Annotated in this window: 45 protein-coding genes and 1 pseudogene (1 of these 46 running past the window's edge); 15 read left to right on the top strand and 31 right to left on the bottom strand. The window is 41.0% G+C overall.

Translation table 11 applies throughout. From position 1 onward, the window contains the following. A protein-coding gene (locus C8D84_RS11810; protein ID WP_109592366.1) for an NAD(P)H-binding protein crosses the window boundary here: on the top strand, positions 1-494 show its 3' portion. It extends 145 nt beyond the left edge of the window; the window shows 494 of its 639 coding nt (coding positions 146-639); its start codon lies off the left edge, out of view; its stop codon occupies positions 492-494. 116 nt (positions 495-610) lie between these two features. On the opposite strand, the gene epmA is transcribed toward C8D84_RS11810, so the two are convergent. The 3 genes from epmA to C8D84_RS11795 form a co-directional block, all read right to left on the bottom strand. Continuing rightward, on the bottom strand, positions 611-1,636 hold the full coding sequence (gene epmA, locus C8D84_RS11805; protein ID WP_109592364.1) for an EF-P lysine aminoacylase EpmA: 1,026 nt from the start codon (positions 1,634-1,636) through the stop codon (positions 611-613). Between the two features lie 72 nt (positions 1,637-1,708). Beyond that, positions 1,709-2,818 (bottom strand): 4-phosphoerythronate dehydrogenase, encoded by a 1,110-nt coding sequence (locus C8D84_RS11800; protein ID WP_109592402.1) that lies wholly within the window; start codon positions 2,816-2,818, stop codon positions 1,709-1,711. 70 nt (positions 2,819-2,888) lie between these two features. Next, positions 2,889-4,016 (bottom strand): AI-2E family transporter, encoded by a 1,128-nt coding sequence (locus C8D84_RS11795; protein WP_060490367.1) that lies wholly within the window; start codon positions 4,014-4,016, stop codon positions 2,889-2,891. An 807-nt stretch (positions 4,017-4,823) separates the two neighbouring features. Between C8D84_RS11795 and C8D84_RS11790 the strand changes: the two genes are divergently transcribed. Continuing rightward, a complete protein-coding gene (locus C8D84_RS11790; protein WP_045455343.1) occupies positions 4,824-6,515 on the top strand; it encodes an NAD+ synthase in 1,692 nt (563 codons plus the stop codon). A gap of 246 nt (positions 6,516-6,761) precedes the next feature. Continuing rightward, positions 6,762-8,036, top strand: coding sequence for a hemolysin family protein (locus C8D84_RS11785; RefSeq protein ID WP_055123481.1), 1,275 nt, complete (start codon positions 6,762-6,764; stop codon positions 8,034-8,036). Positions 8,037-8,047: 11 nt separating this feature from the next. Here the strand turns inward: C8D84_RS11785 and C8D84_RS11780 are convergent, their stop codons facing one another. Next, entirely contained in the window at positions 8,048-8,764 is a 717-nt protein-coding gene (locus C8D84_RS11780; protein WP_109592362.1) for a YggS family pyridoxal phosphate-dependent enzyme, read from the bottom strand. Between the two features lie 397 nt (positions 8,765-9,161). Here C8D84_RS11780 and C8D84_RS11775 point away from each other — a divergent pair, with 397 nt between their 5' ends. Both C8D84_RS11775 and C8D84_RS11770 read left to right on the top strand, forming a co-directional pair. Beyond that, the gene (locus C8D84_RS11775) at positions 9,162-10,217 is read left to right on the top strand and encodes a type IV pilus twitching motility protein PilT (protein WP_045443495.1); all 1,056 of its coding nucleotides are present in this window, start codon (positions 9,162-9,164) and stop codon (positions 10,215-10,217) included. Positions 10,218-10,387: 170 nt separating this feature from the next. Next, entirely contained in the window at positions 10,388-11,509 is a 1,122-nt protein-coding gene (locus C8D84_RS11770; protein WP_055123483.1) for a PilT/PilU family type 4a pilus ATPase, read from the top strand. Between the two features lie 149 nt (positions 11,510-11,658). Here the strand turns inward: C8D84_RS11770 and fur are convergent, their stop codons facing one another. Continuing rightward, a complete protein-coding gene (fur, locus tag C8D84_RS11765) occupies positions 11,659-12,093 on the bottom strand; it encodes a ferric iron uptake transcriptional regulator (RefSeq protein WP_045443492.1) in 435 nt (144 codons plus the stop codon). A 327-nt stretch (positions 12,094-12,420) separates the two neighbouring features. Here fur and C8D84_RS11760 point away from each other — a divergent pair, with 327 nt between their 5' ends. Beyond that, positions 12,421-12,840: an outer membrane protein assembly factor BamE gene (locus C8D84_RS11760; protein ID WP_045455336.1), complete on the top strand. Its 420-nt coding sequence runs from the start codon at positions 12,421-12,423 to the stop codon at positions 12,838-12,840. A 44-nt stretch (positions 12,841-12,884) separates the two neighbouring features. Here C8D84_RS11760 and C8D84_RS11755 read toward each other — a convergent pair whose 3' ends face one another. The 4 genes from C8D84_RS11755 to C8D84_RS11740 form a co-directional block, all read right to left on the bottom strand. Next, positions 12,885-13,265 (bottom strand): RnfH family protein, encoded by a 381-nt coding sequence (locus C8D84_RS11755; RefSeq protein ID WP_228244544.1) that lies wholly within the window; start codon positions 13,263-13,265, stop codon positions 12,885-12,887. Next, the gene (locus C8D84_RS11750) at positions 13,253-14,395 is read right to left on the bottom strand and encodes a hypothetical protein (protein ID WP_109592360.1); all 1,143 of its coding nucleotides are present in this window, start codon (positions 14,393-14,395) and stop codon (positions 13,253-13,255) included. Before C8D84_RS11750 ends, C8D84_RS11755 begins: the two co-directional genes overlap by 13 nt. A 446-nt stretch (positions 14,396-14,841) precedes the next feature. Continuing rightward, positions 14,842-15,510: a c-type cytochrome gene (locus C8D84_RS11745; RefSeq protein ID WP_109592358.1), complete on the bottom strand. Its 669-nt coding sequence runs from the start codon at positions 15,508-15,510 to the stop codon at positions 14,842-14,844. A 338-nt stretch (positions 15,511-15,848) separates the two neighbouring features. Next, positions 15,849-16,184, bottom strand: coding sequence for a c-type cytochrome (locus tag C8D84_RS11740; protein ID WP_109592356.1), 336 nt, complete (start codon positions 16,182-16,184; stop codon positions 15,849-15,851). Between the two features lie 409 nt (positions 16,185-16,593). Here C8D84_RS11740 and yihA point away from each other — a divergent pair, with 409 nt between their 5' ends. After that, the gene (yihA, locus tag C8D84_RS11735) at positions 16,594-17,385 is read left to right on the top strand and encodes a ribosome biogenesis GTP-binding protein YihA/YsxC (RefSeq protein WP_109592354.1); all 792 of its coding nucleotides are present in this window, start codon (positions 16,594-16,596) and stop codon (positions 17,383-17,385) included. A gap of 114 nt (positions 17,386-17,499) precedes the next feature. Here the strand turns inward: yihA and C8D84_RS11730 are convergent, their stop codons facing one another. After that, the gene (locus C8D84_RS11730) at positions 17,500-18,213 is read right to left on the bottom strand and encodes an HAD-IA family hydrolase (RefSeq protein ID WP_109592352.1); all 714 of its coding nucleotides are present in this window, start codon (positions 18,211-18,213) and stop codon (positions 17,500-17,502) included. Positions 18,214-18,333: 120 nt separating this feature from the next. After that, on the bottom strand, positions 18,334-19,344 hold the full coding sequence (locus C8D84_RS11725) for an RluA family pseudouridine synthase (RefSeq protein ID WP_109592350.1): 1,011 nt from the start codon (positions 19,342-19,344) through the stop codon (positions 18,334-18,336). Between the two features lie 1,209 nt (positions 19,345-20,553). Here C8D84_RS11725 and C8D84_RS11720 point away from each other — a divergent pair. Continuing rightward, positions 20,554-24,888 carry an Rne/Rng family ribonuclease gene (locus C8D84_RS11720; RefSeq protein ID WP_109592348.1) on the top strand — a complete coding sequence of 1,445 codons (4,335 nt, stop codon included), beginning with the start codon at positions 20,554-20,556 and terminating at the stop codon, positions 24,886-24,888. A gap of 104 nt (positions 24,889-24,992) precedes the next feature. Here the strand turns inward: C8D84_RS11720 and C8D84_RS11715 are convergent, their stop codons facing one another. Continuing rightward, positions 24,993-25,922: a DUF808 domain-containing protein gene (locus tag C8D84_RS11715; protein WP_109592346.1), complete on the bottom strand. Its 930-nt coding sequence runs from the start codon at positions 25,920-25,922 to the stop codon at positions 24,993-24,995. A gap of 413 nt (positions 25,923-26,335) precedes the next feature. On the opposite strand from C8D84_RS11715, the gene C8D84_RS11710 reads away from it, so the two are divergent. From C8D84_RS11710 to C8D84_RS11690, 5 genes are all read left to right on the top strand, one after another. Next, a complete protein-coding gene (locus C8D84_RS11710) occupies positions 26,336-27,190 on the top strand; it encodes a DsbC family protein (protein ID WP_109592344.1) in 855 nt (284 codons plus the stop codon). A gap of 270 nt (positions 27,191-27,460) precedes the next feature. Next, complete coding sequence (locus tag C8D84_RS11705; protein WP_109592342.1) at positions 27,461-28,819, top strand: homoserine dehydrogenase; 1,359 nt, start codon at positions 27,461-27,463, stop codon at positions 28,817-28,819. Positions 28,820-28,914: 95 nt separating this feature from the next. Then, entirely contained in the window at positions 28,915-30,096 is a 1,182-nt protein-coding gene (locus C8D84_RS11700; protein ID WP_109592340.1) for a thiolase family protein, read from the top strand. A gap of 428 nt (positions 30,097-30,524) precedes the next feature. Beyond that, a complete protein-coding gene (locus tag C8D84_RS11695) occupies positions 30,525-31,373 on the top strand; it encodes a DUF2382 domain-containing protein (RefSeq protein WP_045443477.1) in 849 nt (282 codons plus the stop codon). Between the two features lie 258 nt (positions 31,374-31,631). Next, on the top strand, positions 31,632-32,291 hold the full coding sequence (locus tag C8D84_RS11690) for a YsnF/AvaK domain-containing protein (RefSeq protein WP_227685462.1): 660 nt from the start codon (positions 31,632-31,634) through the stop codon (positions 32,289-32,291). Between the two features lie 72 nt (positions 32,292-32,363). Here C8D84_RS11690 and C8D84_RS11685 read toward each other — a convergent pair whose 3' ends face one another. Continuing rightward, positions 32,364-32,897, bottom strand: a complete 534-nt coding sequence (locus tag C8D84_RS11685; RefSeq protein ID WP_109592336.1) for a hypothetical protein — start codon at positions 32,895-32,897, stop codon at positions 32,364-32,366. Positions 32,898-33,184: 287 nt separating this feature from the next. Next, positions 33,185-35,962: a preprotein translocase subunit SecA gene (gene secA, locus C8D84_RS11680; RefSeq protein WP_109592334.1), complete on the bottom strand. Its 2,778-nt coding sequence runs from the start codon at positions 35,960-35,962 to the stop codon at positions 33,185-33,187. Between the two features lie 507 nt (positions 35,963-36,469). On the opposite strand from secA, the gene mutS reads away from it, so the two are divergent. Together mutS and fdxA are read left to right on the top strand one after the other, a co-directional pair. Then, positions 36,470-39,610, top strand: a complete 3,141-nt coding sequence (gene mutS / locus C8D84_RS11675) for a DNA mismatch repair protein MutS (RefSeq protein WP_109592332.1) — start codon at positions 36,470-36,472, stop codon at positions 39,608-39,610. Between the two features lie 206 nt (positions 39,611-39,816). Continuing rightward, entirely contained in the window at positions 39,817-40,140 is a 324-nt protein-coding gene (fdxA, locus tag C8D84_RS11670; RefSeq protein ID WP_057758216.1) for a ferredoxin FdxA, read from the top strand. Between the two features lie 231 nt (positions 40,141-40,371). On the opposite strand, the gene C8D84_RS11665 is transcribed toward fdxA, so the two are convergent. The 17 genes and pseudogenes from C8D84_RS11665 to C8D84_RS11585 form a co-directional block, all read right to left on the bottom strand. Further along, complete coding sequence (locus C8D84_RS11665) at positions 40,372-41,130, bottom strand: glycosyltransferase family 2 protein (RefSeq protein WP_109592331.1); 759 nt, start codon at positions 41,128-41,130, stop codon at positions 40,372-40,374. Beyond that, the gene (locus C8D84_RS11660) at positions 41,108-42,157 is read right to left on the bottom strand and encodes a glycosyltransferase family 4 protein (RefSeq protein ID WP_109592329.1); all 1,050 of its coding nucleotides are present in this window, start codon (positions 42,155-42,157) and stop codon (positions 41,108-41,110) included. Before C8D84_RS11660 ends, C8D84_RS11665 begins: the two co-directional genes overlap by 23 nt. A gap of 7 nt (positions 42,158-42,164) precedes the next feature. Further along, positions 42,165-43,022, bottom strand: a complete 858-nt coding sequence (locus tag C8D84_RS11655) for a glycosyltransferase family A protein (protein ID WP_109592327.1) — start codon at positions 43,020-43,022, stop codon at positions 42,165-42,167. A 9-nt stretch (positions 43,023-43,031) separates the two neighbouring features. Continuing rightward, positions 43,032-43,853: a glycosyltransferase family 32 protein gene (locus tag C8D84_RS11650; protein ID WP_109592325.1), complete on the bottom strand. Its 822-nt coding sequence runs from the start codon at positions 43,851-43,853 to the stop codon at positions 43,032-43,034. An 11-nt stretch (positions 43,854-43,864) separates the two neighbouring features. Continuing rightward, positions 43,865-44,764, bottom strand: a complete 900-nt coding sequence (locus C8D84_RS11645) for a glycosyltransferase family 2 protein (protein ID WP_170108304.1) — start codon at positions 44,762-44,764, stop codon at positions 43,865-43,867. 1 nt (position 44,765) lies between these two features. After that, on the bottom strand, positions 44,766-45,737 hold the full coding sequence (fcl, locus tag C8D84_RS11640; RefSeq protein WP_211181288.1) for a GDP-L-fucose synthase: 972 nt from the start codon (positions 45,735-45,737) through the stop codon (positions 44,766-44,768). A 35-nt stretch (positions 45,738-45,772) separates the two neighbouring features. After that, the gene (gmd, locus tag C8D84_RS11635) at positions 45,773-46,891 is read right to left on the bottom strand and encodes a GDP-mannose 4,6-dehydratase (RefSeq protein ID WP_109592321.1); all 1,119 of its coding nucleotides are present in this window, start codon (positions 46,889-46,891) and stop codon (positions 45,773-45,775) included. 32 nt (positions 46,892-46,923) lie between these two features. Next, the gene (locus tag C8D84_RS11630) at positions 46,924-47,883 is read right to left on the bottom strand and encodes a GDP-mannose 4,6-dehydratase (protein WP_109592319.1); all 960 of its coding nucleotides are present in this window, start codon (positions 47,881-47,883) and stop codon (positions 46,924-46,926) included. Then, positions 47,880-48,986, bottom strand: coding sequence for a glycosyltransferase family 4 protein (locus C8D84_RS11625; RefSeq protein ID WP_109592317.1), 1,107 nt, complete (start codon positions 48,984-48,986; stop codon positions 47,880-47,882). Before C8D84_RS11625 ends, C8D84_RS11630 begins: the two co-directional genes overlap by 4 nt. 16 nt (positions 48,987-49,002) lie before the next feature. After that, positions 49,003-49,767, bottom strand: coding sequence for a class I SAM-dependent methyltransferase (locus C8D84_RS11620; RefSeq protein WP_109592315.1), 765 nt, complete (start codon positions 49,765-49,767; stop codon positions 49,003-49,005). Between the two features lie 63 nt (positions 49,768-49,830). Continuing rightward, positions 49,831-51,213, bottom strand: a complete 1,383-nt coding sequence (locus C8D84_RS11615) for a hypothetical protein (RefSeq protein ID WP_109592313.1) — start codon at positions 51,211-51,213, stop codon at positions 49,831-49,833. After that, positions 51,213-52,535 carry a flippase gene (locus C8D84_RS11610; RefSeq protein ID WP_211181287.1) on the bottom strand — a complete coding sequence of 441 codons (1,323 nt, stop codon included), beginning with the start codon at positions 52,533-52,535 and terminating at the stop codon, positions 51,213-51,215. The genes C8D84_RS11615 and C8D84_RS11610 overlap by 1 nt, the downstream gene beginning before the upstream one ends. Positions 52,536-52,580: 45 nt before the next feature. Beyond that, positions 52,581-54,068, bottom strand: coding sequence for a mannose-1-phosphate guanylyltransferase/mannose-6-phosphate isomerase (locus C8D84_RS11605; protein WP_109592309.1), 1,488 nt, complete (start codon positions 54,066-54,068; stop codon positions 52,581-52,583). Further along, a complete protein-coding gene (locus tag C8D84_RS11600) occupies positions 54,069-55,337 on the bottom strand; it encodes a sugar transferase (RefSeq protein WP_109592306.1) in 1,269 nt (422 codons plus the stop codon). Between the two features lie 242 nt (positions 55,338-55,579). Beyond that, positions 55,580-55,942, bottom strand: coding sequence for a prepilin-type N-terminal cleavage/methylation domain-containing protein (locus C8D84_RS14000; protein ID WP_109592304.1), 363 nt, complete (start codon positions 55,940-55,942; stop codon positions 55,580-55,582). A 177-nt stretch (positions 55,943-56,119) separates the two neighbouring features. Beyond that, a complete protein-coding gene (locus C8D84_RS11590) occupies positions 56,120-57,451 on the bottom strand; it encodes an O-antigen ligase family protein (RefSeq protein WP_109592302.1) in 1,332 nt (443 codons plus the stop codon). A gap of 142 nt (positions 57,452-57,593) precedes the next feature. Next, positions 57,594-57,671: pseudogene (locus tag C8D84_RS11585) on the bottom strand (IS1595 family transposase); the annotation flags it as partial.

Genomic DNA, 57,671 nt, shown 5'->3' with positions numbered 1-57,671 from the left:
ATATCACTGCCGAAAAAGAGGCTATACAAAAGCAAATTGATCAAGACATTGACGCTGTTTATTTCGTTGCCGGGTCTGGTGGTAAAGACGTCTTAGAAGTAGATTTGCATGGGGCGATCAAGACCATGCAAGCTGTAGAAGATAAAGGTATTAAACGCTATATCATGCTCAGTACCGTCTTTTCGTTAGACACCAGCAAATGGGACAATGCTGGTATTGCTGACCTAAAAGAATACTATATCTGCAAACACTATGCGGATCAGTGGTTGATTAATAACAGTAGCCTTAACTACACTATCGTTCAAGCAGGGGCACTAAAAGAGCGCGAAGCGACTGGTACAATCACTGTCAACGATAATAATGCTGGAGAAAATTCAATTGCCGATGTGGCGACTACTCTGGCAGCCGTCTTAAATGCCAATAATACCATCAAGAAAGTCTTTAGTATGCATAACGGTGAGACTGCGATTGATGAAGCGATTGCAAAATTATAAGAAGCAACTTTACAGCGATTAAAACGAAAAAATCGAGTAAGCCTAATGGGTTACTCGCTTTTTTCTAATAGGCTTGTCAAATAAGTGGCAACTATATTAAGTCTATCAATAATCGACTAGGCCAAACCGCTTGGAAAAGAAATCACATCTTCTAAGCTATTCGCGCCTGTGATTACCATGAGTAATCTATCGATACCAATGGCGATACCGCTACAGGGTATTAAAGCATCAGACGCTGCTAATAAATGTTCATCGATTGGCATTTGTGGCAGGTTATGACGCTTACGCAGTTGATTGTCTCGCTCAAACCGTTCTCTTAACGCTTGTCCATCTGCTAGCTCATCATAAGCGTTGGCAATCTCAATGCCATTGATATACAGCTCGAAACGTTTAGCGACTGTATTGCCCTCTTTATCAACCGCTGTTTTTGCCAGTGCCGCCGTGGCAGGTGGATATTCTATAATCAAGGTCGGTAAGTCGTGACCCAAGTTTGGCTCGACCGCATGACTAAACAGCAAATCCAGCCAGCTTTGACGAATATCTGCTTCGCCATCTTCTGTGTTATCCAAGTCGCTATTAAAATCAAAACCTGTCAAACCCTTATCTTCTGCTACTGCTTGCAGGGCATCAAGGCTAGCTGTCAGCGGATGTATGCCGACAAAATCCATAAACGCATCAACATAGCGGTAATGACTCATCACCACTGAATGCCCATAAAGCGCCGCTAATAACTCACTCAGCTCAGCCGCCATATCATCCAAACTATAATTCGGCTGATACCACTCAAGCATGGTAAATTCGATATTATGGCGTACGCCTATTTCGTTATCTCGAAATACGGAGCAAATTTGATATATAGGCACTTGCCAGCTGGCAAGTAAACGCTTCATGGCAAACTCAGGTGAAGTATGCAGATAATAAGTATAGGGGTTATCTTGATACGTCACTTGCGCGGCGACTGACTGTAAGAAAGTATCAGTATTGCCAGCCTGCGATAGTAGCGGTGTTTGCACTTCAAGCACTTGATGCGTGGCAAAAAACTGACGAACGGTGCTCATCAATTGCGCACGCTGCTGAGCCATTGCCAATGTCATGGTCGGCGCATAGCTGGGTTTTGAAGAAGAATTACTTGCTTGGGTCATTATTATTTACTGCAATTAAAGGATAAGAATAAGTTCTCAGATGCTACTTTAGGGTTGAAGGCTACCTGACTTTTACCACTGCCATTCGCGGCGTAAGTGATAATCTCGGCGCAACTGATCAAAGTCAGCACCCTTTACTTGACCGTCAGCCAGCTTGCTTCTTAGTGCAGCATCATCGTGCATGATATCGTAAAACTTCTGTAATCTGTCTGGATGTGCTTTTAACTCAGACCAGAGATAAGTATTAAGCGGTAGCAACTGATGCATCGACAATACAGGCAAGACTGCTAACTTTTCACATAAAGCGTCATAGATAATTTGCGTACCACGCAGCTTACCTTCGACCGTATAGCCTGCGATATGAGGGGTGGCGATAGCCAGTTTGGACAATAAGCACTCAGAAATCTCTGGTTCAAACTCAAACACATCGAGCACTACTTGGCGATCTGTGCGCTCAATATCTGCTTCTAAATCACGCGCATTAATGACTGGTCCGCGCGCACTATTAATCAACAAGGTATGCGCAGGCATCACTGCCAGCGTAGTTGCGTCAATCAAATGCTTTGTTGGATAATCACTGCCACTAGGGTTTGTAGTATCTTTATCGGTTAAAGGCACATGTAAGCTCACTACATCGCTTTGGCTAAGCACTTGCTCAAGGCTGGCATTATTCGTATTCGATGTAGGCAGTAGTGGATCATAGCCTAGTACCTGCCAGCCTAAATCAATGGCATACTGAGCGAGCGTACTACCAATATTACCAAGTCCGATGATGCCCAATGTTAATGGCTTCATGGATTGCTGCCAATAGTGCGGACGCAACGTCAAAATCGCCGTCAATACATACTGCGCAACAGAATGTTTACTACATCCAGCCGCATTGGCGAAAGTGATATTTCGCGCCGCCAAATAGTCTTGATCGACATGATCGGTACCGATAGTCGCCGAACCGACAAATTTTACGCTGTTATTATTGGCTAGCAATGCCTCGCCTACTGGCGTCACCGAGCGTATCAACAGCACATCAGGCTGAACGTCTGCCAGTAATTGCGCATTGATATCGCGTCCAGTGACGGTGATTATATTGACCGTCTGCTCAGATACCTGTCCAAGCATCGAAGCATTAAAAAACGCATCCAAGCTCGCGATATTGCTATCGGCCACGATAGTAATGCTGTCAATAGAGTTCGCTCTATTTTGCATAGCGTTTGCAGTATCCTTATTTAACATGACTATGTGCCTCTACGTGCCTCTACTCTGATTCATTGACTGGTGGCAACGTTTGGTTGTCAGACAACACCAAATCCTGCGGAGCAAATATCTCATTTTTATGCTGCGATATCCATTCTCGCCATACCGCCAATCCGATAGCTAGCACTACAGGACCGATAAACAAACCAACAAAGCCAAAAGCCGTTAGACCACCTAATACACCAATAAAAATAATAATAAAAGGGATTTTGGTCGCGCCACTAATCACAATAGGACGGATGAGATTGTCAACCCAGCTGATAACCAAAGTGCCCCATAGTGCCAAGCCAATCCCTTCTACAGTATGACCTTGGCTTAACAACCAAATGGATACACCACCCCAGACAAATGGCGTGCCAAACGGAATCAGGGCGATAATAAAGGTTATGATAGTGAGTAAGATAGGACTTGGTGCACCAGCGAAGTAGTAACCCACACCTGCGAGCAGTGCTTGTGCCAATGCCGTCAAACCAATGCCATAAACCACCGCACGCGTGGTCGTACCCACAGAATCAATATAGCCATCAATGCGATTGCCAATGATATTACGCAGTGCTTGGCGAATTTGACGCACCAAACTGGTACCATCACGATAAAAGAAAAACAACGTCATCAGCGCCATACCTAACTTGGCAAGACCGCTAAACACCACATCAAATGCTACTTTGCCATAATATAAATGTGACTGTACCCAAATACGAAACGCCTCTAACGTCCCTTCTGGGTTTTTATTGATTCTCCACAGCACATCTTTCACTTGCTGACCGATGATAGGCATATCTTTGATAGAATCAGGCACATCTAAATAGCCCACTTTTATACGATAAATCAAGTTACTGATTAGGCTCAAGGCTTCTTGCTGTAGAATAAAAACACCGATAACCAGTGGCACACCTATCATTAAGGAGATACTCACCGTCATAATAGCAGCGCTAAAATTAGGACTCAGCTTTACTTTTTCATAAAAAAAGTTATAAATAGGAAAGGTCACATACGCTAAAATCGCCGCCCATAATGCGGGTACAATAAAAAACTGTACCACTTGAAAACACAGTACGAACAGCACCACCAACAGAGTAATAGCCAATAAGCGCTGAATAATAAATTCTTTTGTCCAATTTTCAATCATAGCGTATAAACCAAGAGCAGACAGCAAAGATCTATCGCGACCTTGCTGGCAAGTTTATAAATGTGTGATGAATATCAACTCACAGACGGTGCCCATAAAACGACCCTGTCCATTAGCGGTATTCATTAGCGAGGGGTGTAAACAATCCGTACCGGTAAACCTGCTTTGAGAGCATCAAATCGTAGCATACCGTAACATACTTACGGACGATAGTTTTGACTAACGCAAGATAAATATCAAGCGATTATCACGGCTTATTATGCCGCAAAATACGACAATGATATAACGATATGTTGTAATCTTTACTTACAACTTTCTCTGTATAAGCTTACTAGATGATGACATTAATAGATAGAAGTTGACACATAGATTTAACATGTAAAAACAAGGCACTAAAAGGATATTTTACATTCATACTGTAAACTGACCTATTGAAAGGTAATTCACTGGCGCGTTCTATTTGCAACGATAATTGATGCTATACTAAAGCAATTATTTTAAGCTTTTTAATAGCATTAAATTCGTTTGTTCTTATTTATTTGGATCATTCTACATATATAACATTTTTCAGACGATGCGCTACAGCCCTCTTTTATCGTCCTTCTATAGACTATCATAAGATCAAACCTGTAGAGGGGCGTTACAACGTTGGATGCTGTGCGTAAGCAAGCTCATCATCTCGGTTCACTATTAGAATTCGATATGACAGAGTGCTATTTTGAGTGAATTTCGGACTTACTTTGATTTTATTTTAAACCAACAACGACCCAACAAATTTTAAACCATATATCGATAGGAACAATAACAATGTCAAAAGACAATGATAATCCCAATATAACTCCCTCAACTGAGGCCAGTAAGACCAATAAAACCCAAGAAACTGTTACTTTTGCATTGGCTCAGTCGCATTTTTTGGTTGGTGACATCACTGCCAATGCTGAAAAAATGCGTGCACTTGCATTGCAAGCTCGCGAGCAAGGTGCGGATGTCATTATTTTCCCAGAACTTGCTTTATTAGGTTACCCACCGCAAGATTTATTACTACGCCCAAGCTTATCTGGTCGCATCAAAAGCGCCTTGTCTACTTTAAGTGATATCGATGACATCGTGATGATTGTCGGTTATCCACATGTCGATCATCATGGTACTTTCAACTCTGCTGCTATCTTGCATAATGGTCATCAAAAAGGCTTTTATCATAAGCAAATCTTGCCAAATTATGGCGTATTTGATGAGCGTCGTTATTTTGATAAAGGTCGTAACCAAGTTTTATTTGACTATAAAGGCATCACAATCGGTCTGCTCATCTGTGAAGACTTGTGGGAAAAAGGCCCTATTGCCGAGCTTAAAAAGCAAGGTGCTGATCTGATTATTAGCTTGAACGCCTCACCTTTTGAGATCGAAAAACAAGACAATCGTAAAACGATGCTGGCTAAGCGTAGCCGTGAGAATAATTTGCCTATCGTGTATGTCAACGCCGTTGGCGGTCAAGACGACTTGGTATTTGACGGTGGTTCTATGGCGGTGCAAGCTGATGGTAGCGTTGCCCACGAAGCACCACGTTTTATGAATCAGTTACTTCTTGCCACTTTAGACGTCAAAACTGCCAAGTTTAATAGTCAAACTAAAGCGCCATTAACACTGAGCCGTGAGTCAGAGATGTATCAAGCACTGGTCGTTGGCCTACGCGATTATGTCAACCATTCAGGATTCACTGGTATTATCCTTGGGCTATCAGGTGGTATTGATTCTGCCTTAACGCTATGTATCGCTGTTGATGCTTTGGGTGCTGACAAGGTATATGCGGTGATGATGCCTTATGAATATACTTCTCAGATTAGTCTAGAAGATGCTCAAGCACAGGCTCGCCGCTTAAATGTTTCTTATACGGTTTGTCCTATTTTTGATGCGGTTGAAGGCATCCGTCATACCTTAGCGCCACTATTTAACAAATCGCCAGCAGACACCACTGAAGAAAATATCCAAGCGCGTGCGCGCGGTGTGGTACTGATGGCGCTGTCCAATAAGTTTGGGCACTTGGTCATCACCACTGGTAATAAGTCTGAGTTAGCAGTCGGCTATTCGACATTATATGGTGATATGGCAGGCGGCTTTGATGTGCTAAAAGACGTTTATAAGTCGCAGGTTTATAAATTGGCCAGTTATCGCAACCGCTTGGAAGACACCCCTGTCATCCCTGAGCGTGTCATCACTCGCCCGCCATCTGCTGAATTACGCCCAGACCAAAAAGACCAAGACAGCTTGCCTGACTATGATGTATTAGATGGCATCTTAATGTCATACATTGATGAAGACATGGGCTATCAAGACATCATTAATAAAGGGTTTGACGCTGAACTGGTCGCAAAAGTCATCCAGATGGTAGACAATAGCGAATATAAGCGTTTACAAGCGCCAATCGGTACCAAAATTAGCCATAAAGCCTTTGGACGTGAACGCCGTTATCCATTAGTGAATAAATGGTCAGTAAAAGGCTAAATTAGATTAACCATTGTTGCTTGCCCTACTTTTATTATGTAGAACGCGAGCAACATGGCTAATTTAATATTTTTATAAAAAATCAAGTTTCTTATGATTAGCTGGGTGCTTACCCAGCTTTTTTAGTTTCTATAAACCGATTTTTAATGCCAAACTGTTATAAACAACACTTTCTTTTTGTACTTCTAACCCATTCATTCTTTAACTACAATTATTTTAATCCCTATATTTTTTACCGAGTATGTCATGAGTTTGCTAACCGCTAGTATCTTTCTTCTTTTATTGCTTGCCCTAAGTGCCTTTGTATCCGCTGCCGAAATTGCCATCGCTGCTGGTCGCAAAATTAAGCTGCAAATCATGGCAAAAGAAGGGGATGTCCGCGCATTTGACGTCCTTAAAATGCAAGAGCACCCTGGTAGTTTTATTACTGTCGTACAAGTGGTTTTGAATGCCGTCGCTATCTCGGCTGGTGCGGTAGGTGAGTCAGCTATTAGCCCTTATCTAGAGCTTTTGGTGAAGAATGAAGCAGTGTCATCCGTCATATCATTTGTGCTGATCACCAGTTTGTTTTCTCTGCTCGCTGATTTAATGCCCAGACGATTGGCGATGTCGAACACTGAAGCTATCGCTGTACGTCTCGTACGACCAATGATGCTATTGATTTTTATATTCAAACCCGTGATTTGGATATTTGATGGTGCAGCAAATGTCATCTTTGAATTACTGGGTATTTCAACCATACGGCAAGACGATATGACGCCAGAAGATATTTATGCTGTCATGGATGCTGGTGCTGAAGCTGGTGTGCTCAAAAAACAAGAACATCATCTGATAGAAAATATCTTTGATATGCAAGAGCGCACCGTAACGTCGGTGATGAATCCACGTGAAAACATTGTTTATTTTGATACCAAAACGAGCACTGAAAAAGTCGTTGAAGTGATGATTGAACAACCACATAACAAGTTTTTGGTCTGTCAGGAAGATGATCTAGAGCACATTATTGGTTATGTAGAGTCGCGCAGCTTTTTGGCATTGGTTCTTAACCAGCAAGAGGTCAGCTTAACTGACAAAGCCCTACTAAAACCTGCACTCTTCGTTCCTGACACTTTGTCCTTGTTTGAAGTATTAGAGATGTTTAAATCTACAGGCGCTGACTTTGCCGTCATCGTGAATGAGTATGGATTGGTAGTGGGTGTCATCACGCTCAAAGACGTAATGAGTATCGTCATGGGGGAGCTTGTCACCTTGGAGGAGCAGCCCATTGTTCAACGTACTGACAACTCGTGGCTAATCGATGGCATGACTCCTATCGAAGACGTCGTACGCGCTTTAGATATCGTTGATCTGCCACGCAGTCAGAACTATGAAACCATTAGTGGCTTTATGATGTACATGCTACGCAAGATTCCAAAGAAAACCGATACTATCGAATATGCCAATTATCGATTTGAGATTATCGCAACGGACAATCTCAAAATCACTCAGATGCTGGTGACCAGAATGGATGAGACTGTCTGATAAATAAAAATTTAAGCTCGTGCGCCAAATATGGCGCTACCAACGCGCACCATTGTCGAACCACTGGCTATCGCCTCTGTCATATCACCGCTCATGCCCATGCTCAGTGTATCCCAAGCATTTAGCTCTGCATGAGTCTCTTTAATTTCATCAAATAACTGCTTGGTACGGGTAAAAGCGTCCGTACCTCCCTTAGCAGGAATAATCATCAAACCACGCAGCTGTAACCTGTCATACCCCTTGATAGCAGTTATCAAATCAGGTAGCTGTGCTGGCAGGCAGCCTGATTTGCTTTCTTCGTTATCGATATTCAACTGAATCAATACATTCAGTGGGGGCAGCTCAGCTGGGCGCTGGTCGTTTAGGCGTTGAGCAATAATGTCACGCTCAACCGTTTGTACCCAATCGAAATGCTCAGCAATATCGCGGGTTTTATTACGCTGGATACTACCAATATAATGCCAAACAATATCTTTAGTTTCTGGCTGTCGTTTTAGCGTATCGATTTTTTCGATGGCTTCTTGCAGATAATTTTCACCAAAGTGCTGCTGTCCTTGCTGAGCCAAAGTAGCAATCATATCAGCTGGTTTGGTCTTGGAAACTGCCAGCAACGTCACACTATCTGCTTGTCGTGCCGCATGCTCACACGCTTGAGTCATTTGCTTGTTCGCTTGCTGCCAGCTCGCAATCAGATTTTGGCTATCAATGTTATTTTCTATTTCTTTCATATATTACTCACGAGAATAATTTAATCCATTTTTTAATCAGTCACTTTTAATGACTTCTATTTTTAATCACTTCTATAATGAACTTTTATTAATTAGGGCTAAACTTTTTATAAATGTCTTTCAATATAAAAAATCAACAAGGATCGATCTATAAATCGACACTCATAATGACTAATTTTACATTTTATTGGTGTAGTAGATGGTTAATTGTCGGTAGTCTTGTTATTATATTGTTACATGGTTTAACATATGCTACTGAATATAATAGTAATGGTAAAGACCATCGCTACTCCTTTATTAACGTGACCGACTTTAATCAGATCGTTGATCGATTGATAATCACTCCCCTTTTTTGCTCTTTTGTCCTACCCTTATTGATTGATAGGAATATCCGATTATGGCTGAAAAAAACAATTTAAGCATCGAAGACTTGCTGCGCTTTACGGTTAAGCATAAAGCATCAGATTTACATATTTCAGCCGGTATGCCAGCAATGATACGTGTTGATGGTGAAATGACCCGTATTAATATGCCAGAGATGACTCATCAGGTTGTGCATCAGCTTATTTATGACATCATGAATGATAAGCAGCGCGCTGACTTTGAAGAATTTTATGAGACGGATTTCTCTTTTGAGATTCCTAACCTAGCACGTTTTCGGGTAAACGCATTCAATCAAAACCGTGGGGCGGGCGCTGTCTTTCGTACTATTCCGTCCAAAGTCTTAACGATGGAAGACTTAGGGATGGGTGATGTATTTAAGCGCGTGTCAGACTTTAAACGTGGCGTAGTATTGGTCACGGGTCCGACAGGTTCTGGTAAGTCCACAACGCTGGCGGCCATGATTGACTATATCAACGAGAGCCGTAAAGAGCATATTTTAACTATTGAAGATCCGATCGAATTTGTCCACGATTCCAAGAAAAGCCTGATTAACCAACGTGAGGTGCACCGCGATACCCTAGGTTTCGAGCCTGCATTGCGCTCTGCGCTACGTGAGGATCCCGATGTTATTTTGGTTGGTGAGCTACGTGACCTTGAGACCATTCGCTTGGCATTGACAGCAGCAGAGACTGGTCACTTAGTATTCGGCACTCTACACACCAGTTCAGCCGCTAAGACCATTGACCGTGTCATTGATGTATTCCCCGCCGCAGAAAAAGACATGATTCGGGCGATGCTATCAGAGTCACTACAAGCCGTTATTTCACAAACGCTTTTGCGTCGTCAAGCAGGCGGACGTGTAGCAGCACATGAAATCATGCTCGGCACACCTGCTATCCGTAACTTGATACGTGAGAATAAAATCGCTCAAATGTACTCTGCTATCCAAACAGGTGCAGGTGAAGGTATGATTACGCTGGATCAAACGCTCAAAAATCTAGTAGCAAAAGGCACCATTAGTAAAGACGTAGCCCGTCCTTATGCCAAACAGCCTGAGGCATTTTTGTAATATTATTCATCGTGCGTCACTAGCTTATCTTGATTGATGTGTGAGTCAATAATACAAGCATTCATGAGCCATGATATGCCTTACTTTTATTCTAATGGTTATTATTAGCGATTTTTAAAACATGATTTTAAATACTTTTTTAATCGATTTACATCGAATGCAGGTACGATATGGACATTGATAAACTATTGCAGTTAATGATCAATAAAAATGGCTCGGACCTTTTTATTACCGCTGATGTAGCGCCCTCCATGAAAGTAAATGGCAAAATTCTGCCTGTCGGTAAAACGCCTTTAACCGCTGAGCAAACCATGCGATTGGTCAAAGGCGTCATGACACCAAACCAGCAAAAAGAGTTTGAAGAGACCAACGAATGTCAATTTGCCATTGCTGATGAAGCACAGCAAGCACGTTTTCGGGTCAGTGCCTTTATACAGCGTGATATGGCAGGGATGATTTTACGGAAAATTGAGAATAAAATTCCGACTGTCGAAGAGCTGCGTTTGCCGCCCGCGTTAAAAGAGTTGGCAATGAAAAAACGCGGTATCATTCTGCTAGTGGGTGCAACAGGTACAGGTAAATCAACGACCCTTGCTTCTATGATCGGACACCGTAATCAAAACTCGCATGGTCACATCATTACCATCGAAGATCCTATCGAGTTTGTTCATAAACATCGTGGTTGTATTATTACCCAGCGTGAAGTTGGTATCGATACCCATTCATTTGAGGCAGGACTAAAAAACACGTTACGCCAAGCACCTGATGTTATTTTGATTGGTGAGATTCGTAACCGTGAAGTCATGAGCTACGCGATCCAGTACGCTGAGACAGGGCATTTGGTGTTTGCAACCTTACACGCCAACAACGCCAACCAAGCGATTGACCGTATCATTCACTTTTTTGAAACCAGTCGCCACAATCAGTTATTTATGGACTTGTCGCTCAATTTGCAAGCCATTATTGCGCAGCAGCTGATTCCCACTCCTGATGGTAAAGGACGCCGTGCAGCTATTGAGATTTTATTGAACTCACAGCTGATTAGTGACTATATCCGTAAAGGCGAGGTTCATGAAATCAAAGATGTCATGACACGATCGCGGGATAGCGGTATGCAAACCTTTGATCAAGCTCTTTTTGACTTATATGAGCAAGGAGAAATCACCTATAAAGAAGCCATTCTTCATGCTGACTCTCCTAATGATTTACGCCTAAAAATCAAACTTAGCAGTAAGAACGGCACAGCCAATCTGGATGAAGGTGCGGATAACTTATCATTAGATATCAGTTAAGCGTGGCTTTTGAGCGTTGTTATTCGTTTTTGCCATAAAAACTTATAAGAAAGCCCTCATATTATTATGAGGGCTTTTCCTATTTTATATGTGGCGATAACGCACTAAAAATAATATCAAATATAGAGCATGCTCACCAATTAAAAAAATTACTTGATGCTATCCCGACACTCTTGGTCATTACAAATACCGTATAGCACCAATGAATGACCTGATAACTTAAATCCGTGCTTTTCTGCGACTTTAAGTTGCTCTTCTTCGATGACTTCGTTATGAAACTCTATAATCTTGCCACAAACATCACAAACCAAATGGTCATGATGGCCTTCTTGGGTAATCTCAAACACCGATAAATTATTTTCGAAGTTATGACGCTCGACGATACCAGCTTGTTCAAACTGCGTCAGTACTCGGTAGACAGTCGCTAAACCCACATCCTCACCTTGCTCTATCAGTGCCTTATAAACCTCCTCAGCACTCATATGATGCAACTCTGCACTCTCTAGTAGCTCTAAAATCTTGATGCGAGGTAACGTGACTTTTAATCCCGCTTTACGTAAATCTTGATTGGTAAAAGAAGCCATAATATCCCTTCTGACTGTGACAGTCTTAGCAAATAAAGAACCAAAAATATGAGATAAATAATCGTTAATGATTATTTTTTATAGTATATGAAACATTTTAATAACAGCAGACTGGCTGATTTGACCTCATGTCCAAGCCTGTTATTTTCTATAATAATCCTAACGCAAGTCTATGAATTTAAAATATAAATAATAAAATGACTCAGGTAGCATTTGGTAAATAATGTCGTAAGTGGTAGGAAATTGCAAGTAAATGACGTATCATTTGTCCAAGATTGTCGGCCAGAATAGCATTAACAACCTCTGGCTGCGCCTAATTCATTTCTTATGAGTCATCTTACCATGATAAAGACACTAACTTTTCGTCCGTTAAGCCCTGCAAGCGTATTACGCAAGATTGTCATAACCAGTATGCTTAGCGCTACTGTCGCTATGTCTGGCTGCTCATTATTGAGTGTTTATAAGATTGATTTGCCACAAGGCACTGCCATCACTCAAGCGCAAGCGCAAAAACTGCAAGTGGGTATGAATCAAAACCAAGTCCTTTATATCCTTGGTAGCCCAGCTATTAGAGACACCTTAGAACCTAAGCGTTGGGATTATATTTACGATTACAAAGCAGGGACAGAAGGTAGCCGCAAGGGTATTGCTGATGTCAAAAATGCCAGTCAGCACTTAATTATCTACTTTGATAATAATGGTTTGGTCAATCGTATTGAAGGTATCGAAAGCCTGCCTGCCTCATAATCAAGAACGGCAACTGGCTTTGATGATAGATGGCGCAACATCGCTTAAACTCGAGATTTATTTTTGCGCTGAGACATGGGATCAGCGCTTAAGCTGCGATATACTTCGATACGATCAAAAGGCTGCAAGCGATAGCTGAGCGGCTGTTTTTGTGCATAGATACCCACATACCAACGCTTCGCCGTTGGCGTGGTAATATCTGCCACTTGCTCACACCAACGTGCTAACGCTGGAAATTTCACCAACCATCCTGCCTGCCTCAATGCCTCATACAAGCTTGTTTCATCACTAACTTGTAGGGTTAAATAATGCTGACATTTTGCATCTTCAGCGTATGCCAAATAAACAGTCATTAGCATGGTCTGCTCAGATGACGGCGCACAATTATTATCAGATTGAACGCCATTAGCAGTTAACTCAACCACTGCATCACCCAACCTATCAATGCCAATAACAGTGCTAGTGGCACAATCAAACGAATCGCTATTCGCCATAAGTTATAAAACGCTTCATTGCCAAAATTTAATGACTTACGCAGATGACTAATTTTCATCTGCCAACCCGCAAAGATAGACAGCAATAATACCGCTATGCTGCTAATAATCACTAAAAGTCCGACCAGCCAAACAGTTGGTATGATAACGACTAACAAAAGCGCCAAAACAAAGGTTAATACCAAACTGACCAGTAGTCCAAACTTGTGTGCTAATTGCTGGGTACTATAATGCAGCAAATAGCTGGCGACAAATAACACCCCTATCCAATATGATAGCTGTCCAATCGGTGGCAATGCCATGCCACTAATAGATAAAGCAACGATCCCAACGATCAATTGTAATATCCAAATCGGGAGTACCAATTTGGTTGCCCGATACTCACTCGGCGCACGGCTGCGAGCAGGTTTTTGTGCATTGATATTGTCCGTGTCTACCGCTGTTGCCACTTGGTTCGTTACCAAGTTTTGACCAAACCAGTATAAGCCTGTACCTGCACCCACACTAACCAAGGCTAACGCGACTGCACGCGCCCATTCATTTAAGCTGATATCAGTCATCGCAAAGTCAATATTGGGTAGGCCATTTGCCACGCCGAGCAACAAGCCTATCACCATTAATCCCAGGCCAATCGGTAACGGTGCAACGCCCAATAAACTGAGTAACACAGCAATGACCATCAGGCCAGCAGCGATCGCAAAATCTGGTATAGCAGGAGCGCTATTAAGCTCCGTCAATGCCGCCAAAATACCTGTGCTCGCGCCTGAGATCACTAACGCCGCAATCAGAATGGAGACCAGCGCGGCGAGCCACCCAAAACTACGCCATATTGGGCTGGCATCTGCTTCGCGAGTAAGCTTTTGCATCCCTGCTAATGGTGCATCGACACTACGATAGGCTAAGGCAATTTCCGCATAAACAACGGGCAAGGATACCAATACCATCGCCAATAGCCAGAGTAACCAGAAGTCAATCTCACCAATGGATGCTGGTGCAAACCAACGAAACAGCAGTAGCGGTAGCAGTGCCGCGATAAAATAAGAAGCATAACGGATCATCATAATCTAAATCCAAACGATCTAATACCTTTCACAAAAATGAGAATAGCTGGGAAAACGAGTGCCCATACTACGCATTGTAGACGAAACAAGTTTGACACCGCTAATCATAGTCTGTGGGTTTGGTATAAAGTGAATAACGATAATTTATCATGATACAGAGCAACGATAGGCCTCTGTAAGCAGTTTTATTTTATATAGTCGATTCAATTTAAAAGAAGCACAAGGTAACTAGAAGCAAATATATATTCAATACTTCAAGCGAGGTTAATGCGGCGACTCTTTTATAATGGAATGACTATAAGGTCTCTATAATATAAGGGATGAACAGTTATAAAAAAACCCCGAAATCGGGGTTTAATAATGAAACAATGGCGGATATATGGTCAAGTACTTATTAATTTCAGTGAGGCAAGGTGTATTAGGCACTCGTAGCTGATACCAATCAATTAGTGAACAGCACTGATATAGTCTGACAAGATACGAATATCACGATCCGATAGTTTCGATGCGACTGTCTGCATCATGCCCATATCGCCTTCTTTCGCAGCATCATTGACACGTTTTTGCTCATCACTATCAACATCATCAACACGGCCAGCCGCACGGAAGAGTTTTAGCTGAGTTGCGATGTACTGTGCATGCTGACCACCTAAGCGTGGAAATGCCGCCCAAGTATTACCAGCAGCATCTGGACCATGACAGCCTGCACAACCGATGACACCGCGTGACTTATCACCACCTAAGAATAGCTTAGTGGCTTCTTGGTTGGTCGCAGGATTACCAAATCCAACACCCCAAGGCGCTTGGCTAGCATAATAACCAGCCACGTTGGCTAAATCTTGCTGCGATAAATTTGCAATTTGTGATTGCATAATACCGTTCTTGCGATAACCTGCTTTAAAGTTGACCAACTGTTTGTAAAGATATTTTACGTTTTGGCCACCCAAATTAGGCTGCGCAGGTACAACACTCACACCATCAACACCATGACAAGCGGCACAAACCGTTTCTGCAATTTGCTTACCGGCATTGACGTCGTACTCAGGAACAATAATAGCAGCTTGTACGCTGAAACTTGCAACGCATAAGCTGGCAGCAGCGATTAACTTTTTCATTGATACAAATCCTACTAGCTCGGCGTAAGCATTATTTAGAGTGATTGCACTGATAAGATACCTCATATAAACCACCCTACTATTGGTTAGGTAGGTATATGTTTTAAGGTCTTGGCCACAAGCAGTCTGAAAGTACTTACTAACATCAGGGTTTATTTTCGATTATTATAGCAAGACTTTGTAGCATTTGCCTACTTAATCGTCACATCCATCAGTTTTTCTAACACATAGACAGGTATGCCAACAAAAAACAAAAAGCGCTTACAGGCTAAAAAACCTAGCGCTTTTTTAAGTTGTTTTATAATGTGTCGTATTGTGTTGCTTTATCGGTCAGCGTCTCACTTACTCATGTACTCAATCAACTTACGATAATCATCGTCGCTACAACTGTTACAAAGACCACCAGCAGGCATCTGCGTCATACCACTTTTAACGGAATTGATAAGTGTCGGCATGCTTTTTTGTTTGATAAGCTGTTGCCATTTGGCACTATCACCTTTTTTGATGGCGTTCAGCGCCCCACTATCGTGACAGGCAGCACATGAGTTATCATAGGTGGCTGCAATATCAGCAGCATTAGCGCTAGTCATGATGGCACTACTGAGCAGTAATACCGCTCCGCTACCTACTAAAACTCGATAGGTCTGGCTAAAAAGTGCATTGATTGAAACCATAGAACACCTCCTTTTGATGCTTCTCTCGTTTAATCAATCTTGCTATTAAACGTCGTTCGTTCAGTATATCTTATTAAACATTGTAACAATGTATGTCGTATAAATATAGATAAATATAGTTTGGCTTTGGTAACGCATGAATAAAAGCAGCAACTTGCTCTAATGAGCGCTTATTTTAATGGTATTCTGTCATTTATGTGATGCTAATCATAGTTATTTCAATAAGTAAGATAAGTAATAGTATAGAATAGTCGATAACTTGAAATGACTGTGTTTATGACCAATAAACATTGAAAGTTATGATGAATAACCTCGTAACGATTTTTTGTCTAATGCACTGTCTTCTCGACAACCAGTTGATTAAAATTTTATAACCGTATCCAATTTCTTAAAGATTAATGAGCCATTTATGAGTACCCCGTTTACTGATGTCGCCGCCGAACATGCATTGTTCAACACTAAATCTCGTCAAAAAATTCAGCAAACTGAGTTTATGATGTCAGCGCCTACTTTTCGTCTCTGCCCACCCGATATGGGCTTAGAAGTTGCCTTTGCAGGACGCTCAAACGCAGGTAAATCCTCTGCTATTAATGCCTTAACCAATCAGCGCCAACTAGCACGCTCATCTAAAACGCCTGGTCGTACGCAGATGATTAACTTTTTTAGTATTGGTGATGCTGATAGACGTTTGGTGGATTTGCCAGGTTATGGCTACGCAGCGGTACCGCTTGAGATGAAAAAAGAATGGCAGGTTGAGCTAGAAGAATACTTGGTGGCGCGCTCAAGCCTTGCAGGTTTGGTGCTCATGACTGATATTCGTCATCCATTGAAATTCTTTGATGAGCAAATGCTACGTTGGGCAAATGATGGCGAACTACCGGTGCATATCTTGTTAACCAAAGCAGATAAGCTAAAGTATGGCGCATCTAAAAATGCGTTACTTAATACTCGTAAAAGACTGAAAGAACTGGGATTGAACTGTAGCATTCAGCTATTTTCAGCACTAAGAAAAGAAGGTCTGGATGAGCTGGCTGGTGTCATGGGTAATTGGTATGAGTATCAGCTTGAGGCAGACAAAATCATTGAATCCTCTTTTGCGTTACTAGAAGGCGCTGAGTTGGAAGAGGCGATTGAAAAAGACAACATCGAAAAAGGCGCGATTGAAAAGGAAAGTGCTCAGAAAGATAGTGCTCAGAAATAAAGCAAATAAACATTATCGTTTCCAAGTAAAAAGGGTTTATCGTTATTATCGATAAACCCTTTTTTTATTATCATTTTTTAGCATTAAAAAAGATTTTTATTTAAGTGCTTTTAGTTAAGTGCATAGTAGCTCAGCCAACGCTTGTGGCGTATCAACCTGATACGTGGGTTGCTGTGCGGCGAGCTCTGCAGGTGATGCTGTACCATAATTCACCGCAATACTGGTCATGCCCAGTCTCGTTGCCATTTGGATATCGTAGATACTGTCACCGATGAAAACAGCATTGGCGATTTGCTGCTGCGTATAATTCAAAATATCGGTCAACATCTGCGGGTCAGGTTTTGAGCCTGCCTCATCGGCACAGCGGGTCATCACAAAATAATGGTGGCTCTCTGAAGCATCTAATACGCGGTCTAAGCCCTTCCGCTTTTTACCAGTTGCAACCGCGAGGCTTTTACCTTGGGCTTGTAGCGTCTGCAACATTCCTTCTATCGGTGCAAAAAGCGGTGTACTGTGGCTGTTGGCAATATAGTGGTCTGCGTAGCTTTGCTGAATCGCAAGCTTTTGCGTGTCATTGGCTTGCGGATACAAAATCTCAATGCCATTCATTAAGCTCAGCCCAATGATGTCTTGTACTGCTTTATCGGTCGTCTGAAAACCATGCGCCTGCCCTGCCACATGCATTGACTCAACGATTAATCCAATGGAATCCATCAGCGTCCCATCCCAATCAAAAATAATCAGCGTCTTATCCGCTAAACGATGACTGGCTGATAACTGAGTTCCTTTGAAAGCGCTAGAGATACTAGCGGCAGATTGATTGCTCATAAATAGACCTTAACGAATATCAATAATAAATGGTAGATACGAAAACGTCACGGCGACTTATTAAGAAAAATAAGCGTTCGTGACGTTTCAAGTTAATGCTTAAAAATTTTATTTGGCGACTTATTCAGGCAATTTAACTTGCTCTGGCAACCAATCTGCCATGTCATCTGGTAGCGGTGCAGTAATAGTTTCATAGCCTGGAATGTCTAAACGCCACGCATGCAGACACAGGCGATGGACGCCTGATTTATCGTGCACATTATATTTATCATCACCCAAGATAGCGTGACCAATATGCGCCAAATGCACACGGATTTGATGAGTGCGACCAGTTAGCGGTTTGGCTTCAATTAAACTCACTGGCTGATCAGCAATCATAAAACGACCATGAACGACGATATCCGTCTGGCTTTCTTTAGATTGCGGATCTTGCATATCTACTTTGACGCGGCGTTCACCACTAGCAACTGTATAGCGTAGCAATGACGCATCAATGCGTTGCTCATTTAATGCTGGCTGACCTTTGGCGATACATAAGTAATGCTTCTGGATGGTTTTATCGACAAGATGCTGTTGCAACGCTTTTAGCGCTGAGCGTTTTTTAGAAATCATCAATAGACCGGAAGTATCTTTATCAATGCGATGTATCAGCTCTAGGTATTTTTTACCTGTCACTTCACGCATGGCTTCGATAACACCAAAGTCCAAACCACTACCACCATGAACGGCGATACCAGAAGGCTTATTCAGCACTAGCATTCCTTCGTCTTCATACACTACGCGCGCTAACAAGCTTTTAGCAAACTCGGCACTGATAATCGGTTTTTCGCGGGTAGCAAGTACCACTGGCGCGATACGTACCACGTCTTCACGCTGTACTCTATCGTGCGCTTTGCAGCGTTTATTATTGACCCGAATCTCATCTGAGCGAATCATTTTATAGATATGCGGTTTTGGCAAACCTTTTAAACGGTTCAACAAAAAGTTATCCAAGCGCTGATCGTGTTGATGGCGGGTTACTTCAAGATAATTTACCTTACCAAAGTTGCTGATTTCATCATCAGCGCTTTGCGGGCGTGTTTTACTATTAAAAATAGCAGGGGCTTCATGGGTAGGTGCGTCGTCAGTCATTTTTGGCTTCGTCATTTTTAGTTAGGTATTTACAGAAAGATTTGCTATAGTTTAGCATGTTGAGCGACAATTAAGCAGAGACTGCAGCAATAATCATTGTTGTTGTTCTAAATAGCGCATTACCATTTTTACGAACTTTTAGTGAAAAGGTATTAGCAGTATACCCTGCCAACATTGTATGTTTAATCGGATTTTAGGGCGCAGTATCTGTTTAGAAATATCACTTGTAGATATTTATAGATATGTCCCCATAAATTGTAAAATGAAAGTATCGTACTGACTTTACTCAGTACCATAGAATAAATAGTGACACTAAATACCTTTGTGTTCATAAATTCAGTGTTGATAAGTTTGGCTAAATGCCTGTTTATTGACCGATAATGACACTACATTGACTCACAACCTGCATGACAACGACTTTATTTGATAATTATTCATGATTTAATGACTGGTTATTGGCGGTCTTTTACGCAAGTGTAGTTGAGCAAGTATGGGTTGTTTAGCATTAGGATCGAGAAGTATATCGATAGCTGCCTACGTATTGGTGGTCAAACAGATAACGATAAAAAAGATATGAATACAGCACCACACCGATAGTTTGGTCATTTATTCTGTTTGCCAAGTACGCCCCGCTGATCACCGGAGCCGCGACACCTAACCGTAAAACACCCAAGATATTATTGACGTTATACCAGAAAGAACGATAAATAAAGAGTGACCAATTGCTTTACCTAAACAAATAATTGCTGAATATCACCATTTCATATAATGGTATTTATAACAGCGATATTATTGCTAGACTTTGATGGATGGATTGCAGCAGCACAACGCCTTTTGAATATCAGTATATTGAATCTCGTCACTGCCCGTCGCCTGCTCTTACAAAGTAAGCTGGCATGACTACCAATAAAGCTTGCTGATAGTAAAACTGAATCGCATGCTGACGCATTAATATTTGTACCAAGCCTATCAATAATAGGATATAAATAGATAGCCTTACACCCTATAAATTTTATATTTACGTTAGTTCTGCTAACACGCTTTAGGTAAAAAACAAGCCATTGACAAAGCCCAAGTGCTTTATTAACCCATGATTTACGTTCTATCGTTGATTAACATCTGCCCATGCTAATTTAAATGTTAGCCATACTTGCCATTGCGCTCTAAAGCCCGTCTCGTCGTTGTTATGCGTACTCATAGGATACAAATATGAAACGCATTTTGATCAACGCTACTCAAAACGAAGAAATTCGTGTCGCCTTATGTAAAGGCAATCATCTTTACGATTTCGATCTTGAAAACCGTACTCGTGAACAAAAAAAATCCAATATATATAAAGGTCATGTGACCCGTGTCGAGCCATCGCTTGAAGCGGTGTTTGTCGAATATGGCTCACAGCGCCAAGGTTTTTTACCCATTCGTGAAATCTCTGCTGAATACTTAAGCGGTAATCCACGTGACGAAAACATCAAAAAACTGATCAAAGAAGGTGACGAACTCATCGTCCAAGTTGAAAAAGAAGAGCGTGGTAATAAAGGCGCGGCTTTATCAACTTATGTGTCACTAGCAGGTCGTTATTTGGTTTTAATGCCGAACAACCCTCGTGGCGGCGGTATCTCACGTCAAATCTCAGGCAAACTGCGCGAAGACATGAAGCGTATGCTAAGCAATCTTGATTTACCAAAAGGCATGAGTGTCATCATTCGTACCGCGGGTATTGGTAAAACTCAAGAAGATTTACAGCACGATTTAAATCACTTGCTGAATATCTGGCAAGCCATTCAAGAACAAAACCAAAAATATCCTTCACCGCGCTTGGTTCACCAAGAAGCGGGCGTTGTCACACGTGCTGTTCGTGATTATCTACGTGATGATATCGCTGAGATTTGGATTGATAATGAAAACGCTTATATTGAAGCGGCAGGATTTATCGATGCAGTGATGCCAAAACAAGCAGAAAAGCTACGCAAATATACCGATTATGAGCCGATGTTTTCGCGCTTTAATATCGAAAAACAGATCGAAACCGCGTATCAACGTGAAGTGCGTTTGCCATCAGGCGGCTCAATCGTTATTGATCAAACGGAAGCACTAGTCTCTATCGATATCAACTCAGCCAAGTCGACCAAAGGTTCAGACGTTGCCGAAACTGCGTATCATACCAACCTAGAAGCAGCCGATGAAATTGCCCGTCAGCTACGTTTGCGTGATATGGGTGGTTTGATTGTCATTGATTTTATTGATATGAATGACAATAAGCATCAAAAAGAAGTCGAAAAACGTCTGATTGATGCCACCAAATATGACCGTGCACGCGTGCAATTTGGTGATATTTCTAAGTTTGGTTTGATGGAAATGAGCCGTCAGCGTCTGCGTCCATCGCTAGAAGAGTCAACCGGTTATATCTGCCCACGCTGCCATGGTAACGGCATGATTCGTGACTTGCGCTCATTGTCACTATCAATTATGCGTCAGATTGAACAAATCGCGCTAAAAGAACGTCAAGGCGAAGTACAAGCAGAAGTTCCAACAGATATCGCCGCCTTCTTATTAAACGAAAAACGTGATGCCTTAGTTTATCTTGAGCAAGACAGTGGCACGCGTATCACGATTTTGCCACACGCGCATTTAGAGTCGCCTAACTTTAAACTACACTTTAACCGTGATGGCTTTGCGCCTTCAAGCTATGAGCGTATTACGGATACAGCCCAAGAACATAGCGATTTGGGTTATGAAGTTGACTGGCAAACGGCTGAAAAAGAGCGTCCAGAGCAACAGCCAACGCGCCAGCCACGTCAAATAGCGAGCAATGATACTGCTAGCCAATCAAACAAACCGACCAGTACAGCTGAGCATAGTAAACACAGTAACGACCATCGTAACAATAAAAATACGACCAACGTTTCATCGGCGCGCGCGCCACAAGCAAACAACAACCAGAGTGTGGCAGCCCCTGCCCCTGTTGCTCCAGTAGCAGCAACTACAGCTCCTGCACATGTTGAGACAGCAGCTCAGCCACAAGCAGTGGCGTGGTTATCAAACCTATTTGCGCAAGCACCACAAGCCTCAACGACGCATAGCGTCAGTAGTCGTGATGCAGCACAAGCCATTGAAGCACTAGTAAATAATGGCGCACAAAGCTTAGGCTCATTTGGACAAGTTGATAGCAGTGCCCTGAGTAATACATCAACGAGTGCATCGAACAACGTACCAGAAAATCAGCAGAACAGTCAGAAAAATAACGAACAACCATCCGACAACAATGCCAATCGTCAACAAGCGCGTCGTAGCTCAGACAGCGACACCGATGATGATAGCAGTAATGAAGATAGAAGAAGACGTAAGCCACGTAAATCTAGATCTTCTAAACCTCGTCAAAGAAAAGATCAGGCAGAAGAGTCAAGCAATGAAACAAGCGGCGATACCGAGAACAACGCCGTAAATAGTGCTGCAAGTAATGCTGATGACAAGCAGGCTGACAATCAAAACAAACGTCAGCAGGATACCAGACGCACGAATGAGCGCAATCGCAACAATCGTCAAGACAATAATCAGCAAAACAGCAATCGTCAAGACAGTAGCCACCATGCAAACGAGCGCAATGATGATGCTGATAAAGACAGTAATACGGCAGATGAGCAAACTCGTGCGAAGCGTAAATCGCATAGCCAACGCGGTTCACGTGGCAAGTTAGAGCGCGGCGAGACACTAACAGCTGAAAATATTAAGCAACCCAATCAGCAAGCGACGACAGGTGCGAACAGCCGAAAAAATCACTCTAACACGCGTCGAAATCAAGATCCTAATGAAGTCGTGCTACAGGTCAATGAAGCAGCCGTTGAGCTGAAATCACCAGAAGTCGTACACTTGTCTCTAGATGACAGTAAGTCTACACAGACAAAGTCTCAATCTACTGAAAAGCAAAAATCAGTAAATGATGTTAATAAAGAAAGCAGTAAAAAAGAAGCTAATACACAGCAAAGTGATAATCAGCAGAGCAATGACAAAAAAGTTGCTCCTGAAACAGCTGCTGTGAAGGGTAACGACGAAGGCACTGTAGCGCCTCATGATGTTAATGTTGATGATGTTAACGTTAGCACCACTGAAGACAAGGGACAAAATAATGCCCCGAAAATAGACAGTAACGCTACTGACAAAAAACCTGCCGTAGATGAGCAACCAACATCTAACAGCGTTACCAAAGACCAAACTGACCATTCAAAATCTGTGGATACTAACGTGGACAGCGTAGCAATAACGCCAAAACAGCCCGAATCAGAATCGACAGAAAAAGCGAATAGTGACACTGTTGACACTGTTGACGCTACCGACAGTGACGCCGATGTTAGCAATGCCAATGACAGTCATAGCGCAAGTGGTCATAGCACAAATGATAAGAACAACTCAGCACTGGCGCTAACGCACGAAGCATTATTTGCCAAGCGCTACGTGACTGCTGAGAAGTTTGGTCAGGCTAGTAATGATCCACGTGTGGTTCGTAGTCAGCAAGCACAATCAGCTCAACAACCACCAGTAGCTGAGCCTGCAGTAGTAAACCCATCGACTATTCGTGGCACTGTTGGTGATTTTGTTCGTAAAGCATTAGCAGATGCAGAAAGTCGTTTGAAAAATGACGGTGTCATTAGTTGCTTTATTGCTGCTATCGATGCACATACGCAGCAAACAAAATCAGCTAACAAATCAGCTAACATTGAAACGAGCGTCACACCGACTGCTGATACCAAAGTTGAGGACAGCAATTTCGACTTTAGCAACTATGGCTATCAGCCATTGGCGGCAGATTACCTGACGCGCTTTGAAACGATGACACAAGCGGTCAGTCAATTTGCGGCAACGCAAGGTAAAACGGACGTCGAACCACGTGCCATTGGTAAGCGTGCTGGCAACGATCCACGTGGTCAACATCCTAGTTATCAGGAGCCCGCAGTGTTGAGTCTACCGACCGAACAAGCGGCTGATACTGAGCAAGCGGTTATTGAACATGATGATAACAATGTGGATGCTCATGATGTTGAGGCAAATGCTCTAGCCAATCAAGCTCAGGCTGATAATATCAGCGCTCACAGCGAACAATTACTAGAAGCAGATCAAGCCCTAGCAGAAACAACTGGCGAGCCGTCGAATGAAGGCACTGTGATTGCTGAGCGAGTAGCAGCTGAAAAGACTGACGGGGCACATGACGATAGCGAAGCTGCTGACATTGAAGAGGCTAATACTCAAGAAGCTGACGTTGAAAAAACTAAGCCAGCAGATGAGCCTAAGGTAGAGCAACCTATCAATACCAAAGAAGCAGGCAAAGAAGCAGGCAAAGACGACAGTCAGGCTGCTAAGTCAAAAACCACGATTGCCAGTTATAAAAACATGATTGAGAATGTGGCTGAACAACTGCTGCCACAGACTGGTATGTTTAATTTGACCACGCCAAAAGTACCAAAGGCACGTAGCCGTAAGCCTAAAACGGAGCATAAAAAGCCCACGCAAGCTGAAAAGCTAGAGACTGATGACTCAGATAGCGAAAGCTAATCGTATAACGTCCAACGCAAAAGCCCCAAAGTTGTCAGCAACTTTGGGGCTTTTTTACGAAATAAAATCACAATCAATATAAAGCTAAAGCACAGGTAACTGACTTAGTGTGCAGATGACGCTGTGTCGTCTTTTCCACGAATTTTACTAATAACTGTTAAGATAGCCACAACCGCAGCGCCAATGATAAAACCAATGACGCCATTTAATACCGTTGTCGTTAAGCTTTCAAAGATACCCGTTAAATCAGCGATATCCTCTACTCCATGATGTAAGAAGCCGATACCGTGTACTAAGATACCACCGCCTACTAAAAACATTGCCAACGTGCCAGCGATAGATAGAAACTTCATCAGTTTTGGTGCCGCTGCAAACATTAACTTGCCCAATTTTTGCTTGAACACTCCTTCTTGTTCCATTAAATGCAGACCTGCATCGTCTATTTTCACGATACCAGCGACCAAGCCATAAATACCAATCGTAATACCGATGGCTAAAATAGACAGCACCAAGCTTCGTTCTAATAAAGTGGCGCTTGCCGTTGATCCCAAGGCAATCACAATAATCTCAGCTGACAGAATAAAATCCGTACGTACTGCACCTTTGATCTTTTCTTTTTCAAAAGCGACCAAATCTATAGTCTCATCAGCATTGGCTTGCCGACGAGCATTTTGCTCCTCATCATGCGGCAAAGCATGTGGCCAAAATCGATGAATGACTTTTTCAGCGCCTTCATAAACCAAAAACAAACCACCACACATTAGTAAAAAAGTGACCAGCGGTGGATAAACAGCACTAATCAAGAGTGCCGCTGGTACTAGAATAAGTTTATTAATAAATGAGCCTTTGGCGACCGCCCAAACCACTGGTAGCTCACGATTGGCTTTGACACCCGTGACCTGTTCTGCGTTGAGCGCCAAATCATCGCCCAATACACCGGCGGTTTTTTTAGCAGCGACTTTGGTCATGACGGAAACATCATCCAATATCACACTGATATCATCAAGTAGGGTTAATAAACTGGCACCTGCCATGTGTGCTCCTTAGCAAAAATTTATTGAAATAAAGGGTTAAAAATAACTGATACCAATAGTTTTATATGAATTTTTATAAAAACACTGTTATTAGCCGTAGACTACAAGGGCAAGCGTCGATATTAAATAGTACAAATGTATCTTATTTTTTTGAATTGATGTTTATACCTACTACTATTATTGCTGCCCTCACCTCCCTATATCACCTCATAGCCTGTGGCTGTTATTTGCCATAAATATGTTAATATAGGCGACATGATTACTTACCTTTTATAATTATTAAATTGTAAAAAAACCTTTTAATTTTAAACCTTTAAGACAATATCAATACGTATTGCTTTATATAGAAATTTAGTATCATTTTTCTTAAAACGACTTCACGATTAGGCACGATGCCTACAGGACACCTATATATGTCATCCCCGATTGCAAAAAACACCTTTGCTCATAACCGCTTTTCTCGAAATAATTTATCTCGCTTTATGATGAGTGCACTGCTTGTTGTGGTTGCTGCGGGCTGCTCAAACAATGCAGCAGATGCGACCAGCAACACCAGTATCGTCAATAATACCGATGCTAAAACCAGTACAAGTAAGGCATCCGCTGATAGCGATGCTGCCGTGGTAAAGGCGTTGCAGGCGAATTTGAATACGTCCGGTATTGAAGAAAATATCATTTCAGCCGTACCAACAGATATGGATGGTATTTATTGGGTCACAGCGGAAGGACTGCCTTCTTTCTTTACTGATAAGTCTGGCAAACACATTATCCAAGGTCAGATTATTTCTGTTGGCGAGGCTCTGCCTGTCGATATCAGTGCGGCATTGGTTGCTAGTACCGCACAAGAAGCCCTAAAAGCCGTCGATAAAAAAGACATGGTGATTTATCCAGCCATAGGCGAAACGAAGTCAGTGGTCTATGCCTTTACCGATGCAGACTGTGGTTATTGTCGTAAATTGCATGAAGAGATGGATGATATCAATGCACGTGGTATCGAAGTACGTTATTTGGCATGGCCGCGCAGTCAGGAATCAGTGCCAAAAATGGAAGCCATTTGGTGTAGTCAAGATCGTAAGGCGGCCATGAATCAAGGAAAAATGGGCGCTGATGTACAAGCGCCTAGCTGTGCTAACCCTGTACAAGAACACATGGCACTGGGTGCAAAACTTGGTGTGCGTGGTACTCCCGCTATCTTTACAGAATCTGGTCAGCAAGTAGGCGGCTATCTACCTGCGGCGGAGTTGGCTCAAGCTATCGGTGCTAGCTAAAATCTGTTATTGTTTCAGGTATTTGTGATATCTATGACGATGGCGACATTGTGTAGACGTCACAACTGCTTGTCGGTATGATACGATAAAGCGCTATGAAAAATCAGCAGCATACTTTTTATTTGAGTATTTTTTATTCAACTGTAATGAAAAATCGATAAAGCTGCGACTGTCAAAATGCACGCAAATACTACAGCTAGTAGCGCATGTGCATTTGACTCTATGACAGCGTTATCATTGGTTCATTATATTTAAACTCTTGAGGATACTGTGAGTAATTCCATCAAACTAGCGATACTTGGTCTCGGCACCGTCGGAACGGGCGTGATCAATCTAATCAATGACAACTTAAATGAGCTAAAACGCCGTAGCGGACGCGACATTATCATTACCGAAGTTGGTACGCGCCGTCATCGTGATGATATTGATCCCAATATTATGCAAAACAGTGACTTGATGGCAACTGCTGCAAGCGACAATGTCGATATCGTCGTCGAGGTGATTGGCGGTACGACCCTTGCCAAAGACGTAATTATGCACGCCATTAAAAACGGCAAGCATGTGGTGACTGCAAATAAGGCGCTATTGGCGGAGCATGGCAACGAAATCTTTGCCTTTGCTGAAGAGCATAACGTCCATGTCGCTTATGAAGCAGCAGTCGCAGGCGGTATCCCCATTATCAAAGTCATGCGCGAAGCGCTCGCTGCTAATAAAATCGATTGGCTAGCAGGTATCATCAACGGTACTGGCAACTTTATCATGACCGAAATGCGTGATAAAGGTCGCCCGTTTGCAGACGTGTTGAGCGAAGCACAAGAATTGGGTTATGCAGAAGCAGATCCGACTTTTGATGTCGAAGGTATTGATGCGGCTCATAAACTGGCATTACTCGCATCTATCGCCTTTGGTATTCCGCTGCAATTTGATAAGGTCTACTGTGAAGGCATCACTGGTATCACCTTACAAGACGTCAACTATGCGGAAGAGCTTGGCTACCGTATCAAGCATTTGGGCTTTGCCGTACGCCGTGATGGTCAAGGTAATGATGAGGCTTCTGGTATCGAACTACGCGTGCACCCAACGCTCATTCCGCAGGATGCGTTACTCGCCAACGTCAATGGCGTAAAAAACGCCGTACTGGTCAACTCTCATCCGCTTGGACAGACGCTATATTGTGGCGATGGTGCTGGTGCTGGCGCAACCGCTTCTGCGGTGATGGCCGATGTGATGGACTTGGTGCGTGTTCTAGGTAGCAAAGACAGTAGCGATGAAAGCAACAGTAATCAAAACAACCACGGTCACCATGTGCCGCATTTAGCATTTATCCCTGAGCAGCTATCAGACACGCCCATATTGCGCGCTGAGCAGATGATTACCGGTTATTATTTGCGCGTACACGCTTATGACAGCCCTGGTGTGTTGGCAGATATTACTCGCATTCTAAGCGATGCTGGTATCAATATCGATGCGATTTTACAAAAACCTGCGCACAAAGTTGGTCAAGTTCCAGTTATTATCTTGACGTTACCCGTGGTCGAAAGTCAGATGAATCTAGCCATCGAAAAAATTGAAAAATTAGAGACCATTACTGATAAAGTAGTACGCATTCGCTTAGATGAGCTAGCATAAAGCCCGCAGTTATTGAGCCTAAAAGATGCTATCTAGTCCGCGTTTGGTTTTAATTAAAACAAACTCATTTAAAATACGTAAAAGGAATAATAACGATGTCAAATGATGCAATTGTAATTTTAAACGGCGCACGTACTCCAATGGGCGGCTTCCAAGGCGCACTAAAAGATATGAGCGCAACGGAACTTGGTGGTGCTGCTATTAAAGCCGCTGTCGAACGCTCAGGTGTGGCAGTCGATAGTATTGACGAGGTCATTATGGGCTGTATCTTGACCGCAGGCTTGGGTCAAGGTCCTGCGCGTCAAGCAATGCGTAATGCAGGTTTATCTGATGCAACTGGTGCTGTCACTATTAACAAGCTTTGTGGTTCAGGGCTAAAAGCAGTCATGCAAGCACATGACGGCATCAAAGCTGGTAGTTTCAATGTGGCAGTCGCTGGTGGCATGGAATCAATGACCAATGCGCCATACATTATGCCAGGGTCACGTGGCGGCTACCGTATGGGACATAAAGAAGTCAAAGATCATATGTTCCTAGACGGTTTGGAAGATGCTGAAACTGGCAAACTGATGGGTATGTTCGCACAGGAAATGGCCGACGAAAAGGGCTATACCCGTGAGCAAATGGATGCGTTTGCTATAGAATCGCTAAATCGTGCGCTCACTGCTATCAAAGACGACCACTTCAAAGATGAAATCACGCCAGTGACTTTTAAAACCCGTAAAGGCGAGCAAACCGTCGATACCGATGAGCAACCAGCGCTTGCTAATGCCGAGCGTATCCCTACTCTACGTCCAGCCTTCGCTAAAGATGGTACCATCACGGCAGCAAACGCCAGCTCAATCTCAGACGGTGCGGCAGCGGTTGTGGTCATGAAAGAATCGCAAGCAAAAGCTGAAGGCCTTGATTATCAAGCGCGTATCGTTGCAACCGCATCAAACTCTCGTCATCCAAGCGAATTTACCATTGCTCCGATTGGTGCAATTGAAAAAGTATTGGCTAGTGCTGGTTGGTCAGTCGCTGATGTTGACTTATGGGAAATTAACGAAGCGTTTGCAATGGTAACCATGGCGGCGATGGACGAGCTAAAAATCGACCATGCCAAAGTAAACGTTGAAGGCGGCGCTTGTGCACTCGGTCATCCAGTAGGCTGTTCAGGTGCTCGTATCTTGATCACGCTTATCAACTCTCTCAAGCGTACTGGCGGCAAAAAAGGTGTTGCGACACTTTGTATTGGTGGCGGTGAAGCCGTGGCTGTTGCTATTGAACTTGCTTGATACTCAAGCAGATTAATTAATCGATTGATATGTTAAATTTACCTCTATAATTATCGTTTATTATAAAATTTTCAAAATATCAGGAACCGCATCGCTATTTGCTTTGCGGTTTTTCTGTGTCTATGACTCTTAAATAAGCTAGAAATATTGCTCTGTGTAAAGACACGTTAATCTTTGACCCCAGCTATGTTATGCCACTTACAGCCTATTACACGCAATTACTTCAAGCGCACACTTTGCTACCTTGCTCATATATCTCATCGAAAATCATGATGTTAAGATTCTTACAAGTCGATGTAGAGGCTACTCACATGGCTTGCTACACCTTTTATTATAAAAATATTTTTACTAGAAATTTAACTTTTCCAAAACAACGATTGTTTTTAAAAAAATTAATAATGATTAACTCATAAAAAAGGAAGACAACAATGAGCCAACTAATTCGTTTAAAAGATATCCAAGCTACTCATAAAGATTTAATCGGTGATGATTATTACGACCCAACAGGTAAAACTGCTTATGGTGTCAATGAAGAAAAAATCGGTAAAATCGAAGGTGCATTAGTAGAAGACACCACTGGTCGCATTCGTTATTTGATTGTTGATGCTGGTGGCTGGTTCAGTTCAAAAGAAGTATTGGTACCCGCTGGCTTGGCACGTATCGTTGGTGATGACGTATTCTTTGACAGCTTGACCAAGTCTCAAGTCGATGCCATGGAAGTATATGACCATGATTATCAATATAGCTACAAAGACCAGTATCAAAAGGATCGTCAAGCATTTGTTGCTGATACTGTTCCAGTTGCAGAGCGTATGGAGATTGCAGACCATGCCTATGACGCACCAAATACACTAGAGCTACTAGAAGAGCGCTTGACCGTCAATAAAGACCGTATCGTGGCAGGTTTGGTTAAAGTTGGTAAGCATATAGTGACCGAAGAGCGCAATGTCGATGTTGAGCTAGAAGAAGAGCACGCTAATATTCAGCGTACTAACGTAGATCGTCCAACAGATCGCCGTATTGGTGACATTGATGGTAATCAAACTATTGAGGTTGAACTAGAGGCTGAACGTGCCCGCGTTGGTAAAGACACTTACGTATCTGAAGAAGTGAACGTCGGTAAAACCACTGAACGTCATACTGAAACTATCGTTGAAACTATCCAACGTGAAGAATTGGATATCGATCGCGATGGCAACGTAGTAGACCGCGAAGGCAACATAATCGACCGTGATGGTATTACTGCAGAAGACGTACGCCGTGCTCGTGGTATGTAATACGCTAAACCGTCATACTGTTTGGCTGTCATTCAAAAGTAAGATCGCCGAGCAATACATGACCGTAATAAGCAGCCAAGTATTTTTACTTAGTGAATTAAGACCAGAGCATGCCTCTGGTCTTTTTTTGCTTACTATACTCAAAAATACTTAGGAATTAAAAATACTTAATGACATCTGATAAGGCTAACCTTGCAAAATCTGCAAAAATGGCTCTAAAATATTGTATAACGATTATTTCATAAAGATAAGGACATTATGATGACTAGCAATCACGACGACAGCATCCCGAACGATAGCTTTCTACAAGAGAGTTTACATAACAAGCAAGGGACACCAAACGCTATAACTGCCCCAATTAATACTAATAATGGCACAGTAGCTAATGACATAGAAGGTAATGATATAAGTAGTAATAACATAGATAAGAGCAATCATAATGTTGGACACTTGGAACTATTAGAAGAGCGTCCTGTCATCAATAAAGAGCGTTTAGATGTCGGTAAAGTGACGGTGACCAAGCACGCTCGCACTAAGACCATTGACGTGCCTATTGAGTTGGTAGAAGAATATATTACTATTCGTACCGAATACCACGATGCGAAAAGTCAGGACTTATTGTCAGGCAATTATGATGAAAAGGATATATTGCGCCATATCGAGCCATCGTTAGATAGCAAGGCGGTCGTTACCGTGAATGGCAAACAGATTGAAATTGGTGATGAGCCGATTGAAATTATCCTATCACGTCAAGTGGCTACCATTACTAAAGACACTTATGCTATCCAAGAAATCGATATCAATAAAACCACTCATACCCATACAGATAGCATCCAAGTAGTGCTTAAGCATGAAGAATTAGATGTGAAGGAAGAAGGGTTTTTGGCACATGAATCTAGTGCCACTCCTCATAAATAATTTTGCTGACTCATTAAAACTACACATCAAAAAAGCAACATTATCGTTGCTTTTTTCTTGATTGCTTACTTATTATGAGGTTTTTTTACATTCATAAGTGCTGACATTCGCCGCATCTGTACCTGCTGTACGCATCACACCCGTCTCACGCGCTTCGTGTGCTACACGCCACTGGGTAAAGCCCTGACTCCCATCAATAGCAGTTGCTACTTCAAACACTTCTGGATTACTGGCATCATTGGTTTTATTTAATGTCACCGTACCCGTATCAGTCGCGATGACTACTTGTTTGGCATCTTCTTTATAAGTTGCATTAACTTTCAGCTCAGGTGAGCACAGATAGGCTATTTGACTGACGCCACTATTTACCGAAGCTACGGTATCATCCTGTACTTCACTGAGCGATGCATCCGCTGTATCGACAACCACCTCATTAGGCTCAGCAGGTTCAGCGGACATCGGCACCGTTTCTTCGCTATGAGCACCATCATCTATACCCGCTTCTGTATCTGACTGTTGCTGACAAGCACCAAGCGTCAGGACGCCAGCAAGTAGGCCAGTCAGCGCCACAGAAGTACGCAATTTTTTTAATAATTCTATAGTCATAACACTTTCCCCAATGAATATGTTAAACACTATAACGTGTCCATAAATCCACGCCTATGTTGAATTTGTAAGTAATCAATACGAAATATAGCCAACGCATTTGTGAAGAGTCAACTTTACTATCTGCAAATAATATAGTCGATTCAAGATAATGTAGAGACAAAGAATATGAGCAAATACAGAAAAGCCCTTATCTAAAGTAGATAAGGGCTTTTGAGACTAACGAATATTAAAGATATATAAGCAGCAATGCTTAGCTGTTTATTATCAATATTCGCTTATGAATGCTATATTTTACCATGACATTGCTTGTACTTAAGACCTGAACCACAAGGGCATGGGGCGTTACGACTGATATTCATACCAGCGTATGGATCTGCCTCATTGGTATTACTACCACTACCCACAACAGCACCTGCGACCGCACTACCAGCAAGATTGCGATTTTGCGCGGCGGCTTTTTCAGCTCCGCTATCCATATTATCAATATCACTATGCTCGAACTGCATTTGCATATGAGCAGCATTCTCACGCTGCTGTATTTCCAGCGCTTCTAGCTCTTCTTTGGTCGGAATATGGACACGTGATAAATCTTGAACGGTCTCAGATTTAATTGCGCCAAGCATCATTTGGAACAGCTCAAATGATTCACGCTTATACTCTTGCTCAGGGTTTTTCTGTGCATAACCACGCAGATGAATGCCTTTACGCAGCTGATCCATTTGGGTCAAATGCTCTTTCCAATGCTTGTCTAAGCTCTGTAGCATAAAGTGACGCTCAAGCTGAGCAGCATCTTTTTCGCCCATCTGCTCACGGCGGCTATGATAGCGATCGATAGCTGTTTGGATGATTTTGGCACGTAAGCCTTCTTCGTCTAAGCGGCGATCTTCATCGAGCCAATCATTGATAGGCATCGCAATCTTAAATTCATTTTCAAGCTCGTCTTCTAAGCCATCAATATTCCATTGGTCATCGATAGAACCTGGTGGAATAAACTGGTTAATCATGGCGTTATAGACTTCTTCGTGCATAATCTCAATGGCTTCAAGCAAATCCATCTCTGCTAGCAAGTCATCACGCTGACCATAGATCACTTTACGCTGCTCATTGGCGACGTCATCATATTTCAACAGATTTTTACGCGCATCAAAATCGCGGCTTTCTACTTTACCTTGGGCATTTTCAATCGATTTTGAGACCATCTTATGCTCAATGGCTTCATCTTCTTTAAGACCCATGGCACGCATCATATTTACGACGCGATCACCAGCAAAGATACGCATCAAGTCATCTTCGAGCGATAAAAAGAAACGCGACATCCCAGGATCGCCCTGACGACCGGCACGACCCCGTAGCTGGTTATCGATACGACGTGATTCATGGCGCTCAGAACCAATGATATGCAAACCGCCAGCCGCAACCACTTGGTCATGTTTGACTTGCCATTCTGCTTTTAGGCGTGCCATTTCTTCAGGACTGACCGAATCGATATCTTCAATAAACGATTGCCAGTTACCACCAAGGATAATATCAGTACCACGACCAGCCATGTTGGTCGCGATCGTCACAGCCTTTGGACTACCTGCCTGCGCGATGATTTCGGCTTCACGCTCGTGTTGTTTTGCGTTGAGGACGTTATGCTTGACGCCTTCTTGATCGAGCAAGTAAGACAACTCTTCACTGGCTTCAATCGTCGCCGTACCAACCAATACTGGGGCACCTTTGGCTTGAATCTCTTTGATTTCTCGAATGATACCTTTGTATTTACCTAACTTGGTTAAGAAAATCTGGTCATCCATATCGATACGAGCAATCGGCTCGTGCGTTGGAATCACGATGACATCTAAGTCATAAGTTGATTTGAATTCTGCTGCTTCGGTATCAGCGGTACCTGTCATGCCTGATAATTTTTCATACAAACGGAAGTAGTTCTGGAACGTCGTGGTCGCAAGCGTTTGGTTTTCTGCTTGAATTTCGACGTTTTCTTTGGCTTCTACCGCTTGATGCAGACCTTCTGACCAACGGCGACCCGGCATGGTACGACCCGTGTTTTCATCAACGATAACCACTTCACCATCATCGACGATATAGTGGACGTTTTTAACAAATACATGATGGGCGCGAATGGCAGCTTGTACGTGAGCCAATAATGGCAAACGGCTTGGGCTGTATAAACTTTCATTTTCACCCAACTCACCGACTTCGATTAAGAAGCGCTCAATTTTTTCATAGCCTTTTTCACTGATTTCGATTTGACGATTTTTTTCATCAATCCAAAAATCTTCTTCTTCATTATTCTTATTGGCCTCTTCGTCTTTTGAGCGAATCAGCACAGGGATAATGGTATTAATCAGCGCGTACATACGTGAAGAATCTTCGGCTTGACCTGAGATAATTAGCGGCGTACGAGCCTCATCGATTAAAATAGAGTCAATTTCATCGATAATACAGAAGTTTAACGGGCGCTGCTTTTTCTCTTTTAAACTAAAGACCATGTTATCGCGCAGATAATCAAAGCCGTATTCGTTATTGGTACCGTAAGTGATATCCGCTTGATAAGCGTCGATTTTTTCTTGCGGCGGTTGTTGTGAATAAATGACACCGACGGTCATGCCCAAAAAGCCAAATAATGGACGGTTCAATTCAGCATCACGTGCCGCCAAATAATCGTTGACCGTGACCAGATGGACACCTTTACCACTGATAGCATTTAGGTACATAGCCAAGGTACCCATCAAGGTTTTACCTTCGCCCGTTTTCATCTCAGCGATTTTGCCTTCGTGCAAGGTGATACCACCGATCAGCTGCACATCATAATGACGCATGCCATTGACGCGTAATGACGCTTCACGGCAGACGGCAAACGCTTCTGGTAGTAGTGCATCTAAGCTTTCACCTTGTTGGTGTCGTGCTTTAAACTCTTCAGTTTTTTGTTGTAATTGCTCATCAGACAGGGCTTGTACCGCAGCCTCTTGTGCGTTGATTTTGCTGACCACTTTGCGCATGCGCTTTAATTCGCGGTCATTTTTAGTGCCAACCACACTGCCTATAATCTTTGATAACATAATTTTTTGACCTATGGAAATATTCGATAATTAGTGCGCATTAGCCAAAGCTTCGCCCGCTGCCGCCTTGTCATTACAGTCATCACCTGACTAAGTACCTTTTGTTAACAAAGCACCTCTTAACAAAGCACTGATTAATAAGGTACTGCCTAATGAAGTGTCGCCTAATGAAGTATCGCCCAATTAAGTGTGACGTCATTATATATGGTTATGACGCTGATGGATACAAGGGCAGCGAGTAGATATTTGCCGACGTAAAAGCGCGGCAGGACGTGCTAAAATAGTAATTACACTTTCACACTTCTTAGTTTTTTGACTGCTAAATTCGCGCGCTATGATGACCCTTTAAAAAAGCTGTTTTGGTAAAAATCAACCAGAATCTTGCAAATTAACCACTCATAAGCGAGTGTTTTTCTCATCTATTTTTTTATGCTGATCTGTACATACCGTCGTACATTTAACGCCAGCTGACTAAAAAACCCATTTAAGCATTATAAGAGACTCTGCATGACCGCTAAGCCATCCGCTCAAAACCTTAACGCCGAAAAACCTACTCCGTCAAAGTACGCAATATCAAAACAACAGACCGTGACACCTTTGACTGCCGATCAGTTGATGGTAGGCGATACCGTTTATCACTTGGCAGATCATACGCCGATGATGGTGCAATATCTAACCATGAAAGCCAACTATCCACAAGCGTTACTGCTGTACCGCATGGGTGATTTTTATGAGTTATTTTTTGATGATGCTAAGCGCGCAGCAAAAATATTAGACATCACCTTGACTCGCCGTGGTACGGATAAAGCAGGCAATACCATTGCCATGGCAGGTGTGCCTTTTCATGCGGCCGATAGCTACATGGCAAGGTTGATAGCTGCTGGGCAAACCGTCGTTGTGTGTGAGCAAATTGACGAATCAGCCACTGGCACTGACAACACGAATAACCCGTCCAATGCTCCGACGATGGGCGATAAGCAGAAAAAAGATAAAAGCAAATCTGCTGCTGGCAGCATTATGCGCCGTGAAGTGGTTAAAACGCTGACCGCAGGGACAATTACTGATGATGCTTTAATTGCGCCCAATCATACGCCAACTGTGGTCGCCATTGATATCGAGATACCTAAATCGAACAGCAAACAACCTGTGCAAGCTGCCATTAGCCAAATGGATTTAGCTGCTGGAACACTAACGACGCAAACGCTTAGTGCCAGCTATAATAACAGCCCTAATGATGTCAAAAATTTGCAAACGCAAATGCTGACGGTGCTGGCACGCTTTGCGCCTAGTGAATGTATCGTTAGCGAAGCACTTAACGACCGTATCGGCGAAGATTGGACGCTGTGGCTACGTCAACATCTCGACTGTCCGATTATCGAAGTGGCGGCCAATGACTTCCACCGTGTTCATGCCAGCGCAACCCTTTGCCAGCAGTTTGACGTGCAACGCCTCGACGGACTAGGAATCAATGACACACTTCTTGCCCAATCTAGCTGTGCAGCATTGATACATTATGCGCGGCAAACCCAGCAGCGTCATGTGCCACAACTTAATCAGCTGATCGTTGAGTACAGTGACGATTATTTAATTATCGATGCCAATAGTCAGCAAAATCTTGAGCTATTTACACCCGTTAGCAGCAATGGAACCTCATTAATATCTGTCCTCAATCATTGTCAAACACCGATGGGTCGACGCTTACTGGTGCAGCAAATGAAACGCCCACTGCGTCAGCATTCGCGCATTAATATGCGCTTAGATGCGATAACCAGTTTGTTAAATACTGATAAACAGCCTGAGCAAAGCTCGGGAAATATCTCATTAGTTACTAGCTTACGCGAAACCTTAAACGCTATTGGTGATATGGAACGTATTAGTAGCCGTATTGGACTAATGAGTGCTAAACCGCGTGACCTGCGTAAACTTGCTGAGGGTATTGCTAGTAGCGCCCAGCTTACGACGCTACTGACGAATGCAGATATTCGCCATGAGCAGGCAGGACTGTTGCCGATGCTAATGCAGCAATTGCCTGCGCAGTTACCTGCCGTACAGTCCGTCGCTGAGCTGATTGAGCGCGCTATTATTGCCGAGCCGCCTGCTCATATTCGCGATGGTGGCATGCTAGCCGCTGGCTATGATGAAGAGTTTGATCGCCTGACTCATCTCCATGACAATATCCAAGTAACCTTGGATGAGATGGTAGAGCGCGCGCGTTTAGAGAGCCAATTACCCAGTCTAAAAGTAGGTTTTAATAAAGTGAGCGGCTTTTATTTTGAATTGCCTAAAATGCAGGCAAAGAATGCACCAGCACATTTTATCCGTCGGCAAACGCTAAAAAGCAGCGAGCGCTTTATCACTGATAAGCTAAAAGAAGTTGAGACAGAATATCTAAGCGCGCAGTCATTAGCATTAACCCGTGAAAAGCAGCTGTATCACGAACTCTTAACTGAACTCAGCAACCATTTAGCCGAACTGCAACAACTGAGCGCTGCGGTTGCGCAAATAGATGTGCTCAGTAATTGGGCACAGCTTGCAATTATTTATAACTGGCAACGACCAGTCATGAGTAACGACTCAAAAGACAATAGTAGCTTAAAAAACAGTCACTTAAAAAATGGCTTGAATAATAACAATCAAACCAGTATCGATATCAAAGCAGGTCGTCATGTCGTCGTCGAAGCCGCACTAAACCCTATTCATACTCAAAGCAATACTCCTGCCAAGCATAGCAGCCATTTTGTCGCTAATGATTGTGCACTAGGCAGTGATGAAAACCCTGAAAGACTGTTGATGATTACTGGTCCTAATATGGGTGGTAAATCAACCTATATGCGCCAAACGGCATTGATCGTCCTACTTGCTCATTGCGGTAGCTTTGTGCCAGCAGCGAGTGCTCATATCGGCGATATCGACCGTATCTTTACCCGTATTGGCTCAGCTGATGATTTGGCGGGCGGCAAATCGACCTTTATGGTTGAAATGATTGAAACGGCTAATATTCTCAATCAAGCAACCAATAAATCGCTGGTACTGATGGATGAAGTCGGACGCGGCACAGCGACCACTGACGGTTTGGCCATTGCTCATGCTTGCGTTAATCGATTGCTAGAGATTGGCTGCCTGACATTATTTGCCACTCACTATTTTGAGCTGACAAAATTGGCGGAAAACTATAAAGAAAGCAGTGGAAGTAATGACAAACTTATCCGCAACGTCCATGTCGCTGCCAGTGAAATCGACGGTCAACTGCTACTACTGCATCAAATCAAAGATGGTGCAGCAAGCTCTAGTTTTGGTCTTCATGTGGCAAAAATGGCAGGGATTCCTACCCAAGTACTGGATGACGCCAAGCGCTACTTAGCAGATAACTTAAAATTGGACCCTAGCAGGTTAGAAAACGTGATAACCGTTGATGACAAAAATGAATTAGCTAAGTCAGTAAATGATAAATGCGATCATATGAATGGTCATGAAATAGAGAGAGATGATATAAAAATCACCAATCAATATCAAATAATGGCTGATATTCCACAACAAAATCAGCTGCTTAGCTTACAGGATGAACTAAGCGCGATTGATCCTGATACCTTAACGCCAAAGCAAGCGCATGATTTACTCTATCATTTGAAAAAAATCATTAGTCATTAAAGGGAATTGTCAATTAGCCGTAAAGGCGTTAAAATGTGCCTTATTTTCCAACTATTCTATGTAGCCCTTATCGTTGATTCAATTTAAAAGAAGATCATGGCAACCAAGTGCAGATGTATCAATAATACTTCAAGCACGGTGAGCACAGTAACTCTTTTAAAAGGGATGAACCATATCAGCCAATCCAATAACAGGTAGACCTCACTATGACCTTTGTCGTTACAGATAACTGCATTCTTTGCAAATACACCGACTGTGTGGAAGTCTGTCCTGTGGACTGCTTTTATGAAGGCCCGAACTTCCTCGTCATCGATCCTGACGAGTGCATCGACTGCGCGCTATGCGAGCCTGAATGCCCTGCCAATGCGATCTTCTCAGAAGATGAAGTACCAAAAGGACAAGAGATGTTCACCCAGCTAAACGAAGAGCTGGCGCAAAAATGGCCAAACATCACAGAGATGAAAGGACAAATGCCAGAAGCTGAAAAGTGGGATGGCGTGGAAGGTAAGATTCAGTATTTAGAGAAGTAATCCACATAGACTAGGGCGTGTCCTCATTTCAAAAATGGTGATAAAAACGAGATAAATTACCGTCAAACAAGGAAAATAGCACAGATAATATCAGGATATTAACCAGCTATTTAACGATTTTTGGCAAAATTTAGCCATTTTTAGCCCGTTTAGATATGATCAATTGAATTAAGGACACGCCCTAATGATAATAAATTCCAGCATTAAAAAAGCGATAATAAAATCTTTTTATTATCGCTTTTTTAATGCTTCATAAACATAAATTGAGAAAAACCATAGACTTGTTATCAGACTAAGCTTTAACTCTTTTCTGTATATATACCATTGCCAACTTGCTGCTCGAAACTTATTAGAAGATAAAGACTTATTTGATACGCGGTAATAAGCAAGTGGCTCTTGTACACAATATCCAATGCCAACTAGTTTAACTATTTCTAACCACATCAGATAGTCTTCGTGACCTATTTGTTTTTGATAAATTTTACCTATTAGATCACAGCGGTACATACCTGTGAGATTGCCTATCTGATTAGACTTTAACATATCACTAAAACTAAACTCTTCCTTATGTTTAACTTCTACAGTGTTAGCATTTGGCTTAACTCTAATATAGTTTGAACATACCAAGTCATATCCCTCTTCAATCTTGGTAATTTGTCTCTCAAGTTTGTACTTATCCCAGTAATCATCAGAATCTAAAAAAGCAATGATTTGCCCTTTCGCTTGAGCAATACCTGTATTTCTAGAGATGACAACGCCTTGATTAGTCGCGTTTTCAATTTGTATAATTTGAGGACTATTTATAACCTGATCTCTTATCACTCGACAGCTATCCTCTGGACAGGCATCATTAATAATAATGAGTTCCCAGTTGTTATAAGACTGAGTAACGACACTTGCAACCGCTTGTTCAATAGTCGTTCTAGCCTTATATACTGACATAATTATTGAAACTTTTAAATCGGTATTATTTATTTCTTTTACATTCATCGTCAATTAAGGTTATCCATTGATTAATAATCTGATCAGGCTCAAAGCGTTTAGCAGATATCAGTGCGTTAGCTGAAAACACTTGCCTAATAGAGTCATTATCTATCAAATAGCCTATTCTTTCAGCAAGCATTTCAACATTTCCATTTTCTACTAAGTAGCCGTCAATACCCTCACTGATAATCTCAGCTGGTCCTGAAGGGCAATTAAAACTGACTATGGGTAATCCTCGGCTTTGCGCTTCAATAAGTACAACGGGTAAACCTTCAAATCTTGAGCTCATAACGTAAAAAGCAGTATTGTCATAAACATTTTGAACATTATTTGTCATACGTTTTAAACGAATGTTTCTGAGTTTATTGTTTCTAACCATTTGTTCTAGTTTTTCTCGACTCTCACCTTCACCATAGATGTGAAGTGACCAATCAGGATAAATCTTTTCTACTAATGACCAAGCCCTGATTAAATAATCGTAGCCTTTTTGATAGGTCAGTCTTCCTATAGAAACAATAATTTTTGAATTATTTTGATGAGAGATTTTTTTTATTTTTAAGGGGGTAGCATTAGCTATGATTTTTACATTGTTAGAAAATCTCTTATAATTCACAGCATCATCATTAGTAAGCGTAACAATAACATCTAACTTACTATAGAGCCGTTTTCTTAGTTGCTTGAAGATCCAAGCATGAGAATCATAAGAAATATGCTCAAGACTCCAAATATTCTTAGTCTTGATACCGCTTAATAATAAAGCAGACGTCAGCTTACTCATTGTATGAATAATAACTATATCTGGATGGTTACTGTATATATACTGCTTACACTGATTAATAAAATACCAGCTATTTCCTTGGAACTTAATATCTGTCACTCGATCATTTAGATAGTAGGCATTAGCTAAAGTATTAACCTGCCTTGAAAGAATGGTTATTCTATAGAATGTGCTTAACTCATTTGCTAATAGAGAGGCTACTCTTTCTGTCCCGCCTCTGTCTTCCAAACTATTTATAATAAATATTATGTTCATTGTATAATCATTCACTAAAGTGAAAATATTTTTTTATCTTTCTTGGTATCACAAGTACCGCTTGTCCAACCTTATAATTTAAATGCTTACTACCTGAAATAAAATCCACAAATAATTTCTCATTTTCTGATAACTTAGCAAAAATTTTCGCATTTTCTACTATCATCTCATCAATAAATTCCATTACTACCTGCTGATTCACTTCGTTAACAGGTAGAAAATTCAGACCATAATCAAAATCATGTAGCATACCTTTATTATTCTGTCCTTGAATACCAATATGCTGAACGTAACTATTCTCTAAACACGCGAGTCTTATACCTTTTTTTTGAAGAATGGAAGACCACTGCCAATCAAAACCTTTAACATTTTCTTTAGGAATGTCATTTATAATGATATCAACAATCTCTCTAGTCATTACGACACCTGCAGCTCCTAAACTATTCTTAAACCCTAGTCCATTGACTGGTGGCTGAATGAAGTCGTGTTTATTAGAGTGATAAAGGGACAAAACACCATCCGTTTGAGGTAAATACTTTTTGACCATTGCTAACCAATCAGGACGAAATATTAGATCTGAATCAGCATTAAAAAAAATATAATCGTCTGTATTTAAAAAGTCTTTATACATTCTATACATATTCATGTCTGCTTTAAGATTGCTTTCTCTAACAACAATTTCAGTGGCAAAGGGCAGTATTTTCCATAGGTCATGCTGGTTAATTTCTGAACTGTTATCGTCATATACTCTTATATGCAGTTTCTTGCAATCTACAGAAACCTGTAAAGATTCTGCCATCTTCTTTATATAGTTAATTCTATTAAATGTAGCCACTCCAACCGTAATATTTGAAGTAAATGGCATAAATTATCCTTAATTTTTTAATACATCTTCATTAATTATTTCTTCTGTATCCTTGTAAATTCGCCTCTGAAAAACACGTCTTAACAATCTATTGCTCTCAATATTTTTTAAGACTTTGTCTCTCCATGAATTGATACGCCATTCACCAAAGAAACAATGAACGGCATAAGTTTCATGATTTAACTTGTCACCAACTAAGCTTCCATTGGGGAAAGTATGGCTTGGATGTATAATCGTATCATTAGGCAAGCTTTGTCTTTCGTCTTTATACTCAAACCCAAACTGCTTTAACACGTGAGCATAAATATCTGGAGCAACAATCTTGTCAAAATAAATACCATCCTCAGTTATGAAATGTTTATTTTCATACCATTCCATACAAGCCTTTATATAAGGATGCCCAGCGACTGCGCCCAAGACTGCAGCTTGAATAGTGATATCTCTGTCTTGTGATAGCTCTAAACCAGCTACTTTTGCTATTGCTAAAGTTTCTTCGTCAAAATAACTATCTACATTCTGCTCTACAGAGGTAAAAAATCCACACTTTAGCAATTCATCAAATTTCTGTTTAACAATGACATCAGTATCTAAATAAATACCACCTTCTGTGTATAAGGCATACAATCTTATATAATCCGCTGCAAATGCCCATTTTCTTTGCTGATAGGCTTCATGTACAAAGGGTATGGAAGTAATGTCAAATTTATTAGTATCCCATAGCACTAACTCATATTCAGGCATAGTCCTTTGCCAAGTTTGCATGCATTGTTGAATTTTCTCTGGCAGTGGATCGCCACTTAACCAGCAATAATGGATCTTTTTAGGTATCATCAGTTTAACCCTTAATTTTCTGTAAAGACTTTAGGCTTGCCTCTTAAGCCCTTTACAAAGTCTAGCAACCTAACGTATCTTTCTTCTGATAAGAGTCTTACGCCTTGTTTAGATACTTGATAGCGCATATGACCTTTTACTTTTACGGACAAAGGTATCTTAATTCTAAGTTTTTTAACAGCTTCATTCAATTCTTCATAACTTGCAATTATTCCACTGATCGTTGCCGATATACCGCCCAATGGCATTATATTGATGATAAAGGGTACATAGAGAAAGTTCTTATCTAAATTCTGTAATAGAAAATGACTATCTGATACAATTTTGAACTGTGTATCAAATTGCTGTCTAATGAACATATTCTTATTGTGGAAGATAGCGGGATGTGGTGGTAGTCTAGGTCTATTACCTTCCCACTTCCCTTGATAATGCTCCCAAGGCTCGCCCGAAATATATAGCTCCTTCCTACCTTTTTCGCTAATATGCATCACTTGTCCATAGACTAGCTCATAGTTTGGATAAGCATCTTTAAGATATGAAGCCACTTTTTCTAAAGTATTAGTCTCATGTAATTCATCACCTGCACCGATGAATTGCACCCAATCACCTTTGACATGCTCAAGCGCTTTATTCCAAGCATCATAGATGCCCGTATCAGGTTCACTAAACCAGTAATCAATCAACCCACTATTTGCTTCAAGCATGGCAACCGTACCATCGGTTGAGGCACCATCGGCTATTATCCATTGTATATTAGGATAGGTCTGCTCTTTAATAGAGTCTATCGTCCAGTGCAGGTCTTGCATGACATTATAGGTAGAGGTGATAATAGTAATAATAGGCAAATCGCTGTGTTTGCGGACTTCATCCCAATCTTTTTGGCTTCCGCCTTGCTGTCTTTGACTAGTCATCTTATTCTCTAATCTCATTAGTTTGACAGAACCACTCATAAGTACTTTTGGTCCCTTGCTCAAGTAATATCTGTGCCTGCCAGCCAAAATTAGTTAGTAAACTACTATCTAATAGCTTACGCGGCGTACCATCAGGCTTGGAGTCGTCAAAGACAATCTGACCTTGATAGCCTACTATCTTAGCGATTAATAACGCTAGCTCTTTAATACTGATATCAGAGCCATAACCGACATTGATATGCGAGCACATAGGCGTCACGGCTTGCTGCCAAGTAGATTTTTCTAGCGTCATCACATGCAAACAAGCTGCTGCCATATCATCAACATGTAAAAACTCACGCTTGGGCGTGCCACTGCCCCAAACGACGACTTTAGGTATATCATTTTGCTTAGCTTCATGAAAGCGACGTAGTAATGCAGGAAGCACATGGCTGTTCTCAGGATGAAAGTTATCGTTTTGACCATAAAGATTGGTCGGCATAACACTACGAAAGTCAGTAGCATATTGCCTATTGTAGCTCTCGCACATCTTTATTCCTGCTATTTTGGCGATAGCATAAGGCTCATTAGTAGGCTCTAGCGGTCCTGATAGCAATGAGTCTTCCGTCATCGGTTGACTAGCATTCTTAGGGTAAATACAGCTAGAGCCCAAAAATAATAGCCGCTTTACCTGAACTTCATAAGCGCTATGAATGATATTGTTCTGAATCATCAAGTTGTTATAAATAAAATCTGCGGGATAGCTATTATTGGCTTGAATACCACCCACTTTTGCCGCTGCCAAAAACACGTAGTCAGGCTGATGCGTAGAAAAAAAGTCAGCGACTTGCTGCTGTGAAAGTAGATCTAGCTCACTACGATCCGCTGTCAGCAGATTGTCATAACCAAGCTTGGTTAACAGACGAGTAATAGCACTACCCACCATGCCTTGATGACCAGCGATATAGATCTTGTCTTGGTATTGCATAGGCATCAAACGCGCCCCTTTTTATTTATTTTTGTCATATATCAGTCTTCGTGTGTCAATGGCAAGGAATAACCGTTAGCCAATAGCAGCGCATGACGTTTAGCTATAAATAAATCATAAGCTACCATCTCTTGGCACATCTGCTGGGCAGTAATCTCTGGCTCCCAGCCTAGCTGTACTTTGGCTTTACTTGGATCCCCTAATAAGGTTTCGACTTCTGTAGGTCTGAAATATCTAGGATCCACTTGGATAATGACATCACCGACTTTTACTGCCAGTGGCAAATCAGTAGATACTTGGGTGACGATACCTTTTTCTGCTACGCCTTCGCCTTTAAATTCAATGCCAATTCCTAGAGTAGCCGCTGACCACTGTACAAATTCACGTACACTATACTGCTTACCCGTCGCAATCACATAATCATCTGGCTCATCCTGCTGCAACATCAGCCATTGCATTTTGACATAGTCTTTGGCATGACCCCAGTCGCGTATTGCATCCATATTACCTAAGTACAAGCATTGCTCTAAACCCTGTGAGATATTAGCCAGTCCGCGAGTGATCTTACGAGTGACAAAGGTCTCGCCACGGCGTGGCGACTCGTGATTGAATAAGATACCATTACAAGCATACATGCCATAAGCTTCACGGTAGTTAATAGTCATCCAATAAGCATAAAGCTTGGCGACAGCATAAGGCGAGCGTGGATAAAAAGGTGTGGTCTCTGACTGCGGCGACTCTTGTACTAGTCCATATAGCTCTGAGGTCGAGGCTTGATAAAATCGGGTCTTTTTCTCTAGGCCTAGTAGTCTAATGGCTTCTAGCAATCGCAGTGTACCCATCGCATCGACATCAGCGGTATATTCCGGTGATTCAAAACTGACGGCGACGTGAGACTGTGCACCTAGATTGTAGACTTCGTCGGGTTGTATCTCTTGGATAATACGGGTCAAGTTGGAGGAGTCAGTCAAGTCACCATAATGCAAGATTAGATTTTGGTGCTCGACATGCGGGTCTTGGTAGATATGATCAATACGTTGGGTGTTAAACGATGAGGCACGGCGCTTGATCCCATGAACTTGATAGCCCTTCTCCAATAATAGCTCGGCGAGATAGGAGCCATCTTGTCCAGTGATACCAGTGATAAGGGCTTTTTTCATATTAGTTATTCCTGTGTTCATTAGTCACAAACTTACCAGTACTGATTTTCAATCATGTTTTCAATGATTTGAGGTAGCATAGTTTTAGCATACCAACCTAGCTTATCATTAATTTTTTTAGGATTAGCCTGACTAAAAACAATGTCTGAAGGACGATAAAATTCATCAGATTGAACGACATGATCTTGCCATTTCAATCCGAAACTTTGAAATGCTATATCTATAAACTCTTCCAAAGAATAACTCTGCCCTGTCGCTACTATAAAATCTTCTGGCTCATCTTGTTGAAGCATTAACCACATAGCTTCTACGTACTCTGGAGCCCAGCCCCAATCTCTATTAATATCTATGCGTCCTAAAGTAACTTTATCAATTTTACTTTCAGAAATCGCTCTAGCACTCTCAATTATTTTTTGAGTCACAAATCTCTTAGGTCTCAAAGGAGATTCATGATTAAATAAGATTCCTGTACAAGCGTAAAGATCATATGATTTGCGATAGTTATCTATTAACCAATATGCTGATGCTTTAGCAACTGCATAAGGAGAACTGGGTTTGAAAGCAAAGCTTTCATCAGCTACTGCTGACCCTACATCTCCATAACATTCACTCGATCCTGCCTGATACAGACGCACTGGTTTTGCGCTCATTCGACATGCTTCTAATATATTTAAAGTCCCTAATACTATACTTTGTATGGTCTCAGATGGTAGATCAAAAGATAGACCAACAGAGGACTGACCTGCTAGATAATATATCTCATCGGGTTCGACCTGATTTATAGTGGTCAATACGCTTCTAAAATCTAAAGGGTCCATCGTAATCAGCTTTACTTTATCGACTATATTCAATCTAATTAGATTGATATTGTTGGAGTTTGTGGCATCTCTTGACGTACCCCAAACGCTATAACCTTTATTAAGCAAAAAATGCGCTAAATAACTTCCGTCTTGTCCTGTCATTCCGCAAATAAGTGCTATTTTTTGACTCATAATATAGACCTATATACTTCTAAAGTATCCGCAGCACATTTTTCCCAAGAAAAAATTTTAGTTCGTTCCAATCCTGCTAATATTAAGTCATCTCTAATTGAAGAATTATAAAGTACTTTTTCCATAGTATGACTTATATCCTCAACATCGGATGGTGAAAACTTCAATGCTGCCTTGCCTACTACTTCTGGAATAGAGCTAGTATTACTACATACTACTGGACAGCTATGATCCATCGCTTCAAGCGGTGGTAAACCAAAACCTTCATACAGTGACGGATAGACGAAGAGGGTGGCTTTACTATACAAAACTGATAGCATATTGTCTCCGCCTTGAATGTTTTTGACTTGGTTTTCTTCTAATCCTAATTCAGAAATATATCTTTTTTCATCCACAGAAAATTTGCCACCACCAAAAGCAACAATATCGAAGTCTTTCACTAATTTTTCTGATATAGAGACAGCTTTTAAGAATCTTAAAAAATTTTTATACCCTCCTCTATGCCCTACAAAAAGCAAAAAAGGTCTTTCAGAGTTATTAAAATTTTGATTTTCAATATGGGTTGATTTCACATCTGGTAGAGAATGATAGCCTAGATAAGTGACTGAAATATTTGATTCTGGAATATCATAAATTCTTAGCAAATCATTTTTGGTGGATTCAGATATGCAGATGACATGATCTGCCTGCTTGATAGTAATACTCTTTAAGTCAGCAGTATTATCTTTAGCTGAAAAATCATCAGGAAATAATTCATGAATCATGTCATAGACAGTGATTACATTGATAGATTTTTTAATCTTGTTCTTATTGTTGTAGTAAGTACGATGTACGATATCTGGTCTTTTGATATTGAAGTAACTATCTGCTAAAACATTATTAGTTTTCAAAAATATGTTTGCTGTTTTGGGTAAATAAGTTATCTGCTTGCCTATTACGAAGCTAGCTTCATACTTTTGGATGTATTCATTTTTATGGAGTCCAGCAAATACCTTCGTGTCAATGCTCTCGTCATACAATTGGAACGCTAGCTCAGTATAATATCTCGATATTCCACCATATTTCTGCATGTTAAAAATTTGATTGTCATAAGCTATTTTCATCTAAGTAGTCCGTTAATTATCTGACGATCTGCTGATGATCTGCAAATGTTCTAGAAGTCATCAAAAATCTACTAATTACCTTGGATACACCATAATTTGAAAGTCTAGATAATTTTATTTTGGTAGAAGATATATGATTACGAGTCAGAATATGAATAAATCCATCTGAATAGAATCTCAAATTATATATTTTCGCTATATACTCTAAGGTTTCTTGAGAATAGAAAGAGATGTGTTGACCATGATCTAAGCCAAAATACCACCATTCTTCAGGTAAAGGATTATGCTTAGGATAAAGCTCTGTTGTAAATATAATAGTATCTGAGATATCTAATAGATGTTCAATTTCTTCAATAGGATTGACGAAGTGTTCAAATACTTCGAAAGCAGTTACTGCTTGTAAAGGAGTATCTTTATTCCATTCAAAGCCTTTAGAAAATAGATTATCTGTATATTTATCTTCCCAATAAAATTCAAAACCAATATCTCTCATCATTCTTACTAGAACACCGTAGCCCGCAGCATAATCAAGATATTTTCCATTCTTATCGAACACAAAGTAAAGTAGAAATGTTAACTTTTTAGAAATTAATAAGCTTCTAGACATATAGCCTGTATCGCTTATATTTATTGGTTCTGCGTATGCTTCATCTAACCAATATGGCTCTTCTGTTTGGACAAAGCAACAAACCTCACACTTATAATACTCTACCAAGTGTTTATCAAGAATTTTAGAATCAAAGCAATTTATAGTTTCGCTATTACATATCTTACACTTCATAATTTCTCTTATTTATAATTTAACTTAGTAAAAATAATAATTACGTTACTTATGAGATTTTTATTATTTTATTTTCCCGACAAAAACATATCTGTTTATCTCTAGCTTTTCTTCATGAGTGATATCAAATATTTTTGAAAACTCACCCTTAAACCATTGATAGTTATAGTATTCTGGTAATTTTGGTATATCTTTTAAATCTCCAGAGTATAACCCTAAAGGCATGAACTCAATAATCACATACTTTTTACTATAGCTCGATATGGTTTTGAATATATAATCTAATGGCATAGACTGAGTAAGAATAAGGTGGTGAGTAAGCGCTAGAGCAACTACCAAATCACTTTTAAGCCTCGAACTCTTACTGTGATCTTTTTTTCTAGAATTAGGTTGAACAATATTAGATAATATGGGTAATATCCTAATGCCTTTTTCCTTGTACCTTAGATACATAATATTAACCGCTTGTTCATCGTAGTCAGTCGCAATTACATTATCAATATCAGTATTTCTATATATGTACTCAGCAAACTTTCCTTGATTACTAGCCAAATCTAATAGACTATCTACGTTTGGAAGCTCATATATAATTTCTTTTATTCTTTTAAATCGATCATCTTCTTCGGGAATTAAATTATTATGGTAATTTTCCCATGTTGTTTTTTTATTAGGATTTTTTAATTTTTTTACTTTCTTAAGCAGTGAAAGAGAATTGAATTTATTATCTGATATTCTTTTTATTGCAAATATAATATTTAATAAATTTTTATTTTTTACTCTACTATGGATATTATTATCCTTAGCTAAGGATAATTTTTCTATAGTACTTGCAAGCTTATAAATATTCTTTGAGGCAAAAGGTTTGTATTTTACTTTGAAAAACTCATAGCTGTCTATATAACCCTCTCTCAAATAGAGACTATGTGCTAAATCCGAAAGACCTAATGACCATAGATAGAGTGGTATATATAAATGGTTGTAAAATATCCTATACCCTTGCCAAGACTCTTGCTTCTCTTTTTTTCTCTCGAAACTTCCTAAATCTATATAAAAAGGTTTATTAAAATTAAAGACTACATTATAAGCATGCCCATCTAATACTTCAAAGCCATATATATTAGCTACTCTGTTAATCTCTAATACAGTAAGCGCAGCATCTTTGAGCATATCAAAAGACCACTCATATGGATAATTCCAATTTGAAATCTTCTCATGCTCAACTACGAGCTGATACCCTTCAATATTGATACTAGAAATTATAGTCCTTGGAAACAGTTCTTTTTCTACAATTTCATTGATGAATCCACATTCAAACAAATGTAGTACCTGAGCTACATACTCATTGTTTATTACTCTTAAGACCTTATTTTTATACAGTACAACTTCGCCCATCTTATCGATAGTAAAGAGAGGTCTTTCACAGTCAGAAATATTTATTTTTTCCATTATTTTATCTCAGTAAATTTAAATAATTTTTTCCAACTATTTATACTAAAAAAATTCATTATAGCTATTGTCTGCAACATAAAATTCTCTCTAGTCCTACTAAAAAATAAATTAATAAAGTAGCTAGATATAGAATATGAAATAATAGTAGAGTATGCCGCACCCATTAGACCAACATATTTAATCAAGTACATATTTAGAACTATGTTGATTAACGCTCCAACTACTAACCTTATACTTGCAATTTTTTCTAGGCCTTCATTTATATAGTATGCCCATGATCCATTGCTTAAGAATACAAAGAGAATAGACCAAATATAGACATTTAATACCTGCACACTTTCTTGATATTCGATACCATATAAGTTAGTCACAATCCAGTACGAAGATATGGATATAGTTATACAAATGATTAATGATATTTTAACTAGTAATGAATAAATCATACTCATTCTATTGATGTACAAATTTCTATCTATTTTTTTGGCTTTGATAATTGCTGGAGCAAATGTACTAGTCAAGGATGTAGTAATAAACAACCATATAGTACTTAACTTTACTGCAACTGCGTAATAACCTACAGATTCAGATCCTAAAATCTCTTGAATCATTATTTGATCTATTTGCATATATAGTGATGCTGCTATCGAGCCAAATATCAAAGGCCAAGAATCCGACAATAACCGCTTCGCCACTATCTTATCAAACTGCCATTCTCTTAAAGAATGATGCGTCTTTTGCCAATAGAAATAGATCAAACCTAGCGCTAAAATAACAGTATCAAACACTCCTACTATAGCAAAGGCTAGTAATGAAGCCTCATTCAATATCAGTACAACTTTAACAATACTCGATATTGCCAACGTTATGGTATTAGCAAAGGCCACATATTTCGATAGCACCGACGACTGATAATAGAAGTCTATAACATTGAAGCTCTGAAATATTGTGCCACTAGCGATAATAAAGATCAGCAAATTGGTATAGCTATCATTACTAGTGAACTGCACACCGAGCCATAGCAACGGCAATATACAGAGTGAGCCAATAAGCTTTAAGGTAAAGGCCGTACCCAATAATACGTTGCGTTGTGAGTTGTCTTTTACCAGCTCCCTAACCACGATACCATCCAAGCCAAGGGTAGCGATAGCGGTAAACAGAAAGACAAAACTCTGCGCGTAGCTCAGTAGTCCGAACTGTTCAGGCCCTAGATATCGAGCGACCCAAATGCCGACGAACAGACCCATAAACATACGCAGGACTTTTTCGCCCATCAGCCATGCCGTATTGGCACCGTAGCGCCTGATACCTTCATGACCCAATAGCTGCGCCTTGAGTAATAGTAGCCTATTCCACATCAGGCGAATCTATCCACGACCATAATTATCTTCTAGCCTGATAATATCGTCTTCCTCTAAATAGCTCCCCGACTGTACCTCTATCATCTCAAGTGGAATACTCCCTGGATTGGATAAGCGATGTACAGCGCCCAAAGGAATATAAGTCGATTGGTTTTCGCTGAGTAGCATCGTCTTATCATCGCATAGCACCTCTGCCGTACCCTTCACTACCACCCAATGCTCAGCGCGGTGATGATGCTTTTGGAGGCTTAGGCTAGCTTTTGGCTGCACGCAGATACGCTTAACCTTAAAGCGCTCGCACTCATCAATACTTTGGTACCATCCCCACGGTCTATAGACTCTTCGATGTATGTTGGCCTCTACACGCTTGTCCTCGTTCAGTTTTTTGACTATCTTTTTGACATCTTGGCTATGCGACTTGTGCGCGATCAATAGCGCATCATCGGTATCTACGACGATCAAATCCTCTACGCCGAGCAGACTGACTAAGCGCTGTTCGGTATGCACGTAACAGTTAGAGGTATCAATACCGATGACGTCCCCTAGCCAAACATTGTCATCATTATCAGCGTTATCCGTCTTTTGGTAGTCATTGACCGCTTGCCACGTTCCTAGATCGCTCCATGCTGTGGTTAACTCAAACATGCCTAACTGGTGGTCGTCTTTTATACTATTCGTACAAGGCTCTATCACCGCATAGTCAATAGAATTACTGGGTATAGCTTTGAATAGCTCAGCGTTAGGGCGAATAAAAGGCAGGTCTAACTTTTTGCTCTGCCAAGCGCTAGACACGCCTGCATAAATATCATTATCGAATTTTTCGATAGCGGTCAGCCAAAACTGGCTTTTGACGATGAAAACACCACTGTTCCAATAGAAGTTAGACTGCTCAGTATATTGTTGTGCAAGCTTTAAATTAGGCTTTTCGACGAACCTTGCGATTTTATGATAACTAAACTCAGTGCTATCAGTTTGACATTCGATATAACCATAGCCTGTCTCAGCATAACTAGGTTTGACCCCTAAGGTCGCTATCTTAATCTTATTAGCAGTTACTGCGCTAACCGCATTATTCAAAGTTGAGCAAAAGTCATCATTATCATTAATAGCATGATCGGCAGGTAATACTATCAGTACCGCATCTTCGTATAGCTCATTAGCTTGTAAAGCAGCCAATGTCAAAGAAGGCGCGGTGTTTTTAGCTACTGGCTCTAGGATAATTTCTGCGGAATGGTCAATTTGATGTAATTGATCCAACACTAAAAATCGATGCGATTCGTTGGTCACGATAATAGGTTTTTCTACTCTTAGCTTATTCTGAGTTAAAGACGCAAGTCGTATTATGGTTTGTTGAAACAGAGAATGCTCGCCTGCCAGTTTTAAAAACTGTTTGGGATAGCTCTCGCGTGATAGCGGCCATAGGCGAGTACCAGAACCGCCACATAATATGACAGGAACAACAGTAATTTTATTATTATTATTTGTAGCAAACATCTACCGCGCCCCAAATCCCGTCACCATCGTCTGTATCGTCTTAATCACTATCAATAAGTCTAATGTTAATGAGAAATTTTTAATGTAAAAGAAATCATGCTCTAATTTCACCTTCGTTTCATCTTCGTCACTGGCATACCCTTGCATCACTTGAGCCCAACCTGAGATACCTGGCTTGACGATATGGCGATAGCGATAGAAGGGTATGGTCTCATTAAAGCGTTTGACGAAGTCGAGCTGCTCAGGTCTAGGCCCGATTAAGCTCATATCACCTTTTAGCACATTGACGAACTGCGGCAATTCATCAAGACGTGTCTGCCTAATAAAGCTACCAAACTTGGTCACTCGCATATCGTCGCTAGTTGCCATTTGCGCGCCATTGGCTTCTGCACTGGCTACCATACTGCGAAACTTATACATGGTAAATAGTTTACCACCTTGGCCTATACGCTGCTGCGTAAAAAATATTGATTCCCGATTGTAACGGTTTTGCCACTTGATTATGCTAGCTATCAAAAGCGCTATCGGAATGACGATAAACGCAGTAATTAGGATAACTAGCATATCCAGTAGCCGTTTCAATAGCAAATAGCTCTGTGATGGTAGCAACGAGCCCAGGTTATTCTCATAGAGGTGTTTGATAGGCAATCGGCCAGTCAGCGACTCTCGCACTTGCAGCACATTGTAGACGGGCGTGCCTTGAAGTGCCGTTTCTGCTAACAGCTGCTCCCATTGAGCTGTCAAACTACTGTCTGCTAGATCCGCCACTACCGCATGAAAAGGCAAGCGTGGATGACTAGCAGGTTCAAAACAGGGGGGTAACCTAACCCAGCGCACGTCAGTAATATCTAGCAAGCTTTGGCAGCGTCCTATAGGCACGTAAGCTATCGTCACTTGCGTCACCGCGCGTAGATAAATTTGCGATATAAAGCAAAATAGCACACCTATAATTGCACTAGTAGATAGATAATAGACTGAATAGGGTAAACGAAAGATCAGCAGTATCAGTCCCACTATTAAACCAACACTTAGTAATGTCGGCAGTACGGTTATCATAGACTTCTGCCCAGGAAACTGGGTCAGTCGCTCCAATCCAATTATACTTAGAACGACAGCGCTACTACTCGCAATGACACTATGAACCTGCGTGAGTTGTATATTATCAGCGATTATATAACCCCAAAACAGTAAGACTGCTGGAACGACAGAGACGATCAGCCACCCTACTATGGTACGTACGCTTAAGTATTGCCAAAAATGCTGCTGCATATAACTAATATAGCCTTTTGAAAAAAATCGTTTGCACAGTTCTTTGCGTGAGTAAAGTTATACAGAAGTAGTAATATCATTAAACTAAAATAAGTATTAGCTACTTAGCATTTCTATCTATTACGAGTAAATATTTACAATTCATTAGTTAACATTTTTAGCTCTAATCACTATGGTAAACAGCACATCTAATGAATGGTAAGCCATTGAGTGTATTTATGATGATTAATAATCATTTGATATTAAAGTAATAGTCGACAAGGTGTACCAACTGAAATATCGCACTGTATACGAGCATTTGAAGAAGGTTTAGCCCTGGCTTCAACTACTTGTTGCGTCTCCAATGTCCAGCCCGTCGCATCGGTAATGGACTGACAAGCGTTCAAAACCGGTGCGACGGGCAAAGTGTCATCATCTTGATCATTAATCAAAACAAAAACTTGGGTACTATAGGCTCTTGCCTCTAGCAGACAGGCATTTGCTTGTGATTTGCTAATAAAAGATTGGTAAGTAGGTATGGCAATGGCAGCTAATATACCGATAATCCCTACTACTATCATGACTTCTATTAAGGTGAAGCCCGTTTGTATTTTTGATGTACTCATGGAACTATCAGCTTTTATAGGTATAAGTTTAATTAATTTAAGTTGTATCTAGCACAAATCATGCCAGTCAAGCCAAGAAATGAGGAGAAAAAACTCATAATAGCCCTAAAGTAATAAAAAACAACTATCCTAATATCATAAATTTTGGCTAATTGATCAATTATGTGCGTCTAGCAGCTACAGCCGATAACCATATACCCAAAAGCGTGGTGGGGTGAAAGGAACCTCCGACAAAAATACTTTAGTAGTTACCAACAAATCAATAAACCAAAAGCTTATCACAGCATAAAATAACAATGGCAATAGAGTCATTATAAGATTTTTTGGTGTTGAAGGTACTAAACTATCAGATACAAACTCGGGGGTTTTCAACAAAAACACAAACAACCACAGTAGTACCATTTGAGTCACGGGATAGATATGTATACCCGAAAAAAACATATCCACCCCAACTGCGGACAAGGCTGCTATAACAAAATAATGGTGCTGATTCCGCCAATCAATACGTTTTAAAACATTTATCCCTATATAAATCAATACACAAAACCCCAATAACCCAGTCTCGCTTAACACCTGAATAAATAAATTATGTGGATGAGCTGCCAAGTTCATATAACTATCTAACTGATAAAAACCGCAGCCCCATAGCGGTTGTTTTGACCAGCACTGATAGGCATTAATCCACAAATCGTCGCGTAAACTGGTCGTAACTCTTAATATTTGTGAATCCAAGCCTGAGGATCTGATAGCGTTAAGATTAGCGATATAACTGACTGATAGGTAGACTAGCCAAGACGATATATAGACTAGGGTAAGTGGGTAACGAACATGACGGTAAAACGTACTAACTACAATGATAAATAGGGTATAAGCTAAGATAACAGAGCGGCCAGCATCAAGTAGAATAGCTAGAAATGCCAAAAATAAAAAAAGCAGATATAAGTAACGATAGCGTTGATTTGTCAAATAAAACCAAACAGCGAAAATAGAGACTATCAGAAAGTAACTGTCATAGACCCGAATATTCCATGTCAATGGATACCAAACCGCGGCATACTTACCTGTCTGGATGTAATCCCATAATGAAAGTGGAAATTGAATAAACATCGTCAAACTACTTAGTACTAACAGCTTGCTAGCCAACTGACGATATTGCAAAAGACCAAAGCTCTTATACAATAAATACGCTAGTAACAGCTCAGAAATGACAAAAGCGGGCTGCTTCCAAAATATACTACCAACTGCGATAAAAGCAAAAAAGAAGAGCTCACCTTTAGCTATCTTATCACGTTGAAAAAAGTAGGCGATCAAACCAAAAAATAGTAGTAAGACTACTTGAATAACTCTATATTCATTATAAAACAAATAATCATCTTGCGTCGTAAAACCAAAGATGAACAGTAAGATATAAAGTACAAGCAATAGCTCTATATTCAATAAAGGTTTGATATAAGCGTCAAATACCTGTTGGTTGCTTGATACATCTAATAGCGAACGAGGAATAGTCATAAGTAGGAAACGACAAAAATATAGTTAATAATAAGAGCGGTTTGTTCGATCCATTAAATAAGACGCTAGGCGATTATTATTCTAGGGCAAAGCTTTGTGTGCTTTTTCATTTGATAATTAGTTTAGGGGCTGTCCTAGATAACTAGTTCAGTTCCTGTTTAACCCATTGTTTTAGCTGGTGTAATTGACGTTTTGGATCACTGTAGTTAAAACGCCACTC

The sequence above is a fragment of the Psychrobacter immobilis genome, assembly GCF_003148585.1.
Classification (GTDB): domain Bacteria; phylum Pseudomonadota; class Gammaproteobacteria; order Pseudomonadales; family Moraxellaceae; genus Psychrobacter; species Psychrobacter immobilis.
This window is presented reverse-complemented; position numbering and strand designations above follow the sequence as displayed.

What these genes read in the sequence shown, in the direction of transcription:
- epmA (WP_109592364.1), bottom strand. Translation starts at nt 1,636, where the DNA reads ATGACCCAAGCAAGTAATTCTTCTTCAAAACCCAGCTATGCGCCGACC.
- C8D84_RS11795 (WP_060490367.1), bottom strand. Translation starts at nt 4,016, where the DNA reads ATGATTGAAAATTGGACAAAAGAATTTATTATTCAGCGCTTATTGGCT.
- C8D84_RS11790 (WP_045455343.1), top strand. Translation starts at nt 4,824, where the DNA reads ATGTCAAAAGACAATGATAATCCCAATATAACTCCCTCAACTGAGGCC.
- C8D84_RS11785 (WP_055123481.1), top strand. Translation starts at nt 6,762, where the DNA reads ATGAGTTTGCTAACCGCTAGTATCTTTCTTCTTTTATTGCTTGCCCTA.
- C8D84_RS11780 (WP_109592362.1), bottom strand. Translation starts at nt 8,764, where the DNA reads ATGAAAGAAATAGAAAATAACATTGATAGCCAAAATCTGATTGCGAGC.
- C8D84_RS11775 (WP_045443495.1), top strand. Translation starts at nt 9,162, where the DNA reads ATGGCTGAAAAAAACAATTTAAGCATCGAAGACTTGCTGCGCTTTACG.
- C8D84_RS11770 (WP_055123483.1), top strand. Translation starts at nt 10,388, where the DNA reads ATGGACATTGATAAACTATTGCAGTTAATGATCAATAAAAATGGCTCG.
- fur (WP_045443492.1), bottom strand. Translation starts at nt 12,093, where the DNA reads ATGGCTTCTTTTACCAATCAAGATTTACGTAAAGCGGGATTAAAAGTC.
- C8D84_RS11760 (WP_045455336.1), top strand. Translation starts at nt 12,421, where the DNA reads ATGAGTCATCTTACCATGATAAAGACACTAACTTTTCGTCCGTTAAGC.
- C8D84_RS11750 (WP_109592360.1), bottom strand. Translation starts at nt 14,395, where the DNA reads ATGATGATCCGTTATGCTTCTTATTTTATCGCGGCACTGCTACCGCTA.
- C8D84_RS11745 (WP_109592358.1), bottom strand. Translation starts at nt 15,510, where the DNA reads ATGAAAAAGTTAATCGCTGCTGCCAGCTTATGCGTTGCAAGTTTCAGC.
- C8D84_RS11740 (WP_109592356.1), bottom strand. Translation starts at nt 16,184, where the DNA reads ATGGTTTCAATCAATGCACTTTTTAGCCAGACCTATCGAGTTTTAGTA.
- yihA (WP_109592354.1), top strand. Translation starts at nt 16,594, where the DNA reads ATGAGTACCCCGTTTACTGATGTCGCCGCCGAACATGCATTGTTCAAC.
- C8D84_RS11730 (WP_109592352.1), bottom strand. Translation starts at nt 18,213, where the DNA reads ATGAGCAATCAATCTGCCGCTAGTATCTCTAGCGCTTTCAAAGGAACT.
- C8D84_RS11725 (WP_109592350.1), bottom strand. Translation starts at nt 19,344, where the DNA reads ATGACTGACGACGCACCTACCCATGAAGCCCCTGCTATTTTTAATAGT.
- C8D84_RS11720 (WP_109592348.1), top strand. Translation starts at nt 20,554, where the DNA reads ATGAAACGCATTTTGATCAACGCTACTCAAAACGAAGAAATTCGTGTC.
- C8D84_RS11715 (WP_109592346.1), bottom strand. Translation starts at nt 25,922, where the DNA reads ATGGCAGGTGCCAGTTTATTAACCCTACTTGATGATATCAGTGTGATA.
- C8D84_RS11710 (WP_109592344.1), top strand. Translation starts at nt 26,336, where the DNA reads ATGTCATCCCCGATTGCAAAAAACACCTTTGCTCATAACCGCTTTTCT.
- C8D84_RS11700 (WP_109592340.1), top strand. Translation starts at nt 28,915, where the DNA reads ATGTCAAATGATGCAATTGTAATTTTAAACGGCGCACGTACTCCAATG.
- C8D84_RS11695 (WP_045443477.1), top strand. Translation starts at nt 30,525, where the DNA reads ATGAGCCAACTAATTCGTTTAAAAGATATCCAAGCTACTCATAAAGAT.
- C8D84_RS11690 (WP_227685462.1), top strand. Translation starts at nt 31,632, where the DNA reads ATGATGACTAGCAATCACGACGACAGCATCCCGAACGATAGCTTTCTA.
- C8D84_RS11685 (WP_109592336.1), bottom strand. Translation starts at nt 32,897, where the DNA reads ATGACTATAGAATTATTAAAAAAATTGCGTACTTCTGTGGCGCTGACT.
- secA (WP_109592334.1), bottom strand. Translation starts at nt 35,962, where the DNA reads ATGTTATCAAAGATTATAGGCAGTGTGGTTGGCACTAAAAATGACCGC.
- mutS (WP_109592332.1), top strand. Translation starts at nt 36,470, where the DNA reads ATGACCGCTAAGCCATCCGCTCAAAACCTTAACGCCGAAAAACCTACT.
- fdxA (WP_057758216.1), top strand. Translation starts at nt 39,817, where the DNA reads ATGACCTTTGTCGTTACAGATAACTGCATTCTTTGCAAATACACCGAC.
- C8D84_RS11665 (WP_109592331.1), bottom strand. Translation starts at nt 41,130, where the DNA reads ATGAATGTAAAAGAAATAAATAATACCGATTTAAAAGTTTCAATAATT.
- C8D84_RS11660 (WP_109592329.1), bottom strand. Translation starts at nt 42,157, where the DNA reads ATGAACATAATATTTATTATAAATAGTTTGGAAGACAGAGGCGGGACA.
- C8D84_RS11655 (WP_109592327.1), bottom strand. Translation starts at nt 43,022, where the DNA reads ATGCCATTTACTTCAAATATTACGGTTGGAGTGGCTACATTTAATAGA.
- C8D84_RS11650 (WP_109592325.1), bottom strand. Translation starts at nt 43,853, where the DNA reads ATGATACCTAAAAAGATCCATTATTGCTGGTTAAGTGGCGATCCACTG.
- C8D84_RS11645 (WP_170108304.1), bottom strand. Translation starts at nt 44,764, where the DNA reads ATGACTAGTCAAAGACAGCAAGGCGGAAGCCAAAAAGATTGGGATGAA.
- fcl (WP_211181288.1), bottom strand. Translation starts at nt 45,737, where the DNA reads ATGCCTATGCAATACCAAGACAAGATCTATATCGCTGGTCATCAAGGC.
- gmd (WP_109592321.1), bottom strand. Translation starts at nt 46,891, where the DNA reads ATGAAAAAAGCCCTTATCACTGGTATCACTGGACAAGATGGCTCCTAT.
- C8D84_RS11630 (WP_109592319.1), bottom strand. Translation starts at nt 47,883, where the DNA reads ATGAGTCAAAAAATAGCACTTATTTGCGGAATGACAGGACAAGACGGA.
- C8D84_RS11625 (WP_109592317.1), bottom strand. Translation starts at nt 48,986, where the DNA reads ATGAAAATAGCTTATGACAATCAAATTTTTAACATGCAGAAATATGGT.
- C8D84_RS11620 (WP_109592315.1), bottom strand. Translation starts at nt 49,767, where the DNA reads ATGAAGTGTAAGATATGTAATAGCGAAACTATAAATTGCTTTGATTCT.
- C8D84_RS11615 (WP_109592313.1), bottom strand. Translation starts at nt 51,213, where the DNA reads ATGGAAAAAATAAATATTTCTGACTGTGAAAGACCTCTCTTTACTATC.
- C8D84_RS11605 (WP_109592309.1), bottom strand. Translation starts at nt 54,068, where the DNA reads ATGTTTGCTACAAATAATAATAATAAAATTACTGTTGTTCCTGTCATA.
- C8D84_RS11600 (WP_109592306.1), bottom strand. Translation starts at nt 55,337, where the DNA reads ATGCAGCAGCATTTTTGGCAATACTTAAGCGTACGTACCATAGTAGGG.
- C8D84_RS14000 (WP_109592304.1), bottom strand. Translation starts at nt 55,942, where the DNA reads ATGAGTACATCAAAAATACAAACGGGCTTCACCTTAATAGAAGTCATG.
- C8D84_RS11590 (WP_109592302.1), bottom strand. Translation starts at nt 57,451, where the DNA reads ATGACTATTCCTCGTTCGCTATTAGATGTATCAAGCAACCAACAGGTA.